Source organism: Variovorax sp. Soil_C_12, assembly GCF_057657375.1.
In genome coordinates this window covers 54642-109274 of sequence record NZ_JBDGIO010000019.1, presented here as the reverse complement: position 1 = coordinate 109274, position 54633 = coordinate 54642, and the positions used below count along the sequence as shown (strand labels likewise).

General features: G+C 68.7%; 54 protein-coding genes, 1 tRNA gene and 1 pseudogene (2 of these 56 running past the window's edge). 26 read left to right on the top strand and 30 right to left on the bottom strand.

Annotation, left to right across the window (positions count from 1 at the left end; all coding sequences use genetic code 11):
* On the bottom strand, window positions 1-353 hold the 5' portion of the coding sequence (locus AC3A6X_RS32360; RefSeq protein WP_487846023.1) for a PadR family transcriptional regulator. The gene continues 205 nt to the left of window position 1, outside the view; only the first 353 of its 558 coding nucleotides appear in the window; it begins with the start codon at window positions 351-353; its stop codon lies off the left edge, out of view.
* A gap of 71 nt (window positions 354-424) precedes the next feature.
* On the opposite strand from AC3A6X_RS32360, the gene AC3A6X_RS32355 reads away from it, so the two are divergent.
* A complete protein-coding gene (locus tag AC3A6X_RS32355; RefSeq protein WP_487846022.1) occupies window positions 425-1411 on the top strand; it encodes an AraC family transcriptional regulator in 987 nt (328 codons plus the stop codon).
* 28 nt (window positions 1412-1439) lie between these two features.
* On the opposite strand, the gene AC3A6X_RS32350 is transcribed toward AC3A6X_RS32355, so the two are convergent.
* A complete protein-coding gene (locus AC3A6X_RS32350) occupies window positions 1440-2237 on the bottom strand; it encodes an AfsR/SARP family transcriptional regulator (protein ID WP_487846021.1) in 798 nt (265 codons plus the stop codon).
* A gap of 29 nt (window positions 2238-2266) precedes the next feature.
* Here AC3A6X_RS32350 and AC3A6X_RS32345 point away from each other — a divergent pair, with 29 nt between their 5' ends.
* Complete coding sequence (locus tag AC3A6X_RS32345) at window positions 2267-2470, top strand: hypothetical protein (protein WP_487846020.1); 204 nt, start codon at window positions 2267-2269, stop codon at window positions 2468-2470.
* A gap of 20 nt (window positions 2471-2490) precedes the next feature.
* Here AC3A6X_RS32345 and AC3A6X_RS32340 read toward each other — a convergent pair whose 3' ends face one another.
* The 3 genes from AC3A6X_RS32340 to AC3A6X_RS32330 are packed head-to-tail and all read right to left on the bottom strand — an operon-like array spanning window position 2491 to window position 5780.
* A complete protein-coding gene (locus tag AC3A6X_RS32340) occupies window positions 2491-3807 on the bottom strand; it encodes a sulfatase family protein (RefSeq protein WP_487846019.1) in 1317 nt (438 codons plus the stop codon).
* Between the two features lie 9 nt (window positions 3808-3816).
* Entirely contained in the window at window positions 3817-4785 is a 969-nt protein-coding gene (locus AC3A6X_RS32335; RefSeq protein WP_487846018.1) for a Bug family tripartite tricarboxylate transporter substrate binding protein, read from the bottom strand.
* 11 nt (window positions 4786-4796) lie between these two features.
* Complete coding sequence (locus tag AC3A6X_RS32330) at window positions 4797-5780, bottom strand: Bug family tripartite tricarboxylate transporter substrate binding protein (RefSeq protein ID WP_487846017.1); 984 nt, start codon at window positions 5778-5780, stop codon at window positions 4797-4799.
* Window positions 5781-5896: 116 nt separating this feature from the next.
* Here AC3A6X_RS32330 and AC3A6X_RS32325 point away from each other — a divergent pair, with 116 nt between their 5' ends.
* Window positions 5897-6394, top strand: a complete 498-nt coding sequence (locus AC3A6X_RS32325) for a MarR family winged helix-turn-helix transcriptional regulator (RefSeq protein WP_487846016.1) — start codon at window positions 5897-5899, stop codon at window positions 6392-6394.
* Window positions 6395-6429: 35 nt separating this feature from the next.
* Here AC3A6X_RS32325 and AC3A6X_RS32320 read toward each other — a convergent pair whose 3' ends face one another.
* Window positions 6430-7425: a Bug family tripartite tricarboxylate transporter substrate binding protein gene (locus AC3A6X_RS32320; RefSeq protein WP_487846015.1), complete on the bottom strand. Its 996-nt coding sequence runs from the start codon at window positions 7423-7425 to the stop codon at window positions 6430-6432.
* Between the two features lie 173 nt (window positions 7426-7598).
* Between AC3A6X_RS32320 and pcaQ the strand changes: the two genes are divergently transcribed.
* Window positions 7599-8558: a pca operon transcription factor PcaQ gene (gene pcaQ / locus AC3A6X_RS32315; RefSeq protein ID WP_487846014.1), complete on the top strand. Its 960-nt coding sequence runs from the start codon at window positions 7599-7601 to the stop codon at window positions 8556-8558.
* Here pcaQ and AC3A6X_RS32310 read toward each other — a convergent pair.
* Genes AC3A6X_RS32310 through AC3A6X_RS32300 form a run of 3 tightly spaced genes read right to left on the bottom strand, consistent with a single transcriptional unit; the run spans window position 8541 to window position 12903 of the window.
* Window positions 8541-9647 carry a mechanosensitive ion channel family protein gene (locus tag AC3A6X_RS32310; protein WP_487846013.1) on the bottom strand — a complete coding sequence of 369 codons (1107 nt, stop codon included), beginning with the start codon at window positions 9645-9647 and terminating at the stop codon, window positions 8541-8543. The genes pcaQ and AC3A6X_RS32310 overlap by 18 nt on opposite strands.
* A complete protein-coding gene (locus AC3A6X_RS32305; RefSeq protein ID WP_487846012.1) occupies window positions 9647-11878 on the bottom strand; it encodes an FUSC family protein in 2232 nt (743 codons plus the stop codon). The genes AC3A6X_RS32310 and AC3A6X_RS32305 overlap by 1 nt, the downstream gene beginning before the upstream one ends.
* Window positions 11878-12903, bottom strand: a complete 1026-nt coding sequence (locus AC3A6X_RS32300) for an inositol monophosphatase family protein (protein WP_487846011.1) — start codon at window positions 12901-12903, stop codon at window positions 11878-11880. The genes AC3A6X_RS32305 and AC3A6X_RS32300 overlap by 1 nt, the downstream gene beginning before the upstream one ends.
* 122 nt (window positions 12904-13025) lie before the next feature.
* Between AC3A6X_RS32300 and AC3A6X_RS32295 the strand changes: the two genes are divergently transcribed.
* The gene (locus AC3A6X_RS32295; protein ID WP_487846010.1) at window positions 13026-13790 is read left to right on the top strand and encodes an RNA methyltransferase; all 765 of its coding nucleotides are present in this window, start codon (window positions 13026-13028) and stop codon (window positions 13788-13790) included.
* 36 nt (window positions 13791-13826) lie between these two features.
* A complete protein-coding gene (gene cysE / locus AC3A6X_RS32290) occupies window positions 13827-14600 on the top strand; it encodes a serine O-acetyltransferase (RefSeq protein WP_487846009.1) in 774 nt (257 codons plus the stop codon).
* 9 nt (window positions 14601-14609) lie between these two features.
* On the opposite strand, the gene mog is transcribed toward cysE, so the two are convergent.
* Both mog and yjgA read right to left on the bottom strand, forming a co-directional pair.
* The gene (mog, locus tag AC3A6X_RS32285; protein WP_487846008.1) at window positions 14610-15206 is read right to left on the bottom strand and encodes a molybdopterin adenylyltransferase; all 597 of its coding nucleotides are present in this window, start codon (window positions 15204-15206) and stop codon (window positions 14610-14612) included.
* Between the two features lie 120 nt (window positions 15207-15326).
* Window positions 15327-15983 (bottom strand): ribosome biogenesis factor YjgA, encoded by a 657-nt coding sequence (gene yjgA / locus AC3A6X_RS32280; protein WP_487846007.1) that lies wholly within the window; start codon window positions 15981-15983, stop codon window positions 15327-15329.
* A gap of 57 nt (window positions 15984-16040) precedes the next feature.
* Here yjgA and pmbA point away from each other — a divergent pair, with 57 nt between their 5' ends.
* The gene (gene pmbA / locus AC3A6X_RS32275) at window positions 16041-17411 is read left to right on the top strand and encodes a metalloprotease PmbA (protein WP_487846006.1); all 1371 of its coding nucleotides are present in this window, start codon (window positions 16041-16043) and stop codon (window positions 17409-17411) included.
* 10 nt (window positions 17412-17421) lie between these two features.
* Here pmbA and AC3A6X_RS32270 read toward each other — a convergent pair.
* The 12 genes and pseudogenes from AC3A6X_RS32270 to nirB form a co-directional block, all read right to left on the bottom strand.
* A pseudogene (locus AC3A6X_RS32270) lies at window positions 17422-17646 on the bottom strand (alpha/beta hydrolase); the annotation flags it as partial.
* A gap of 13 nt (window positions 17647-17659) precedes the next feature.
* Window positions 17660-18112, bottom strand: a complete 453-nt coding sequence (locus AC3A6X_RS32265) for an NUDIX domain-containing protein (RefSeq protein WP_487846005.1) — start codon at window positions 18110-18112, stop codon at window positions 17660-17662.
* A 2-nt stretch (window positions 18113-18114) separates the two neighbouring features.
* Complete coding sequence (locus AC3A6X_RS32260; protein ID WP_487846004.1) at window positions 18115-18564, bottom strand: GatB/YqeY domain-containing protein; 450 nt, start codon at window positions 18562-18564, stop codon at window positions 18115-18117.
* Between the two features lie 104 nt (window positions 18565-18668).
* Window positions 18669-18881 (bottom strand): 30S ribosomal protein S21, encoded by a 213-nt coding sequence (gene rpsU, locus AC3A6X_RS32255; protein WP_007833691.1) that lies wholly within the window; start codon window positions 18879-18881, stop codon window positions 18669-18671.
* Window positions 18882-18978: 97 nt separating this feature from the next.
* Complete coding sequence (locus AC3A6X_RS32250; RefSeq protein WP_487846003.1) at window positions 18979-20223, bottom strand: BaiN/RdsA family NAD(P)/FAD-dependent oxidoreductase; 1245 nt, start codon at window positions 20221-20223, stop codon at window positions 18979-18981.
* Entirely contained in the window at window positions 20223-21353 is a 1131-nt protein-coding gene (locus tag AC3A6X_RS32245; protein ID WP_309964284.1) for a sterol desaturase family protein, read from the bottom strand. Before AC3A6X_RS32245 ends, AC3A6X_RS32250 begins: the two co-directional genes overlap by 1 nt.
* A gap of 79 nt (window positions 21354-21432) precedes the next feature.
* Window positions 21433-22224 (bottom strand): uroporphyrinogen-III C-methyltransferase, encoded by a 792-nt coding sequence (gene cobA, locus AC3A6X_RS32240; protein WP_487846002.1) that lies wholly within the window; start codon window positions 22222-22224, stop codon window positions 21433-21435.
* Window positions 22221-23132 carry a DNA-binding protein YbiB gene (gene ybiB, locus AC3A6X_RS32235; protein ID WP_487846001.1) on the bottom strand — a complete coding sequence of 304 codons (912 nt, stop codon included), beginning with the start codon at window positions 23130-23132 and terminating at the stop codon, window positions 22221-22223. Before ybiB ends, cobA begins: the two co-directional genes overlap by 4 nt.
* Window positions 23133-23230: 98 nt before the next feature.
* Window positions 23231-26026 carry a nitrate reductase gene (locus tag AC3A6X_RS32230; RefSeq protein WP_487846000.1) on the bottom strand — a complete coding sequence of 932 codons (2796 nt, stop codon included), beginning with the start codon at window positions 26024-26026 and terminating at the stop codon, window positions 23231-23233.
* Window positions 26027-26156: 130 nt separating this feature from the next.
* Window positions 26157-26582, bottom strand: a complete 426-nt coding sequence (gene nirD / locus AC3A6X_RS32225; protein ID WP_487845999.1) for a nitrite reductase small subunit NirD — start codon at window positions 26580-26582, stop codon at window positions 26157-26159.
* A gap of 10 nt (window positions 26583-26592) precedes the next feature.
* The gene (locus AC3A6X_RS32220) at window positions 26593-26745 is read right to left on the bottom strand and encodes a hypothetical protein (RefSeq protein ID WP_487845998.1); all 153 of its coding nucleotides are present in this window, start codon (window positions 26743-26745) and stop codon (window positions 26593-26595) included.
* A 23-nt stretch (window positions 26746-26768) separates the two neighbouring features.
* Window positions 26769-29201 carry a nitrite reductase large subunit NirB gene (nirB, locus tag AC3A6X_RS32215; RefSeq protein ID WP_487845997.1) on the bottom strand — a complete coding sequence of 811 codons (2433 nt, stop codon included), beginning with the start codon at window positions 29199-29201 and terminating at the stop codon, window positions 26769-26771.
* A 64-nt stretch (window positions 29202-29265) separates the two neighbouring features.
* Here nirB and AC3A6X_RS32210 point away from each other — a divergent pair, with 64 nt between their 5' ends.
* Window positions 29266-30972: a bifunctional protein-serine/threonine kinase/phosphatase gene (locus tag AC3A6X_RS32210; RefSeq protein ID WP_487845996.1), complete on the top strand. Its 1707-nt coding sequence runs from the start codon at window positions 29266-29268 to the stop codon at window positions 30970-30972.
* A 32-nt stretch (window positions 30973-31004) separates the two neighbouring features.
* On the opposite strand, the gene AC3A6X_RS32205 is transcribed toward AC3A6X_RS32210, so the two are convergent.
* Entirely contained in the window at window positions 31005-32282 is a 1278-nt protein-coding gene (locus tag AC3A6X_RS32205) for an MFS transporter (protein ID WP_487845995.1), read from the bottom strand.
* Window positions 32283-32544: 262 nt separating this feature from the next.
* On the opposite strand from AC3A6X_RS32205, the gene AC3A6X_RS32200 reads away from it, so the two are divergent.
* Entirely contained in the window at window positions 32545-33822 is a 1278-nt protein-coding gene (locus AC3A6X_RS32200) for an ANTAR domain-containing response regulator (protein ID WP_487845994.1), read from the top strand.
* Window positions 33823-33843: 21 nt separating this feature from the next.
* Here AC3A6X_RS32200 and AC3A6X_RS32195 read toward each other — a convergent pair whose 3' ends face one another.
* From AC3A6X_RS32195 to AC3A6X_RS32180, 4 genes are all read right to left on the bottom strand, one after another.
* The gene (locus tag AC3A6X_RS32195) at window positions 33844-34650 is read right to left on the bottom strand and encodes an ABC transporter ATP-binding protein (RefSeq protein ID WP_487845993.1); all 807 of its coding nucleotides are present in this window, start codon (window positions 34648-34650) and stop codon (window positions 33844-33846) included.
* The gene (ntrB, locus tag AC3A6X_RS32190; RefSeq protein ID WP_487845992.1) at window positions 34647-35576 is read right to left on the bottom strand and encodes a nitrate ABC transporter permease; all 930 of its coding nucleotides are present in this window, start codon (window positions 35574-35576) and stop codon (window positions 34647-34649) included. Before ntrB ends, AC3A6X_RS32195 begins: the two co-directional genes overlap by 4 nt.
* Window positions 35577-35586: 10 nt before the next feature.
* Window positions 35587-36831 (bottom strand): CmpA/NrtA family ABC transporter substrate-binding protein, encoded by a 1245-nt coding sequence (locus AC3A6X_RS32185; RefSeq protein WP_487845991.1) that lies wholly within the window; start codon window positions 36829-36831, stop codon window positions 35587-35589.
* Between the two features lie 331 nt (window positions 36832-37162).
* Entirely contained in the window at window positions 37163-38449 is a 1287-nt protein-coding gene (locus AC3A6X_RS32180) for a nitrate- and nitrite sensing domain-containing protein (RefSeq protein ID WP_487846032.1), read from the bottom strand.
* A gap of 93 nt (window positions 38450-38542) precedes the next feature.
* On the opposite strand from AC3A6X_RS32180, the gene tsaD reads away from it, so the two are divergent.
* Window positions 38543-39595 carry a tRNA (adenosine(37)-N6)-threonylcarbamoyltransferase complex transferase subunit TsaD gene (gene tsaD / locus AC3A6X_RS32175; RefSeq protein WP_487845990.1) on the top strand — a complete coding sequence of 351 codons (1053 nt, stop codon included), beginning with the start codon at window positions 38543-38545 and terminating at the stop codon, window positions 39593-39595.
* Here the strand turns inward: tsaD and AC3A6X_RS32170 are convergent.
* Both AC3A6X_RS32170 and AC3A6X_RS32165 read right to left on the bottom strand, forming a co-directional pair.
* The gene (locus tag AC3A6X_RS32170) at window positions 39540-40286 is read right to left on the bottom strand and encodes an alpha/beta hydrolase (RefSeq protein ID WP_487845989.1); all 747 of its coding nucleotides are present in this window, start codon (window positions 40284-40286) and stop codon (window positions 39540-39542) included. The two genes, tsaD and AC3A6X_RS32170, sit on opposite strands and share 56 nt — an antisense overlap.
* Window positions 40287-40498: 212 nt before the next feature.
* Window positions 40499-40870 carry an Hsp20/alpha crystallin family protein gene (locus AC3A6X_RS32165; protein ID WP_487845988.1) on the bottom strand — a complete coding sequence of 124 codons (372 nt, stop codon included), beginning with the start codon at window positions 40868-40870 and terminating at the stop codon, window positions 40499-40501.
* 119 nt (window positions 40871-40989) lie between these two features.
* On the opposite strand from AC3A6X_RS32165, the gene AC3A6X_RS32160 reads away from it, so the two are divergent.
* The 16 genes from AC3A6X_RS32160 to nuoG all read left to right on the top strand — a co-directional run.
* The gene (locus tag AC3A6X_RS32160; protein ID WP_487845987.1) at window positions 40990-42273 is read left to right on the top strand and encodes a branched-chain amino acid ABC transporter substrate-binding protein; all 1284 of its coding nucleotides are present in this window, start codon (window positions 40990-40992) and stop codon (window positions 42271-42273) included.
* Complete coding sequence (locus AC3A6X_RS32155) at window positions 42179-43465, top strand: pyridoxal phosphate-dependent aminotransferase (protein WP_487845986.1); 1287 nt, start codon at window positions 42179-42181, stop codon at window positions 43463-43465. The genes AC3A6X_RS32160 and AC3A6X_RS32155 overlap by 95 nt, the downstream gene beginning before the upstream one ends.
* 103 nt (window positions 43466-43568) lie before the next feature.
* Window positions 43569-44045, top strand: a complete 477-nt coding sequence (gene soxR / locus AC3A6X_RS32150) for a redox-sensitive transcriptional activator SoxR (RefSeq protein ID WP_487845985.1) — start codon at window positions 43569-43571, stop codon at window positions 44043-44045.
* Window positions 44046-44135: 90 nt separating this feature from the next.
* Window positions 44136-44402 carry a 30S ribosomal protein S15 gene (rpsO, locus tag AC3A6X_RS32145; protein ID WP_007837783.1) on the top strand — a complete coding sequence of 89 codons (267 nt, stop codon included), beginning with the start codon at window positions 44136-44138 and terminating at the stop codon, window positions 44400-44402.
* Window positions 44403-44621: 219 nt separating this feature from the next.
* A complete protein-coding gene (pnp, locus tag AC3A6X_RS32140; RefSeq protein ID WP_487845984.1) occupies window positions 44622-46952 on the top strand; it encodes a polyribonucleotide nucleotidyltransferase in 2331 nt (776 codons plus the stop codon).
* A gap of 79 nt (window positions 46953-47031) precedes the next feature.
* The gene (locus AC3A6X_RS32135) at window positions 47032-48030 is read left to right on the top strand and encodes an NAD(P)H-quinone oxidoreductase (protein WP_487845983.1); all 999 of its coding nucleotides are present in this window, start codon (window positions 47032-47034) and stop codon (window positions 48028-48030) included.
* A gap of 14 nt (window positions 48031-48044) precedes the next feature.
* A complete protein-coding gene (gene tpiA, locus AC3A6X_RS32130) occupies window positions 48045-48797 on the top strand; it encodes a triose-phosphate isomerase (RefSeq protein WP_487845982.1) in 753 nt (250 codons plus the stop codon).
* Between the two features lie 40 nt (window positions 48798-48837).
* Window positions 48838-49260 (top strand): preprotein translocase subunit SecG, encoded by a 423-nt coding sequence (gene secG, locus AC3A6X_RS32125; protein WP_487845981.1) that lies wholly within the window; start codon window positions 48838-48840, stop codon window positions 49258-49260.
* A gap of 158 nt (window positions 49261-49418) precedes the next feature.
* Window positions 49419-49503: transfer RNA gene (locus tag AC3A6X_RS32120), tRNA-Leu, on the top strand.
* A 57-nt stretch (window positions 49504-49560) separates the two neighbouring features.
* Window positions 49561-49920, top strand: coding sequence for an NADH-quinone oxidoreductase subunit A (locus AC3A6X_RS32115; RefSeq protein WP_068678761.1), 360 nt, complete (start codon window positions 49561-49563; stop codon window positions 49918-49920).
* Window positions 49921-49932: 12 nt separating this feature from the next.
* Entirely contained in the window at window positions 49933-50412 is a 480-nt protein-coding gene (locus AC3A6X_RS32110) for a NuoB/complex I 20 kDa subunit family protein (RefSeq protein WP_021008163.1), read from the top strand.
* Window positions 50413-50425: 13 nt separating this feature from the next.
* Complete coding sequence (locus AC3A6X_RS32105; RefSeq protein ID WP_487845980.1) at window positions 50426-51034, top strand: NADH-quinone oxidoreductase subunit C; 609 nt, start codon at window positions 50426-50428, stop codon at window positions 51032-51034.
* 7 nt (window positions 51035-51041) lie between these two features.
* Entirely contained in the window at window positions 51042-52295 is a 1254-nt protein-coding gene (locus tag AC3A6X_RS32100; protein ID WP_487845979.1) for an NADH-quinone oxidoreductase subunit D, read from the top strand.
* A gap of 8 nt (window positions 52296-52303) precedes the next feature.
* Complete coding sequence (locus tag AC3A6X_RS32095) at window positions 52304-52834, top strand: NADH-quinone oxidoreductase subunit NuoE family protein (protein ID WP_487845978.1); 531 nt, start codon at window positions 52304-52306, stop codon at window positions 52832-52834.
* Window positions 52831-54174, top strand: a complete 1344-nt coding sequence (gene nuoF, locus AC3A6X_RS32090; RefSeq protein WP_487845977.1) for an NADH-quinone oxidoreductase subunit NuoF — start codon at window positions 52831-52833, stop codon at window positions 54172-54174. Before AC3A6X_RS32095 ends, nuoF begins: the two co-directional genes overlap by 4 nt.
* A 14-nt stretch (window positions 54175-54188) precedes the next feature.
* Window positions 54189-54633, top strand: the beginning of a protein-coding gene (gene nuoG / locus AC3A6X_RS32085) for an NADH-quinone oxidoreductase subunit NuoG (protein WP_487845976.1). It continues 1703 nt past the right edge of the window; only the first 445 of its 2148 coding nucleotides appear in the window; the start codon lies at window positions 54189-54191; the stop codon falls past the right edge of the window.

Here is a 54633-nt window from a genome sequence, read left to right as displayed (position 1 = left end):
ATCTCGCGGTTGGCGGCGAGGAACTCGCGCCCGGCCTCGGTGATGGTGTAGCGCTTGCGGCTGCCGCCCTCGGCGGTGTCGACGCTGACGTAGCCCAGTTCCTCGAGCAAGGTCAGCGTGGGGTAGACGATGCCCGGGCTCGGGCTGTAGCGGCCACCCAGGCGCTCCTCGATGAACTTGATCAGCTCGTAGCCGTGGCTGGGCTTGTTGGCGATCAGCTGCAGCAGCGCGAAGCGCAGGCCGCCGTGGCCGAAGATGCGGCCGCCACCGCCCCGGCCGCCGCGACCGCCGCTCAGGCCGTCGCCATGGTCGCCGCGGGGGTGACCGTGTAGAAAGTGTCGGAAAGCTCGCATGAGGGTCTTTGCATGTCTGTATCGGATTTAGAAAAGATATATCTAAATAGTATCTTAGTCAAGACGCACGCATGCCCCTGCGCGGGGTGGGGTGGCTGGTGAGCACCCCTCGCCACACCTATGTCGCGCGCATCAACCGCGTGATCGACCACATCGACGGTCATCTGGCGGACCCGCTGGATCTCGCCACCCTGGCCGGCGTTGCGCATTTCTCGGCCTGGCATTTCCACCGCGTGTTCCAGGCGATGACGGGCGAGACCCTGGCCGACTGCGTGCGGCGGCGGCGCCTGGAGGTGGCCGCGGCGCGTTTGCTCGGCCTGCCGCCAGAGCCGGTGCTGGCCATCGCTTTGGACGTGGGCTTCGGCTCGGCGCCGGTGTTCACGCGCGCCTTCAGCGCGCACTTTGGCGCGACGCCCACGCACTGGCGGCGCGGCGCCTACCGCGGCTGGGCCCAGCGCCATCGCGTCGAGCTCAGCAAGATTCATCAAGCCGATCGCAAGTCGCAGCAAGCCGTGATGGCGGCCTTCCGCCACGATGAGCGTTCCTGGCCCCAGGGCCATGTTCCTCAACCCGGAGACAGCGACATGAACGTGGAACTCAAGACCTTACCGGCGGTGCGCGTGGCCTACATGCGCCATGTCGGGCCTTATGGCGAATCGAACATCACGCGCCTGTGGCAGCGCTTCGCCGCCTGGTGCGGCGAACAGGGGCTGATGCAGCCGCGCCGCACGATGTACGGCGTGAGCCACGACAACCCCGACGTCACGCCACCCGCGCGCTGCCGCTACGACGCCTGCATCGAGGTCGACGAGGGCTTCCGGCCCGCGGGTGAGATCGGCGTGCAGACACTGCCTGGCGGGCGTTATGCCTGCTGCGAATTCATCGGCCCGCCGACGGAGATCCACACCGCGTGGATGCGGTTGTGCGAGTGGCTGCCGGACAGCGGCTGGCAGGCCGCCGACGGCGCGCCGCTGGAGGTCTACGGCCCCGACTTCGTGATGGACGAGAAGACGGGAGCCTTCAGCTGCATGCTGTGCATGCCGGTGCGGACGCTCTAGCGCCTGCTGCGCAGGCCCGGCGACCTTGTCATGAGGTCCCCTGCAGAAGCCGCTTGTGAACGGCCAGCGTTGCGGGACTGGGGGACGCACCGAGGTCGTCGCACAGCAGTCGGCGCAGGCGCTCGTGGATCAGCAGCGCCTCGGCGACATTGCCCCGGAGCGCAAGGATTTCCATCATGAAGCGGTAGCCCGATTCGCGGTAGGGCGCCCGCTTCATCAGCGCGCGCGCCGAACGTGCGGCCGATGCCAGCTCGCTCCCGCGCAGCGCGAGACCGGTGACGGCGACGCACTCGTGGGCCCGGAGCAGGACGTCGTCGATCTGTTCGCGGGTCGCGTCGATCCAGGCTGCGTCATAGCCCGGAAGAAAGGGCCGCATGGCGATGTGCAAGGCGACGCGGGCCGGCCCCCATGCGGCGGTCCAGTCCTGGCGCGCGACGGCGGATTCCGCCCGATGCAATCCCTCGAGAGCGGCTTCCAGGTCGATCCAGGCATCGGCAGGGAGTACCAGCCGCAGCTCTTGCTTCCCGAGCACGGCGTGCGCGCCCAGCACCCCTCGGAGCTTGGCGAGCAAGGCGCTCAGTGCCGCATCGGCGGCCGGTGGCGGATTGTTCGGCCAGAGTGCTTGAGTGAGCTGCGACCGCGTGAGGGCGTGCCTGCGTTGCGCCGCGAGGTAAGCGAAGAGAAGCCGGCCCTGGCGCCCCGGCAACAGCTCCTCGACGCGCCGCCCCTCGAGCTTGGCCACCAGTCGTCCGCAAAGCTGGATCCGCGTTTCCGCCCCGGGCGCCAATGTTTCGCCAAGGTTTTCTCCATCCTCGTCTGGCACCATCGTGACACCCCCGTTGAAAGGAGGAAGACATGGCAAAGGTGATCAACTGTGAATGCGGCGAAGCGGTCCGTGGCTCCACCGATGCGGAACTCATTGCCGCCGTACAGGCGCATGTGAACCGCGACCATCCGGAACTGATCGGGAAGCTTTCGGCCCAGGACATTCTAAGTATGGCCGAGGAGGACGACGACACCGCCCCGGGCGCGGGGCGGACGTCTTCGTCGTCGGCCTGAGGCAGGCCCCGGCCCGGCGCTCAACGCTGCGGCATGTCCTTGGCCGAGTAGCCCAGGCTCACGGTCGCATCCTCCGGGATGGCGGGCATGCTCGCGTTCCATGACTCCCAGGCCGCGCGCATCGCGGCCAGCCGCTGCGGCTCGCGGCTGGCCTGGTTCGCGCGCTCGCGCTCGTCGGCCGGGATGTTGAACAGGTACTCGTGGCCATCGACCTGCAGGTACTTCCAGTCGCCGTCGCGCAGGGCGCGCTGGCCGCGGTGGTTCATGCGCCAGTGCAGCGGGCGGCGCAAGCCCGTCGTCGCATCGCGCAGCACGGGCAGCAGCGACACGCCATCCAGCGGGTAGTCCGGGTCGGCCTGGGCACCGGCGGCTTCGAGCATCGTCGCGGACCAGTCCATCGTCATGCAATGCTGGGCGGTCTCGCTGCCGGCGCGAATGACGGCGGGCCAGTGCGCGATCCACGGCACGCGGATGCCGCCCTCGGTCAGGTCCATCTTGCCGCCCACCAGCGGCCAGTTGTCGGAGAAGCGCTCGCCGCCGTTGTCGCTGGTGAAGACGACCAGCGTGTTGTCGGCGATGCCCTGCTTCTCCAGCGCGGCCATGATCCAGCCGATGCCCTCGTCCATGTGATGGATCATGCGGCGGTAGACGTGGATGTTGCCGCCGGCCAGGTCGAAGAGGTTATTCTTCACCGCCGGCGCGCGGCCCTCGTCCTCGCGCGTTTCCCAGGGCCAGTGCGGCGCCGTGTAGTGCAGGCTCAGGAAGAAGGGTGCCTGCTGGCCCGCCATGCGCTCCACGTAGTCGACTGCGCGGCGCGAGAACAGGTCGGTGAGGTAGCCCTCTTCCTGCTTGTCTTCCTCGCCCGCCCACAGGTCGTGGCGGCCGGCCGAGTCGCAGTGCGTGAAGTAGTCGACCCCGCCCGACATCGGGCCGAAGAACTCCTCGTAGCCCGAGCGCAGCGGCCCGAAGGCGGGCGGAAAGCCCAGGTGCCACTTGCCGATCAGCGCCGTGCGGTAGCCCGCCTCGCGCAGCAGCGAGGGCAGCGTGGGGTGCGCGGGCGGCAGGCCCAGCGTCGTGCTGCCGCGGCTCTTGCTGTTGATCGGCTCCTCGGCCGCGCCGCGCAAGCGGTACTGGTAGCGCGCCGTCATCAGCGCGAAGCGCGTGGGCGAGCACACCGGCGAGTTCGCATAGCCCTGCGTGAAGCGCACGCCCTTGGCAGCGAGGCCGTCCAGCACCGGCGACACGGGGCCGAAGGCGGCATCGCGCCCGCCGTAGCAGCCGAGGTCGGCAAAGCCGAGGTCGTCGGCGACGATGAAGATGATGTTGGGGCGTTGCATGTGAGGGGGTCAGGGTTGGTAGCCGGATTTCTGGACGACCGGCGCCCATTGCGCGCGGTAGGCCTTGAGCATGGCGGCGGTCTGCTCCTGCGTGCTGACCACCGGCGTCATCAGCGAATCCTTGAAGCGGCGGACCGTGTCCGGCTCCTGCATGACCTCGCGGATGGCCTGTGCGTAGCGGGCGACCTTCTCGCGCGGCATGCTCGCCGGTGCGAAGAAGGCGTTCCAGCCCAGTGCGACGAGATCGAGCCCGGCCTCCTTGAAGGTCGGCACCTCGGGCGCGAAGGGCGAGCGCTTTGCGCCGGACATCGCGAGGATGCGCACCTTGCCGGACTGGTGCTGCGGGATGACCACGTCCAGCGTGTCGACGGCGATCGGCACCTGTCCGCCGATCAGGTCGGTCAAGAGGGGCGCCGAGCCGCGGTAGCCGACCACCTCGGTCCGCACCTTGGCCTTCTCGCCCACCATCAGGCCGAAGAAGTGCGGCAGGCTGCCGGTGGCCGGCACGCCGACATTGGCCTTGTCGGGATTGGCCCGCATCCACGCCAGCAGGTGGGACAGTTCGCGCACCGGCACGGCGGTCGAGACCGACAACGCGAACTCGTAGTCGTTGACGTGCGAGACCGGCACGAAGTCGCGCTCGGCGTCATAGCCGTTGTCCTTGAAGACCAGCGGCGCCACCACCATCACGGCGGGGTTGGCCAGCATCAGCACGTTCTGGCCGGCGGGCGTGGCCTTGACCTGCTGGGCCGCGAGGCGCCCGCCGGCGCCGGGCTTGTTGTCGACGACCACCGGCACGCCGAGCCTGGCCTGGAGCTTGTCGCCCACGATGCGCGCCACGCGGTCGGTGGCGCCGCCGGGTGCGTAGCCCACGACGATGCGCAGCGGGCCGTCCGGGGTTTGGGCGAAGGCGCCGCTCGTCGCCAGCGCGCTGAGGGTGAGGATGCCGGCGAGGCGGCGCAGAAGATGTTGGAGCATGTTGTGGATGTTCAGTCGTTGGCAGTGAAGTTCACGGCCCGCATGATGCCGCCCCAGCGCGCCGTGTCCTCGCGCATGGTCTTCAGCAGCGCCTCGGGTCCGTCGCCCGCCGGGTACATGCCGTTCTGCAGCAATTGCTGGCGCACCTCCCGCGCATTGACCGCCCGGGTGAACTCGGCGCGCAGCTTGTCGACGATGGGCTGCGGCGTGCTGCGCGGCGCGTAGTAGGCGAACCACGCCGCGGCCACCACGTCCTTGTAGCCGGCCTCGACGAAAGTGGGCAGGCTGGGCATCAGCGGCGAGCGCTTGTCGCCGCTGGTGGCCAGCACCTTCACGCGCCCGGTGGTCTGCAGCTGGAGCGCGCCGCCCACGGTGTCGAAGTAAACCGGCACGGTGCCGCCCATCAGATCCTGGCGCGCCGGCGTCGAGCCGCGGTAGGCCACGTGCACCATCTTCAGCCCGGCGGCGCGGTTGAGCATCTCGCCGAGGAAGTGCGAGGGCGTGCCGGCGCCGTAGGAGGCGAAGCTCAGCTTGTCGCCCTGGCCCTTGGCCCAGGCGATGAACTCGGGCAGCGTGTTGGCGGGCACGTCCTTGTGGACCACCAGCGCGAGCTCGAAGCGCGCCGCATTGACGATCGGCACGAAGTCCTTGACCGGGTCGTACGAGAGCTGCCGGTAGGCATTGGGGAACATGGTCATCATGCTGGCAGTGCCCAGGAGCAGCGTGCGGCCATCGGGCGGCGCGGTCTTCACCGTCTCGACCGCGATGCGGCCAGCCGCGCCGGAGCGGTTGTCGACCACCAGCGGGCCCAGCGATTCGCGCACCTCGTGCGCGATGGCGCGCGTCAGAACGTCCTGCGTGCCGCCGGCGGGCACGCCGATCAGCACCTTGATCGGCTGGCCGGGCGTGAAGGCCTGCGCGTGTGCGAGCGGGGCCAGCGTTGCGGCGGCCAGGGCGGCGAGCGCGCGGCGGCGACGAAGGGTGAAGGTGTGCATGGGGGGTGTCTCCGGTCTCTCTGTTCGTTTGGCCGCGGCCGTGCGGCGGCACCGATCGAATTTAGAGTCGGGGCATTCGATTGTTCAAATCAACCATTCCCCGGACTAACCACTAGATGAGCGACCCCGCGCGCAGATCCCTCGACGAGCTGCTGCTGTACCGGCTGTCCCGCCTGCTGTCCGTTGCGGGCAGCATGGTCATTCGCCTTTGCGAAGGGCGCTTCGGCATCACGCGGCGCGAATGGCGGCTGATCGCCACGCTGGCGAGCCGCGGCAGGCTGGGCTCCTCGCAACTGGCCGAGCATGCCCAGCTCGACCGGGCGCGCACGTCCAAGGCGGTGAGCTCCCTGGTCGAGAAAGGCCTGCTGTCGCGCACGCATCCAGCCGGCGACCGCCGGCAGGTGCTGCTGCAACTCACCGAGCGCGGGCAGACGGTGTACGACGAGCTGCACCCGCTGGTGACGCGCATCAACGCCGATCTCCTGGCGGCATTGGACGCCAACCATGCGGCGTGCCTGGACGAGGCCCTGCGCCAGCTGCAGGCGCGCGCCGAGCAGCTCGCCGGCGAGGCGGTGCTGCCGAAGGCCGACCGCGGCCGGCGCGGCACGGGCTGAGAGCCTGTGCCTGCGAGGCTGCGCGTGCATCGGCGTCAGTCCAGCTTCATGCCGGTGGCCTTGACGATCCTGCCGTAGCGCGCGCGGCTGGCGTCCAGGTGCTGCTGCGCAGCGGCGCCGGTTTCGCCCAGCGCCACCATGTCCAGCGACGCCAGGCGGGTCTTGAGCTCCGGCAAGGCCAGCGCGGACTGCAGCGCGCGGCGCAAGGTCTGCATCACCGGCTCGGGGGTCGCCGCCGGCACCATCGCGAGGTAGAGCACCTCGAACTCCAGGTCCTTGAGGCCGAGCTCGCCGACGGTGGCCACCTGCGGCAGCAGCGGCGAGCGCTGGCGGCCGGTGACGGCCAGCGCCCGCAGCTTGCCGGCCTGCAGTTGCGGCAGCAGGCCGGGCGTGGCGAGGATGCCGGCCTGAACCTCGCCCGACAGCAGCGCCGTGACGGCCGGTGCGTTGCCCTTGTAAGGCACGTGCGTGATCTTCGCGCCGGTCGCATTGGAGAAGATCTCGGCGGCGATGTGGCCCGGGCTTCCGTTGCCCGCGGAGGCGAAGGTGAGGGGTTGCGCCTTGCCCTGGTGGATGACATCGGGCAGCGTCTTCGCGTCCACCGAGGACCCGACGCCGAAGGCAAGGCCCGAGGAGCTGAAGATCATCAGCGCCTTCAGGTCCTTGGCCGCGAAGGGCATCGAGGCGTAGAGATGCGGGTTGATGGTGAAGGTTGTGTCGATCGACAGCAGCACCGCATAGCCGTCGGCCGGGCTCTTGGCCACCACGTCGGCCCCGATGTTGCCGCCGGCGCCCGGCCGGTTGTCCACCACGAAGGGCTGCTTCAGATCCTTCTGCAGGGCGTCGCCCAGCGCGCGGCCGAGGATGTCGAGCGGGCCGCCGGCCGGGAAGTTGGTGATGAACTTCACCGGCTTGGCGGGGTAGGCGGTGTCGGCATGGGCGGGCGGGCCGGCGAGCCCGAGGGCCAGCGCAGCGCAGGCGGCTGCGAGGGCGAGGCGGCGCATCGCGCCGAAGGAAGCAGGGCGGTTCATGTGTTTGTCTCCGGGTTCGGGCGCCGCATGCGGAGTGGGGCGCAACAGGTCGACTCTAGGAGCGCGCGCATCCCCGCACAACTGAAAGCTGTTCTGCCAGCTATTCCCGATGGTTATATTTCGAAGCTCAGACGACAGGGGAGCGGTGCATGTCAGCTATAAATTTTTCCCGCTTGAAGCTGCGACATCTGCAGTGCCTGGTGATGGTGGCCCAGGAGCGCAACCTGGTGCGTGCCGCCAAGGCGCTGGCGCTCACGCAGCCGGCGGTCTCCAAGACCATCGCCGAGCTCGAGGACATCGTCGGCCGCCGTCTGCTGCTGCGCAGGCGGCGCGGCGTCGAGCTGACGCCGGCGGCCGACGTGCTGGTGCGCCACGCGGTGGTGGCGCTGCGCGGGCTGCGCGAAGGCCTGGGCCTGGCGCTGGACCAGCCCGAGCTCGACCAGCTGCAGGTGGCCGTCGGCGCCTTGCCGAACATGGCGGCCCACCTGTTGCCGGCGGCCATCGCGGCGCTGCATGCGCAGGCGCCCGCGTTGCGCGTGCGCGTGGCCAGCGGCACCAACGCGCAGCTGATGACGCAGCTGCGCCAGGGCGAGATCGACCTGGTGCTGGGCCGCCTCGCACAGGCCTCGGCGATGGCCGACCTGGCCTTCGAGCAGCTCTACAGCGAGCCGCTGCTGCTGGTCGCGCGGCCCGGCCATCCGCTCGCGGCGCCGCGGCGTCCGAAGCTCGATGCCCTGGCGGACCATCCGCTCGTCGTGCCGGTCTCGGGCACGCTGATCCGCCACACGGCCGATGCCTTCCTGGTGGCGCAGGGCATGGCGCCGCCGCGCTGCCTGGTGGAGGCGACCGACACCAGCTTCGCGCTGGGACTGCTGCAGTGTTCGGATGCGGTGTGGTTTGCGCCGCAAGGGGCGGTCGACGGTTTTCTCGCGCGCGGCGAATTGAGCCGGCTGGCGATCGACACGGCGAGCACCGAGGGCCCGGTCGGGCTCACCGTGCGGCGCGGCGGCGAGGTGGGCGAGGGGGCCCGTCTCCTGATCGAAGTCATCCACGAGGTGGTGCGGCAACGCGCCGAGGCGCTGGCTGCCGCGGCCCGGCCCCGAGCGGCGCGCCGCTCAGCCCGCGCGCGCTGAGATGGCGCGCGGGGCGGAGGGGCCCACCGCGGCGTCCGTCTGCGCCTGCGGATCGGCCTCCACGCGCAGCCTGGGAAGGAACTGCGGGTACTCGCGCTGCATGAAATCGATCAGCCCCTCGCGCACCGTGCAGCGCAGGTCGAAAGCGAGCGAGGAGGAGGCGGCCGTGCACAGCACGCGGATCTGCATGGTGCGCTCGGTGGCGTCGGTCACGCGCAGGTTGAAGAAGCGGCCGTCCCACTCGGGCGCCGACTTCACGATGCGCTCGACCTCCTCGCGCAGCGGCGCCAGCGGCATGCCGTAGTCGGCGTAGATGAAGACCGAGCCCAGCAGCTGCGAACTGCTGCGCGTCCAGTTCTGGAAGGGCTTCTCGATGAAGTAGGACAGCGGCAGGATCAGGCGCCGGTCGTCCCAGATGCGCAGCACGACGAAGGTGCCGGTGATCTCCTCCACGCGGCCCCATTCGCCTTCGACCACCAGCACGTCGTCGATGCGGATCGGCTGCGCCAGCGCGATCTGCAGGCCGGCGATCAGGTTGCTGAACACCGGCTTGGCGGCCAGGCCGGCGACGATGCCGATCACGCCGGCGGATGCGAGCAGGCTGGCGCCGACCTGGCGCGCGCCGGGGAAGGTCATGAGCATCAGCGAAGCGCCGGCCACCAGCAGCACGCTGTCGGCGGTGCGCGCCAGCACGCGGGTCTGGGTGAGCACGCGGCGCGCCTGCAGGTTGTCCTCCACGTCGTGGGGATGCTTGGCCAGCACGCCGTCGGCGATGCCGTTGACGGCGCGCACGGCCAGCCAGGTCGCCGCCGCGATCAGCAGCAGGCCGTTGAGGTGGCGCACGCTGTTGACGAAGCGCAGGTCGTCCGGCGCGGCCTGCCACACCATCTGCAGCGCGACCAGCGGCAGCACGAAGCGCGCCGGGATCTGGATCTTGACCAGCATGGCGTGCAGCACGGGGGCATGGCGCGTCAGGCGCCGCAGCACCATGCCGCCGATGCGGTGGGCGAGCAGTGCGAGCGGCACCGCGATGAGCGCGGCCAGGCAGGGCCCGAACCACGGATGGGCGAGCAGAATCTCCTTGTTCATCAGGCGATCTTGGGCGTGTCGAGGATGGGGGGTTGAAGAATGCGCGCCGCGTCGTCGCGCAGCTGCGCCGAGATGCCGATCGCCATGTCGAGCCGGCGCAGCAGCCAGGGGCTGACGTCGTTGTCGAAGGGGTCGGGCAGGGGGATGGATTCGGCCACCGTGGTCGCGGCGGCGCTCTCGGGCATGACCGGGCCGCTGGTGGGCGTGCTGCCGATGTTGGCCTCGATGCGCGCGGACGCGCGCTGCAGCGGGCCCTCGATCTCGGCCGGCGTGAGCCGGTCGCGCCGCAGCACCAGCATGGATTTGACCGCGCTCAACTGGGCCAGCAGCTGGTAGCTGTGCGCCTGCAGGTGCTCCAGCGGCTCCAGCGGGGGCTGCACTGCGCGCGGCTCCGAGAGCGAGCGCTGCGTGGCCTGCACCAGCGCCGAGAGGCTGTCGTAGGCCTCGCGGCGCGCCAGGCGCCATTCGAGCTCGGGGCTGGTCTGCACCGCGCGCAGCTGGCCCAGGCCGAGGGCGAGGCGCGCATGGCGCGCCTGCGCCGTCAGGGTGCGCGCGACCAGCGAGGGGATCTGGCTGCGCTCCCACGAGGGCAGCACGTAGCAGAAGGCCCAGGCCAGGCCGGCGCCGATCAGCGTATCGGCCACCCGCTCGAAGAGTGCGAAGGTGGGGCTCATGCCGACGTTCAGCTGGTGCGCCTGCAGCAGGCCCAGCACGGTGGCGGCCACCGAGGTGATCAGGTACTTGCGCACCGCGAAGCCGTGCGCGATCGCCTGCGCCGCGGTCATCGCGAACAGCGCCCCCAGCGCGCTGGGATGGATGGACAGCAGCGCCACCGCGACCACGCAGCCCAGCAGCGTGCCGGCCACCCGACTGTTGCGCCGTTCCAGCGTCTGCGAGAGGCTGCCGCGCAGCACCACCACGATGGTCAGCAGGATCCAGTAGTCGTGCGAGCCCCAGGGCAGCATCACCGCGATCGTATAGCCGACGGCCACCGCGAGCGCGGCGCGGATCGCATGGCGCAGCGGCGGCGCGTCCCAGCGCCACAGCGTGAGGAAGGGCATCAGCGACCAGTCGGTGGGGCTCACGAACATCTGCCAGTTGGCCCGCACCACCGCGAGATCGGGCTCGATCTCGCCGCGCGCCAGGCCCACCAGGCGCAGCACCTCGTCGTTGATGTGGCCGATGCGGCTGGCCAGCCCGCGCGCGAGCACGGCGGGCGTGGGCCCGGCGGAAAAGGGCGGGTGCGCCGCGTCTTCCTCGAGATGGATGGCCGCCAGCTCCGGGCGCCGGTCGGGCACGGGGACGGGCTGGCGGCCGAGCAGCAGGGCGTCGGCCAGCGCGACGGTCTCGTCGGCCAGTTCCAGGAGGATGCGCTGCATCTCGCACAGCGCGGCGGCATGGCCGGGGTGCGCCTTCAGCGCATCGAGGTCGAGCTCGCTGGCCAGCAGCATGTCGCGCAGCTCCAGCACCGTGACCAGCATGCCGGCGAGCCGTTGGCGGCGCGGCGTGCGCGGCGATTCGAGCACGATGTCGCGCGTGGCCTGCAGCTGGTCGGCCAGCGCCGCCTGCTCGCGCAGCAGCTGGCCCAGCAGCGGGGCCGGCACCTCGCGCACGTCGCCGGAATCGTCCCTGGGCGTGAACTGGCCCGCTTCGGTGCGCATCAGCGCGGCCAGCGAGGACAGCAGATCGGCCATCGCCTGCACCCGGTAGCGGCCGTTGAGCGCGTGGTTCGCGAGCAGGGCGTAGACCACGTAGAGCCCGGCGCCCAGGCCGAAGTACAGCGTGCGCTCGACGGCCTCGTGCATGCCGGTGGGCGTCGGCGTGGCCATCGAGAAGATCATCGAGAACATGATCGCGATGGCGATCGGGATGCCGCGCTTGCCCCAGGCCATGGCCACGAAGGCCAGGAAGGTCGCGGGCACCAGCAGCAGGCCGAGGCGCAGCGGCGCCGAATGCAGCAGCTGCACGCAGAAGAAGAGCGGCAGCCCGACCAGCGGCGAGGGCACCATCTGCCAGAACTTGCCGCGGCGCGGGCCGGGCAGGTCGGGCGGCGCGGTCACGATCACGCCGACCCCGGCGGCGGCAGCAGCTGCAACGCCCAGCGCAAGGTGGACACCGCCCGAGATCAGCAGCAGCCCGAAGGCGACCGACAGCCCGTTCGCGACGTAGTGGGAGAGCGCCACGCGCAGCGCGGCGCGGCCTCGTTCGGTGGCGGCGCGCTGCGCCTGCATCACTCGGCGGCGGGGTCGCCCACGGCGGGCGTGGCGGGGCTTTCTTCGCGGCGCAGGCGGGTGAGCTTGCGCGGCGCCGGGGCGGCGGCTGCGGCTTCGGCCGCTGCTTCGGCAACGGCCGTATCGGCATGCACCGTGCTGCGCGCGTAGACGCTGCCGGCCGAAGGATCGACCGCGCGCACGCGCTCGCTGGCGGCAAACTTGTCGTCCACGCTCGCGAACTTCGAGTACTTGCCCAGCAGCGGCACCAGCTGGCCGTAGACGCGCGGCGCGCCGGCGAGGCACTCGCGCTGCTCGAGGAAGTCGGGCTCGCCCGTGAAGTTGCCGATCAGGCCACCCGCCTCGGTGACCAGCAGCGAGCCGGCCGCCACGTCCCAGATGTTGAGGCCGGTCTCGAAGAAGGCGTCGCTGAAGCCGGCGGCGACGTAGGCCAGGTCCAGCGCCGCGGCGCCGGGGCGGCGCAGGCCGGCGGCGCGCGGCATCAGGTCGGCCATGATGGCCAGGTACTGCTTGAAGTTGTCGCCGGTGCGGAAGGGAAAGCCGGTCGAGATCAGGCACTCGTTCAGCCTGATGCGCTTGCTCACGCGGATGCGGCGCTCGTTCATGAAGGCGCCGCGGCCGCGGGTGGCGGTGAACAGGTCGTTGCGGGTCGGGTCGTAGATGACGGCGTGCTCGACCTTGCCCTTGATCGCGAGCGCGATCGAGACGCAGTAGACCGGGAAGCCGTGGATGAAGTTGGTGGTGCCGTCCAGCGGATCGATGATCCAGACGAAGTCGGAATCCTTGGCGCCATGCTCGGCGCCCGATTCCTCGGCGAGGATGCCGTGTCCCGGGTAGGCGCCGAGCAGCGTCTCGATGATCGCTCGCTCGCTCGCGTGATCGACCTCGGTCACGAAGTCGTTGACCTGCTTCTGCGACACGCGCACCGCCTCGATGTCGAGCGCGGCGCGATTGATGATGGCGCCGGCGGCGCGGGCGGCCTTGACGGCCACGTTGAGCATGGGGTGCAGGTTGGGAGACGACATCGGATTGTGGGAAGAACGGCGGGCGGGGCCCTGGGGAGGCGGCCCGGCGATGCGGGCGGCGAGAATTGCGGATTTTACCGGGTCGGGCCTGGCCTTCGGCCCGCTCCCTCTTCAACCCGCCCATGCGCACCCGCTTCATCCTGATCCAGACCAGCCATGCCGGCAATGTCGGCGCCGCCGCGCGCGCCATGAAGACCATGGGCTTCGACGAGCTGGTGCTGGTGGCGCCGCGCTGGGCCAACGTGCTGCGGCGCGAGGAAACCATCCAGCGCGCCAGCGGGGCGCTGGACGTGCTGGAGCGGGCGCGCATCGTCGACACGCTGGACGAGGCGCTCCACGGCGTCACCCACCTCTGCGCCACCGCGATGGTGCCGCGCGACTTCGGCCCGCCGACGTGCACGCCGCGCGAGCACCTGGGGCCGCTGGCCGCGGGGGACGAGCAGCACGTGGCCTTCCTGTTCGGCTCGGAGCGCTTCGGCATGCGCAACGAGGACGTCTACCGCTGCCATGTGGCGCTCAGCATTCCGACCGACCCGGCCTTCGGCTCGCTGAACCTGGGCGCCGCGATCCAGGTGATTGCCTACGAATGGCGGCTGGCCCTCGGCGGCTTCGGCGTGCGCGAGGCGACCGCGCCGGTCCTGGCCGCCGACGCAAAAGCCGTGGCGGGCATGCTGGCGCACTGGGAGCGCTCGCTGGTGCAGATCGGCTTCCTGGACCCCGAGGCGCCCAAGAAGCTGATGCCGCGGCTGCAGCAGCTCTTCAACCGCGCCCAGCCGACGCCGGAGGAGATCCACATCCTGCGTGGCATCGCCAAGGCCATGGCCGATGCGGCAGGGGGCGGGACCTACAAAACCCCATCGCCGGTGCGCGATGACCCCAGCCCTTAGACTGCGCAGCCCATATCGTCATAACAAGAACATCCCATGTTCTCGCGCCTGCGCTCCGACATCCAGTGCATCCTCGACCGCGATCCGGCGGCGCGTTCGCGCTGGGAAGTGCTGACCCTCTACCCCGGCCTGCATGCCCTGGTGCTGCATCGCATGGCGCACTGGTGCTGGGGCCACGGCCTGAAGTGGGTGGGCCGCTTCGTCTCCTACGGCTCGCGCTGGCTCACCGGCATAGAGATCCATCCCGCCGCCGTGATCGGCGATCGCGTGTTCTTCGACCATGCGATGGGCGTGGTGGTCGGCGAGACGGCCGAGATCGGCGACGGCTGCACCATCTACCAGGGCGTGACGCTGGGCGGCACCTCGCTCTACAAGGGCGCGAAGCGGCATCCGACGCTGGGCAAGGATGTGGTGGTGAGCGCCGGCGCCAAGGTGTTGGGCGGCTTCGTGGTGGGCGATGGCGCCAAGATCGGCAGCAATGCGGTGGTGATCAAGCCGGTGCCACCGGGGGCGACCGCCGTCGGGATCCCGGCGCGCATCATTCCGGCCAGGACGGCAAGCGGTGGCGATTCGAGTGGCACCGGCAGGAAGTTCGAGGCCTACGGGATCACGCAGGAAGACGACCCGCTGTCGCTGGCCATGAGGAGCCTGATCGACAACGCGTCGAGCCAGGAGCATCAGATTGCGCTGCTCTGGCAGGCGATCGAGACACTGTCGGCGCAGCCGGGGAAGAAGGACTGCGTGCCGGGGGATGCGGCGACCAAGGAGTGCTTCGAGGCGCAGCGGCTGACCGAACTGGTCGGGAAGTGACGTGCTCCCTCAGGGAGCCGGAGTCCGGATCGCCGACTTGGGCCTGAATGCCTTGCACACCGCCTCGTCCGTTTCCAGATAAGGCCCGCCGATCAGGTCGATGCAGTAGGGCACTGCCGCAAAGATGCCGGGCACCGCCTGGGTGCCGTCGGGGTTCTTCAGCCCTTCCAGCGTCTCCGCGATGGACTTGGGCTGCCCCGGCAGGTTGATGATCAGGCTTTGGTCGCGGATCACCGCGACCTGCCGCGACAGGATGGCGGTGGGCACGAAGCGCAGGCTGATCTGCCGCATCTGCTCGCCGAAACCCGGCATCTCCTTGTGGGCGACGGCCAGCGTGGCCTCGGGCGTCACGTCGCGCAGGGCCGGGCCGGTGCCGCCGGTGGTCAGCACCAGCGAGCAGCCGGCGTCGACCAGTGCGATCAACGCGGCGCTGATTGCCGCCTGCTCGTCGGGGATGAGCCGAGGCTCGAAATCGATGGGATTGCGCAAGGCGCGCTGCAGCCATTCCTGCAGTGCGGGCAGGCCCTTGTCCTCATAGACCCCGCTGGAGGCGCGGTCGCTGATCGAGACGATGCCGATGCGCACCGGGTCGTGAGGGTTGCTCATTCGACAACCTCCGCGCTACGCGCTGCGGTGCTATTCGACTTGGGAGCGGCCCGGCGTCTCATTCGACAACCTCCGCGCTACGCGCTGCGGTGCTATTCGACTTGGGAGCGGCCCGGCGTCTCATGCATCTTCCTCGCGCGCCTGCGCCGCGGCTTCGGCCGCATGGTCCGCGGTGCCATGCACTTCGAGCTGCGCGCGCAGCAGCTGGAACAGCTCCCGGTAGGCCTTGCCCTGGCGCGGTGCCTCGCCGGGCGGGCCTTCCTTGAGGTCCTTGCGCGCCTGGCGCACCAGCGCGCGCAGCTGCTGCGCGTCGGTGCCGGGATGGGTTTCGATCCAGCCGCCCAGCGCGTCGTCGTCGGCGATCACCCGGTCACGCCAGCGCTCGGCGTCGTGCAGGATGGCAGCTTCCTGCGCGGGGCCGCGGTTCTGCTCGTCGAGCGCCGCGCGGATGGCATCGAGCGTGGCGGCGTCGAGGCCGCGCATCAGCTTGCCGATGAACTGCATCTGGCGGCGCTTGCCCTCGAAGTTGGTGATGCGCTTGGCTTCGTCGATGGCGTCGCGCAGCTTGTCCTCGAGCTCCAGCTTGTCGAACAGGCCGGCGCGCAGGCCCAGCAAGGCTTCGCCCAGCGTCTGCAGTTCGGCGCTCTCGCGCTTGAGGTCGGTCTTGCTCGCCGCGTCGCTGCCTTTGAGCTCGCGCTTGAGCTCGAGATCGAGTTCGCTGCCTTCGGCGACAAAGGTGCCGCGGACGAAGTAGCCTTTCTTGGGTTTGCGGGGCATAGAGGCAATCGTAAGCCGCTCCGTCGAAGACGGGGGCGCAAGTATCATAGCCGCCACATGAGCACCTCTTCCTCGCGCGCCGACTCCGGCTTCGCCTACAGCCGTCCCTTCTTCGAAAACCTGGTCGACTCGGCCCTGGCGCACGCCAGGAAGCTCGGCGCCACCGATGCCGGCGCCGAGGCGTCCGAGGGCTGCGGCCTCAGCGTCTCGGTGCGCAAGGGCGAGCTCGAGAACGTCGAGCGCAACCGCGACAAGTCGCTGGGCGTCACGGTCTACGTGGGCCACCGCCGCGGCAATGCCAGCACCTCCGACTTTTCCGAGGCGGCCATCGCCCAGACGGTCCAGGCCGCCTACGACATCGCGCGCTTCACGGCCGAGGACCCGGTCAGCGGCTTGCCCGATGAGGCCGACATCGCGACCGAGCAGCCCGACCTGGACCTGTTCCACCCCTGGGACATCACGAGCGAGCAGGCCGCCGCGCTGGCGCTCGAATGCGAGGCCGCGGCCCTGTCGACCGACAAGCGCATCACCAACAGCGAGGGCGCCGGCGTCTCGGCGCAGCACAGCCACTTCTTCAGCGCCCACACGCGCGGCTTCCGCGGCGGCTATGCCAGCTCCCGCCATTCGATCTCGGTGGCGCCCATCGCGGGCAAGGGCGACGACATGCAGCGCGACGCCTGGTACAGCTCGATGCGCTCCGCCGAGGAGCTCGCGAGCCCCAAGGCTGTCGGGCGCTATGCCGCCGAGCGGGCGCTCAGCCGGCTCAAGTCGCGCAAGATCAAGACCACCGAATGCCCGGTGCTGTTCGAGTCGCCGCTGGCCGCGGGCTTGTTGGGCGCGCTGGTGCAGGCGACCAGCGGAGGTGCGCTCTACCGCAAGAGCACTTTCCTGCTCGACTCGCTGGGCAAGCCGGTGCTGCCCTCGCACATCGACGTGCTGGAAGACCCGCACATCCCGCGCGGCAAGGGCAGCTCGGCCTTCGACGACGAAGGCGTGGCCACCCGCAAGCGCAAGGTGGTCGACGGCGGCCGGCTCGAGGGCTACTTCCTGAGCACCTATTCGGCGCGCAAGCTGGGCATGAAGACCACCGGCAATGCGGGCGGCTCGCACAATCTCACGCTGAGCTCGCGCCGCACGAAGAAGGGCGACGATCTCGAGGCCATGCTGGCCAAGCTGGGCACCGGCCTGTTCGTCATCGAACTGATGGGGCAGGGCGTCAACTACGTGACCGGCGACTATTCGCGCGGCGCCAGCGGCTTCTGGGTGGAGAACGGGAAGATCGCCTTTCCGGTGCAGGAGATCACGATCGCCGGCAACCTGAAGAGCATGCTCATGGGCATCGAGGCGGTCGGCGCCGATGCCTACAACTACGGCGCCAAGACCACCGGCTCGCTGCTGGTGAACCGGATGAAGGTCGCCGGCAGCTGATCGCTGCTCTCTAGTCGCGCCCGGCTTCGATGATCTTGCGCGCCAGCAGCGCAGGGTTGGTGAAGCACAGCTCGTGGCTGCCGGGGCACTCGACCAGCCGGAACAGGCCCAGGCGCTCCGACAGGCGCGGATGCCAGGGCAGGCTGTGCGGCAGCGCGACGTCCTGCCGGCAGTTCAGGTAGGACTTTCCCACCGGGAGTTCCGCCAGTTCTGCGTCCAAGGCTGCGGGATCGGTGAAGGGCGGCCAACTATTGCGCGAGTGCGGCGCGAACCTTGTCGATGACGCGGACGTAGGGTGCGGTGAAGCCGTCGAGCGGCGCATCGGGCGCCAGCCAGCTGAAGCGGAAGATAAGCCCGTGTTCCTCGGGGCTGCCGACGGCCGTGTGCTCGAAGTGCTCGGGCAGGGGCGCCTGCGCGCGCATCAGGAACAGGTGCCAGAGCTGGGAGGTCTTTTCCCGGTTGCCCTCGATGCCGGCTTCGCACTCGCGATCCAGCGTGCCCAGTGGCACCAGCTCGCCGTCGTAGACGATGCCCGATTCCTCCAGCAATTCGCGCCGGACCGCGTCCTCGGGCGATTCGCCGGGCTCGACGGTGCCCTTGGGCAGCTGCATGCCGGCGTCGCCGGGGTGGAGGAAGACCAGCAGCCGGTCCCGGTCGTCGACCAGGCAGGCGCAGGCCTTGAGCACCTGTTGCGCCGGCACGCTCAGCCGCCCGAAAGCGCGGCCTTGACTGCGGCGCTGACGAGGCCCATGTCGGCCTTGCCGGCCAGGCGGGTCTTGACGGCGCCCATCACCTTGCCCATGTCGCCCGGACCCTTGGCACCGAGCTCGGCGACGATGGCCTTGACCTCGGCGGCGATCTCATCGGCGCCCATGCGCTGGGGCAGGTAGACCTCCAGCACCTTGATCTCGGCAGCCTCCTTGTCGGCGAGATCCGTGCGCCCGCCCTGGGTGAAGGCGGCGACCGAGTCCTTGCGCTGCTTCACCAGCTTGTCGACGATGGCGACGACCATCGCGTCGTCCAGCTCGATGCGCTCGTCGACTTCCTTCTGCTTGAGGGCGGCCAGCAGCAGGCGGATGGTGCCCAGGCGCTCCGAGTCCTTGGCGCGCATCGCGGTCTTCATGTCTTCGGTGATCTGGTCCTTGAGGCTCATGGCTTTGCTTTCGAGAGGGGGCGGAAAAGACAAGAGCCGCGGCAGGTTGTCCCTGGCGCGGCTCAGAACGGGCGTCGGTGTGGGCCGACGCGGCGGGTGCCAGCTTAGTACAGCTTCTTGGGCAGCTGCATGCTGCGCACGCGCTTGTAGTGGCGCTTGACGGCGGCTGCCTTCTTGCGCTTGCGCTCGGCGGTGGGTTTCTCGTAGAACTCGCGGGCGCGCAGGTCGGTCAGCAGGCCGAGCTTTTCGATGGTGCGCTTGAAGCGGCGAAGCGCGACGTCGAAAGGTTCGTTTTCTTTAACGCGGATGGTGGTCATTTAAAAATCGGTTGCTTGAATTTTGCCTGGGGAAGATCGGGCCCCGGGCCGGGTTTCCTCAACACGAAAGGGGTGGGCCGTTGAGGGGTGGCCAAAGTTAGCCCGGCATTATAGCGTGACTGGCGCCCGCTTCCAGTGCCTGCGCGCAGGCGTATGCGCTGGCCCAGGCCCACTGGAAGTTGTAGCCGCCCAGCCAGCCGGTGACGTCCACCACCTCGCCGATGAAATACAGGCCGGGCTGCTTCGATTCCATGGTCTGCGAGGACAGGTCCCGGGTATCCACGCCGCCGGCCGTGACTTCCGCTTTCTTGTAGCCCTCGGTGCCGCTGGGCGTGATCTGCCAACGGGCGATGCGCTCGGCCAGCGCCGCGAGCGCCCGGTCGGCGGCCTCGTTGATCGGGCGCTGCAGCGCCGCGTCCTGCCCCACCCAGGCGTCGGCCAGCCGGGCAGGCACCAGGCCGGCCAGCTCGTTGGCGATGCGCTTGCGGGAGCGCAGCTTGGCCTGGGCCAGCGCGGCCTGCATGTTCACGCCGGGCGCGAAGTCGATGTCGAGCGGCGCGCCAGGCTGCCAGTAGCTGGAGATCTGCAGCACCGCCGGGCCGGAGAGCCCGCGATGGGTGAACAGCAGGTCTTCGAGGAAGACCGTCCGCTCCTTCTTGCCGCCGGTCGCGATCTGCACAGGCAGGGCGAGGCCGGCAAGGTCGGCGTAGGGCGCCCAGGCCTCGCCGCCGAAGGTCAGGGGCACCAGGGCAGGGCGGGGCGTGACGACGCGCAGGCCGAACTGGGTGGCCAGCCGGTAGCCGAAGTCGGTGGCGCCGATCTGCGGAATGGACAGCCCGCCGGTCGCCACCACCACCCGGGGCGCGCGCGCCTCGCCGCGGCTGGTCTGGAGCCGGTAGCCCTCGCCCGGCGTGAAGCCGATCTCGCCGACGCTGCAGGGCTGCCAGTGCGCCACGCTGCCGGCCGCGCATTCGGCCAGCAGCATGTCGATGATCTGCTGCGAGGCGCCGTCGCAGAAGAGCTGCCCCTTGTGCTTCTCGTGGTAGGCGATGCCGTGGCGCTGGACCAGGTCGATGAACTGCTGCGGCGTGTAGCGCGACAGCGCCGAGCGGCAGAAATGCGGATTGCCGCCGATGAAGTGGCGCTGCGGCGCGCGCACGTCCAAGTCGCGGTTGGTGAAGTTGGCGCGGCCGCCGCCGGAGATGCGGATCTTCTCGGCGATGCGCTCGGCATGGTCGATCAGCAGCACCTTCAGACCGCGCTGGCCGGCGAGCCCCGCGCAGAACAGGCCGGCCGCGCCGGCGCCGACGACGATGGCGTCGAACGCGCTCGCTGCCCCCATCAGCCCTTCCACAAGAACGGGAACTTCAACTGCTTGAAGAAGCCGTTGGGCACGTAGTCGCCCACGACGCCGTAGCGTTCGGGCCAGAGCCGGGTGCTCTTCACCGCGGTGCCGAAGAGATAGTCGAGGAAGGCGTAGTGCGCGGCGTAGTTCTTGTCGATCGCCTCGTCGTCCTGGCTGTGGTGCCAGTGGTGGAAGTTGGGCGTGACGATCACGTAGCGCAGCGGCCCCAGGCGCACGCTCACGTTGGCGTGGTTGAAGACGGCCTGGAAGCCCACCACCACGATGTACGCGTCGATCACTTCCTTGCTGAAGCCCAGCACGTAGATCGGCGCCAGCACCAGTGTGCGCGTGATCAAGAGCTCGAGGATGTGCTGGCGCGAGCCGGCCAGCCAGTCCATGCTCTTCACGCTGTGATGCACCGCGTGCAGGCGCCACAGCAGCGGCACCTCGTGGTAGGCGCGATGCGTCCAGTACTGCACCAGGTCGGCCACCAGGATGATCAGCAGCACCCCGGCCCAGAAGGGCAGCCCTGCGATCCAGCCGCGCACCCCGTCGTTGGCGGCCCAGCCGAAGAGCTTGTGCACCAGCAGGTTGGTGGCCAGCAGCACGAAGCCCACGATCATGTGGTTGACCACGAAGTGGTGGAAGTCGGTCTGCCACTCGGCGCGGAACACCGGCTGCTCCTTGCGGTGCGCGAACAGCTTCTCGATGAAGATGAAGATCAGCGAGGAACCCAGCAGGTCGAGGATGAACCAGTCCAGCCCGATGTAGGGTGTGTTGTCGGCGAAGTCGTTGACCGGCACCTTGTGCCCGCCCAGCAGCGCCGCGGCCGCCACCAGCAGAAAGGCGAAGGCCGAGAGCCAGCGCGAGCGGTTGAAGATGATGTTGACCAGCGCCAGCCCGCCGGCGATGACCATGGCCGTGAGCAGCACGAGGCGCATCACGTCCACGTTGTAGCTGCGGCGCAGCTCGGGCGTGCTCAGGTACTGCGGGAAGTGGAAGACCAGCACGCCCAGGAAGCACAGGACGGCCAGCGAGAACGCGATCGTCCCGGTGACCAGGCCCCGGCCACGTTGCAGCTCGCCGTGGCTCTCGACGAATTCGTTGAGTTTCTCCAGTTCCAGCATGCCCATCTCCGCCCGTTGTTCTTCAGGTCGAAGATTCTAGGTCGGTGGGCCGTCCGCTCGGGCCGGCCGAATGGCCGATTCAGGTGCCGAAGCGCGTGGCCGGGAGGCCTGCCGCCGCCAGGCCGCGCAGTACATCGCCCACCACGATCACGGCCGGGCTGCCCAGGCCGGCGGTCACCACGTCACGCGGCAGGTGCGCCAGCGTGGTCGCGACATGGCGCTGCTGCGGCAGGCTGGCGTGCTGGATCACGGCGACGGGCGTCTCGCCGGGCAGGCCGTGCAGCAGCTGTTCCTGGATGTGGGCCACGCCCGAGACGCCCATGTAGATCACCAGCGTGAGCCGCGCATCGCGCGCCGTGGCCGCCAGCTGGCGCCAGTCGGTGGGATGCTCGGCGGCCGCATGCCCGGTCTTGGCATGGCCCGTCACGAAGACGACGCCCTGCGCATGGTCGCGGTGGGTGAGCGGCACGCCCAGCGCGGTGACGGCGGCGAGGCCGGCCGTGATGCCGTTGACCACCCGCACCTCGATGCCTTCCTCGCGCAGATGCTCCACCTCCTCGCCGCCGCGGCCGAAGATGAAGGGGTCGCCGCCCTTGAGGCGCACCACCGTCTCGCCCTCGCGCACCGCGGTGATCATCAGCCGCTCGATGAAGGCTTGCGGCGTGCTCTTGCAGCCGCCGCGCTTGCCCACGTGGATGATGCGGGCCCCGGGCCGCGCGTAGGCCGCGAGGATCTCCTCGCTCACTAGGTCGTCCACCAGCAGCACGGTGGCCGCCTGGATTGCCTTGACGGCCTTGATGGTCAGCAGCTCGGGGTCGCCCGGGCCGGCGCCGACCAGCGTGCAGCTGCCGTGATGGGAAAGAAGGCTCATGCTTGCTCCATGTGGCTCAGTTGCAGGACGTGGCGGACCTGCTGCGCGATGGCGTCCGGTATCGGCGCCTGGCCGGCCAGCACGCGGCGCGTGTAGTCGGCGGTCGTGTGGACATCGATGTCGGCCGGCAGGCCCGGCACCTCGGACAGCGTGCCGGGCTGCTGCGCCTGCAGCGCGATGCGTCGCCCCTTGACGAAGCCGTCGACCTGGCCGGTGCGGCGCGGATCGGCGACGCTCTCGCCTTCCAGGCCGCGCGAGAGCAGGGCGGTCATGCCCATCAATTCGAAGGTGGCGGCCATCGATTCCGCATAGGCCGGATGCGTGTAGCTGCCGACCACCACGCAATCGCCTTCGCTGGGCTGCATCAGCTTCACCACGCTATGCCCGGGGTTGCGCAGGCCCACCACGCGGCGCACGTCGAGCAGGCGCTTCAGGCCCGGGCTGAGCAGCGCGGTCGGCGCGAACACCACCTCGCCGTCGGCGATGGGCCGGATGTGCTCCAGCGGCTGCACATCGAGCGCCGCGAGCACGTTGGACGACAGGACCCGCGTCGACTCGGTGGCCGCGCCGTGCACCAGCACGGGCAGCCCCTCGCGCGCCAGCAGCAGCGCGAGCAGCGGCGTCAGCACCGGCAGCCGGCGCGCGCCGTTGTAGCTGGGCAGCACCGCCAACGGCCGGCCGGTGGCCGGGAAGCGCGCCAGGCGCGCGTGCGTGGCATCGAGAAAGCCCGCCATTTCCTCGGGCGTCTCGCCCTTGATGCGCATGGCCAGGCAGAAGGCGCCGGTCTCGAGGTCGGTGACGGTGCCGTCGAGCACCTGGCCGAACAGGTCGCAGGCCTGCGCGCGGCCGAGCGGCTTCGCGCCGCGCGCGCCGCGGCCGATTTCCTTGATGTAGTGGCTGATTCCCATGGGTGCCCGGATTGTCCCGCAAGGCTTATGCCGCACGGCGCGGTCGCTTATGCCCCGGCGTGCAGCAGGGGCGAGGGCTGCGCCGTGCATCGCGGGCCTCATGGCGCGGTCGCCAGGGCGGGGCTCGCACGCACCATGCGCTTGAGCTCGGGCAGGCAGGAGCCGCAGTTGGTGCCGCACTTCAGCGCGCTCTGCAACGCGCCGAGCCGCTCTCCGTCGGAACCCGCCGTTTCCGCCAGCCGTTCGGCAATCGCGGTCTCGGTGACGCCGAAGCAGCTGCACACGATCTTGCCGCGCGCCGAAACGCCGGCCGGAGCGGTCGAGCCCGGCTTCAGCAGCTGGCGGCCATAGGCCTGGGCGGGCAGCCGGTCCTGCAGCAGCGCCTTGATCCAGGCCTCGGCGCGGGTGTCGCCGGCCAGCAGGAAGGCTTCGAGGTGCGCGTCCTGGCCGTCGCGCACCAGCCGCGCCGCGCGCCGCTGGCCGTGCTTCCTGTCGGCGTAGCGCAGGCTGTCGGCGCCGTGCAGCGACAGCAGCTCCTCGATGCGGGCCAGCACTTCGTCCGGAGGCGCCTCGTAGGCGGCGCCGCGGAACAGCACGCCTGTGCGTTCCGCTGCGCCACCCGCCAGGGCGCCGCCGGCGCCGAAGGGCACGCAGCTCGCGAAGACGAAGGAGGGCATCAGCGCGCGCAAGGCCTCGTGAACGCGCAGGGCGGCATCGCCAGGCAGCCAGCCCACGGCCAGCAGGGTCCAGGGCAGCTCGGCCTTGAGGATCTTGACGGCCGCGTGCTTGAGCTCGGGCTGCTTCGAATCGGGACAGTAGGCCGGCGTCGTGAGCACGTTGACGCCCGCCAGCCGCTCGCCGGTGCTGGAGCGGCCGCTCAGGTATTCGCTGCCCCAGTGCATGGCGATGAAGGCCTGGCTCAGGCCCACGTCCGTGCTGCCGGCCACCGGCAGCACGATGGAGCCGCGCCGCGACGTGACGTGCACCAGCTCGCCTTCGCTCAGCTGGCGGCGCGCCATGTCCTGCGGATGCATCTGCACCGAAGGCTCTGGCGCGTGGCCGAACAGCCGGCCCAGCGTGCCGGTGCGGCTCATGCCGTGCCATTGGTCGCGCAGGCGTCCGGTGGTGAGCGAGAAGGGATGGCGAGCATCGCGCGGCTCGGCCACCGGCTTGTAGGCCACGTCGACGAAGCGGGCGCGGCCGTCGGGCGTGGGGAAGACGCCGTCCGCGTAGAGGCGTGCGCGGCCGGTGGATTCGCCCTCGCGCAGCGGCCATTGCTGGGGCGCGGCCTCCAGCATGGCGTAGCTCATGCCGGTGATGTCGAGGTCGCGGCCGCGGGTGGATTCGCGGTGCTCGTTCCACACCGATTCGGCGTCGGGATAGGGAAAGAGCGTGCCCGTGCGCCCGAGGCGCGCTTCGAGCCGGCGTGCGAAGTCGGCGGCGATCAGCCAGTCGTCGCGCGTCGCGCCGGGGCGTGCCACCGCGTTGCGCACGCGCGAGATGCGGCGTTCGCTGTTGGTGACGGTGCCGTCCTTCTCCCCCCAGGTGGTGGCGGGCAGCAGCAGGTCGGCGTAGTCGCAGGTGGCGGTCGTCGAGAAGGCTTCCTGCACCACCACGAACTCGCAGCGCTCGAGCGCCCGGCGCACGGTGGCCTGGTCCGGCATGGACTGCGCCGGGTTGGTGCAGGCGATCCACAGCGCGCGGATCTCGCCGTCGGCCGCGGCCTGGAACATCTCGACCGCGGTCTTCCCCGGCTTCTCGGGCACCGACGGAACGCCCCACAGCGCGGCCACCTCGGCGCGGTGCGCGGGGTTGGCGAGATCGCGGTGTGCCGACAGCAAGTTGGCCAGGCCGCCCACTTCACGGCCGCCCATCGCGTTGGGCTGGCCGGTCAGCGAGAAGGGGCCGGCGCCCGGCTTGCCGATCTGCCCGGTCGCCAGGTGCAGGTTGATCAGTGCCGCGTTCTTCGCGGTGCCCGAGCTCGACTGGTTCAGACCCTGGCAATAGAGACTCAGCGTCGCGGGCGAGGTGGCGAAGAGCCGCGCGGCCTCCAGCAGGTCGTCCTTGGAGATGCCGCAGACCTGCGCCACGCGCTCGGGCGTGCAGTCGCGCACGGTGCGCTTGAGCTCGTCGAAGCCGGTGGTGTGGGCCGCGATGTAGGCGGCATCGGTCCAGCCTTCCCACAGCATCAGGTGCAGCATGCCGTGGAACAGCATCACGTCGGTGCCGGGCTGCAGCGCGAGATGCAGGTCGGCGATCTCGCAGGTGTCGGTGCGGCGCGGATCGGCCACGACGATCTTCATCGCCGGGTTGGCCGCCTTCGCATCCTCGATGCGGCGGAACAGGATGGGGTGCGCCCAGGCGGTGTTGCTGCCGGTGATGAAGAGACACTGCGCGTGCTGGAAGTCGTCGTAGCAAGCCGGTGGCGCGTCGGCGCCCAGCGTCTTCTTGTAGCCGGCCACCGCGCTGCTCATGCACAGGCGCGAGTTGGTGTCGATGTTGTTGGTGCCGATCAGGCCCTTGGCGAGCTTGTTGAAGACGTAGTAGTCCTCGGTCAGCAGCTGGCCCGAAACGTAGAAGCCGACGGCGTCGGGGCCATGCTCGCGGATGACCTGGGCGAACTTGTCGGCGGCAGTGTCCAAGGCAGCATCCCAGCCGATGGCCTGCGGTGTGGCGCCGCGCTGGGCACGGCGCATGGGCTGCAGCAGGCGCGTCTGCATCGTCACCGCGGCGCTGGCGGTGAGGTGCAGGGTCGAACCTTTGGTGCAGAGGCGGCCGAAATTGGCGGGATGGGCCGGATCGCCGCGCACGCCGGTGATCTGCGCGCCATCGGACTCGATGACTACGCCGCAGCCCACGCCACAGTAAGGGCAGGTAGAACGGGTTTCAGCCATGGCAGTCTCGATGCAGGCTGCGGCGTTCACGTTCACCGCGAAGCGGACCGCCGAAGGCGTGTCCGCAGCCCACGCCGCAGCAAGGGCAGGTGGAGCGGGTTTCGTTCATGGGTCGTGTGCCTTGCTACGCCTACATGCCGTGGGGTGCCTGCGCTTCGAAGCTCTCGTCGCCGAGCTTGCCGGCCGTCGCAGCGCCGGGGCCCGCGCGAGGCGGAGACACATCGAGCGCCAGCGTTGCCAGCTCGCGTGCGTCCAGCATGACCTGCTCGCCTTCGACCTTGCACGCGAAGCGCGGCGTGCAGCCCTCGTCGGGCGACTTCGCGCAGCCGTCGTCCAGCCCGATCGCCCAGTTGTGCAGCGGGCAGGCCACGCTGGTGCCGAACACGATGCCCTGCGACAGCGGCCCGCCCTTGTGCGGGCAGCGGTCGAGCAGGGCAAAGACCTGGTTCTCGGCGTTGCGGAACACCGCCACGTCCATGCCCGCAGGCCGGGCCACGCGTCGTGCGCCGAGCACGGGGATGTCGTCGACGCGGCAGATGGCTTTCCATTCGCTCATGGGGATCTCTCTAGGTTTTGAGGTTGGAGTACAGGCCGGCGATGCGATCCATGATCGTCAGCAGGTTCTCGCTGGTGACGAACACGTCGGACATGAGCTTGGGCGATGCGCCATCGCCCAGGCCGACCAGGGCGGTAGAGGCGATGAAGAGGCGTCTTTTCAACCCGTTTCTCCGATTCGCCGTCTTCACGCCGTCAGCGGCGTGAACTGCCGCACGTCGACCGAGGCCTGGCTCGACTCGAACCACGGATCGGGCTCGCCGTCGAGCGCGAACTGCAGGCGCTCCCACAAGGCCTTGCGGCCCTCGGCGTCCTCGAGGATCTTCTTCTTCACGTAGTCGAGGCCCACGCGGCCGATGTAGTGCACCGTGCGCTCGAGGTACCAGCCCTCCTCGCGGTAGAGCTGCAGGAAGGCGCCCGAATACTCCATCACTTCTTCGGCGGTCTTGGCCTTGAACAGGAACTGCGCCACCTCGGTCTTGATGCCGCCGTTGCCGCCCACGTAGATCTCCCAGCCCGAGTCCACTCCGATCACGCCGACGTCCTTGATGCCGGCCTCGGCGCAGTTGCGCGGGCAGCCCGAGACGGCGAGCTTGACCTTGTGCGGCGAGTACATGGCCCACAACGCGCGCTCCAGGTCCTTGCCCATCTGGGTCGAGTCCTGGGTGCCGAAGCGGCACCACTCGCTGCCCACGCAAGTCTTCACGGTGCGCAGCGACTTGGCGTAGGCAAAGCCCGATGGCATGCCGATGTCCTTCCAGACGTTGGCCAGGTCCTCCTTCTTCACGCCCAGCAGGTCGATGCGCTGTCCGCCGGTGACCTTGACGGTCGGGATCTTGTATTTGTCGGCCGCGTCGGCGATGCGCCGCAGCTCGTCCGGCGTGGTGTGGCCGCCCCACATGCGCGGGATCACCGAATAGGTGCCGTCCTTCTGGATGTTGGCGTGGCTGCGCTCGTTGATGAAGCGGCTCTGCGGATCGTCCTTGGCCTCCTTGGGCCAGGTCGAGATCAGGTAGTAGTTGATGGCCGGCCGGCAAGTGGAGCAGCCGTTGGGCGTGCGCCAGCCCATGCCGCGGTAAACCTCCGCGTGGCTGAGCCAGTGCTCCTTGCGGATCGCGTCGCGCACGTCCTGGTGGCTGGCGTCGGTGCAGCCGCAGATGGCCTTCTTCTTCGGCGTGGCCGAGTAGTCGCCGCCGGCGGTGAACATCAGGATCTGCTCCACCAGGCCGGTGCAGGAGCCGCAGGAGGCGCTGGCCTTGGTGTGCTTCTTGACCTCTTCCAGCGTGAACAGGCCCTTGTCCTTGATCGCCTTGCAGATGGTGCCCTTGTTGACGCCGTTGCAGCCGCAGACCTCGGCGTCGTCGGGCATCGAGGCGGCCTTGTTGTGGCCCTCGTGGCCCGTGTCGCCGATGTTCGACTCGCCGAACATCAGCTTGTCGCGGATGTCATGCACGCTGCGGCCGTCGCGCAGCAGCTTGAAGTACCAGCTGCCGTCCACCGTGTCGCCGTAGAGGCAGGCGCCGACCAACTTGTCGTCCTTGATCACCAGCTTCTTGTAGACGCCGCCGAAGGGATCGCTCATCACGATTTCCTCGCAGCCGTCGCCGCCCATGAAGTCGCCGGCGGAGAACAGGTCGATGCCCGTCACCTTCAGCTTGGTGGAGGTGAGCGAGCCCGAATAGCGGCCTATGCCGAAGTGCGCCAGGTGGTTGGCCGCCACCTTGGCCTGCTCGAACAGCGGCGCGACCAGGCCGTAGGCGATGCCGCGGTGCGCGGCGCATTCGCCCACCGAGTAGATGCGTGCGTCGGTCACGGTCTGCATGGTGTCGTTGACCACGATGCCGCGGTCGCAGTGCAGCCGCATCTTCTGTGCCAGGTCCACGTTGGGACGGATGCCCACGGCCATCACCACCAGGTCGGCCGCGGCTTCGGTGCCGTCCTTGAAGCGGATGGCCTTCACGCGGCCATCCTCGCTGCCCACCAGCTCCTGCGTCTGCGCGCCGATCAGGAACTTCAGGCCGCGGTCCTCCAGCGACTTTTGCAGCAGCTTGCCCGCCACGTCGTCGAGCTGGCGCTCCATCAGCCAGGGCATGACGTGCACCACCGTGACGTTCATGCCGCGCAGCATCAGGCCGTTGGCGGCTTCCAGGCCCAGCAGGCCGCCGCCGATGACGACCGCGTTCTTGTGCGTCTTCGCGGTCTCGATCATGTAGTCGGTGTCGGCGATGTCGCGGTAGGCGATCACGCCCTTCAGGTCCTTGCCGGGTACCGGCAGCATGAAGGGGTTGGAGCCGGTGCACATCAGCAGCCGGTCGTACTCGGCCTCGGTGCCGTCCTCGGCGCGCACGATGCGCTTGACGCGGTCGACCTCCACCACCTTCTTGCCGGCGTGCAGGGTGATGTTGTTCTCGGCGTACCACTCCCAGCTGTTGAGAATGATCTCGTCCACCGTCTGCTCGCCGGCCAGCACCGGCGACAGCAGGATGCGGTTGTAGTTGGGATGCGGCTCGGCGCCGAAGACGGTGACGTCGTAGAGCTCGGGCTCGATCTTGAGCAGCTCCTCGATCGTGCGCACGCCGGCCATGCCGTTGCCGACCATCACGAGTTTCATCTTCTTCATGGGGTGGACCTTTCTGGACTCAAGCAAATTGGGTTGCCATGGCTTGCGTAGACAATCGCGCGCCATGAGCTTCGAGGTTGAAATCGGCTACAGCAGCCATCGCGGGCCGCGCCCGCAGAACGAGGACTTCGCCGGCGCGGTGCATGCGCCGCGCGGGGAGGAGTCGCGCGGCCTGATCGCGGCGATCGCCGATGGCGTCTCGTCCGGCGGCCACGGGCTGGAGGCGGCGCAGACCACCGTCATCGGCCTTCTGGGCGACTACTTCGCCACGCCCGACACCTGGGAGCCGACGGTGGCCATGGACCGCCTGATCGCCGCCCAGAACGCCTGGCTGGCCGACCACAACCGGCGCCGCCGCCACGACGGCGCCATGACCACGCTCACGGCGCTGGCCCTGCACGGCCAGAGCTACACGCTGGCCCACGTGGGCGACACGCGCGCCTGGCGCGTGCGCAAGGGCGAGGGCGCGGCCACGCCGCTGACCGTCGACCACGCGCTGGACCATCCGGACCTGCGCAGCCGCCTGACGCGCGCCGTGGGGCTGGACGACCACGTGCGCGTCGACTACCTGCAGGGCGAGCTGCGCGTGGGCGACTGCTTCGTGCTCAGCACCGACGGGGTGCATGGCGTGCTCAAGCCCGCGCGCGTGGCCGAGATCGCGCTGGCCGCCAGCGCGCAGCAGGCCAGCGATGCGCTGGTCGACGCCGCGATCGCTGCCGGCACTCGCGACAACGCCACGGCCCTGGTGATTCGCGTGCTGGGACTGGATGCGCGCCAGCTGCACGACGAGCTGGGCGATGCGCGCCGGCTGGCGCCGCCCGTTGCGCTGAAGGTGGGCGATGTGCTGGACGGCTACGCGATCACCGCGCTGGTCGCCGACACCGGCGTGCACCGGCTCTACCAGGCCCGCGATGCGCAGACCCGCGCGCTGGTGGCGATCAAGACCCTGCACCCCTCGCGCGCCAGCGACCCCGAGGAGCGCGCCATGCTCGCCCACGAAGCTTGGCTGGGCCTGAGAGTGGGTGCGCGCGGCGAGCCCGGCTTCGTGCGCGTGCATGAGCGCGGCGACGACGCCAGCGCGCTCTACACCGTGTTCGACTGGCATGGCGGCCGCACCATCGAGCAGATGCTGCGCACGGGCGCCCGCCCGAGCGTGGCGCAGGTGGTCGAGGCCGCGACGCAGATCTGCAAGGCGCTCGGCCGGCTGCATCGCCACGGCGTGGTGCACCGGGACATCAAGCCCGGCAACCTGCACCTGGGCGAGGACGGGCACTGGCGCATCCTCGACCTGGGCGTGGCGCTGTCCGGCCGCGAAGGCGCGGCGCAGCGCGAGCTGCATGCGGGCACGCCCAGCTTCATGAACCCGGAACAGTGGGAGGGCGCCTTGCCCGATGCCGGCAGCGACCTGTTCGCGCTCGGCGTGGTGCTCTACCAGTGGCTTTGCGGGCGCCTGCCCTACGGCGAGATCGAGCCCTACCAGGGCGCGCGCTACCGGCGCGATCCGGCCGCCTTGTCGCGCATCCGGCCCGACGTGCCGATGTGGCTCGACCACCTGGTGCGCAAGGCGGTGGCGCGCGATCAGCGGCAGCGCTTCGAGACCGCCGAGGAGATGCTGCTCGCGCTGGAGCGCGGCGCCGCCCGCCCGGTCGGCGCGCCGGCCGCCACGCCGCTCGCGCGACGCGATCCGGCCCTGCTGTGGAAGCTCGGGCTGGCCGCGTCGCTGCTCTTCAACGCGCTGCTCGTCTACTGGCTGCTGTTCCTGCCGCGCTGAGCGCGAGAGGGGGAAGGGGCGGGGCATGGTCATTACCGTCCGGCGCTGCGGCGCATGGGGCGCACCGGCCGATCGGCCTCGTGGTTCGGGGCGTGCGGCGTGGTGCGCGCGCGGCCGCCTTTTTCTGCCCAAGTGCGGGTCCAGCGGATCTGCATGACCCGCATCACGCCCAGCATCACCAGCGCCAGCACCGCGAACAGCACGAAGCCCCAGGTGTAGCTGCCGAGGTACTGCTTCGACAGGCCCATCGCATTGGGCACCAGGCCGCCGCCCAGGGCGCCGATCTCGCCGATCATCGAGCCGGCCACCGCCGTGGTGGTGGGCCAGCGCAGCGGCACCAGCTGGAACAGCGCGCCGTTGCCCGCACCCAGCGCAGCAAAGCAGACGATCAGCAGCAGCGTGGTCAGCGCCAGCGAGCTCGAAGTGAAGCCGATCAGCGCCAGCGTGACGGCCGACACCGCCAGCACCAGCGTCAGCGTGTTGACGCCGCCCCAGCGGTCGGAGATCCAGCCGCCCATCACGCGCACCGCCGCGCCCATGAAGGCCGCCAGCATCGTCAGCTGCCCGGCCTGCACCTTGCTCACGCCGAACTGGTCGTAGTAGTAGGAGGGCAGGAAGGTGATGAGGCCGATGAAGCCGCCGAAGGTGATGCCGTAGATCAGGCTGAAGGCCCAGCCGTCCTTCTCGAACAGGCAGGCCATGTGCTCGCGCAGGCTGGCGTGGCTGTCGACGTCCGGCGGCTCCTGCGCGAAGAGCGCCATCACCGCCATCGGGACCAGGATGGCTACCGCCGCCACGCCGTAGACGGCCTGCCAGCCCAGCCACTGCGCCAGCGGCGGCGCGACCAGCACCGACAGCGCCGTGCCCACGTTGCCCGCGCCCACCAGGCCCATCGCCAGGCCCTTGTTCTGCGGCGGGAAGGAGCCCGAGCCCAGCGACAGGGCCACGCCGAAGCTGGCGCCCGCGATGCCCAGCAGCACGCCCATCGCCAGCAGGTCGTTGAAGCTGTGCACCATGAAGAAGCCGAACAGCATCGCCACTGCGATCAGGCCCATTTCCACCAGCGTGGCGTTCTTGCGGCCGATGTACTGCGACAGGATGCCGAGCGGGAAGCGCATCAGCGCGCCCGCGATGATCGGGATCGACAGCATCAGGCCCTTCTGCGCGGGGGTGAGCTGGAAGGTCTCGCTGATGAAGGGCGCCATCGCGCCGTTCAGCACCCAGATGCAGCACGAGAACATGAAGTAGAAAAAGGCCGCGAAGAGGGTGGGTGCGTGCCCGGAGCGCAGGAAGGACTTGAAGCTGGACATGGCGTTGGCGGTGGCGAGGGCGATGCGAAAAGCATCCGCACAACCGTGGCGCGGCTGCGTGGATGGGCGATGAAAAGGGGGGTGTCCCGCCGGGAAGCGGCTGGAGGGACTGGGGGTGATGGGCCCCTGCCGGGACCCGGGCCGGCGCTTGGCCGGGGACTTCACCAAAGCGGTGCTTCGTTACACCGCGACTTTCATCACGCAAGACGCGTGCCAGCCACCGGCCCGCTATGCTGCGATCGCCCCAGAAGCTGTACCTGCCATGAACCGACTCCTGCTCGTCCTGCCCGATCCCGTTGCCGATGCGCCGTCCGAAGCACTGCGCCAGATCCTGGCGGACGCGGATGCGGCCGCCATCGGATGGGCCACCTGCGACACGATGGTGCAGGAGGCTGCCCTGCTCGCGCCGCAGCAGGTGCTGGTCCACGAGCCGGCATCGATCCCCGGCCTGCAGGCTGCGCTGCAGGCCTGGGCCGGCGCGCCGCCGCTGCCGGTCGTCGTGGTCAGCGAGCCGTTGTCGCCGCAGGTGCATGAAGAACTCGTCGCGCTGGGCGTGCAGGCCTGGTCGCGCGCTGCCTCCCTGGATGCGTCCACCCTGCGCGCCGTGCTCGCGTGTGCGCAGGCGCACTGGCAGCGCGAGGCGGCGCTGCGCGACACGCTGGCCCGCTCGCTCGCGCACCTCGACGAGCGCAAGTGGGTGGACCGCGCCAAGGGGCTTCTGATGACGGCGCGCGGCATCGGCGAGGACGCCGCCTTCGGGCTCCTGCGCGGCGCGGCGATGCATGCCAACCTGCGCGTCGGCGAGCTCTCGCGCTCGGTGGTCGAGGCCGCGCAGTGGGCCGAGGCCATCAACCGCGCCGGCCAGCTGCGGATGCTTTCGCAGCGGCTGGTGCGTCTGGCGGCGCAGGCGCTCGCGGGCGTGGATGCGCGCCGCAGCCGCACGCTGCGCACCGAGTCGGTCGAACGGGTCAAGGACAACCTCGCTCATCTCGCCGGCCTCCCGCTGGATGCGACCAGCACGCAGGCGCTGGGCGCCGCGCGCTCGGCGTGGGAGGCTCTGGATGCCGCGCTGGCGGCGCGTCCCGGGCCTGCGGCGCTGAGCGACATCGATGCCAGTGCGGAGGCCTTGCTGAACGCCGCCGAGGCGCTCACGGACGTGCTGGAGTCCTCGGCCGGCCGGCGGGCGCTGCGTATCGTCAATCTCTGCGGCCGGCAGCGCATGCGGGCGCAGCGCCTGGCCAAGGATGCGCTGCTCGCCTCGATGCTGCCCGAAGGCGGGTGGAGCGCCCAACTGGCGTCGACGATGGACGCCTTCGAGGCCTCGCTGCTGGAGCTGGAACGCGCGCCGCTGAGCTCGCCCGAGATCCGCGCGGCGCTCAGCGGCGCGCGCGACGAGTGGCTGCGGCTGGTGCGCGGCGTGCGCCAGGCCGACCGGGCCGAGGGCCGCGCCGACCTGGTGCGCGCCACGGAGGTGCTCGCCGATACCTTCGACCGGCTCACCGCCTCGTACGAACACAGTCTGCAGGTCATCATGTCCTGAGCCGGTGTTCGGCGGTGCGGGTCAGGCCGCGGCCTTCTCCACGTGCGCTTGTCGCGTGTAGAGGAAGTCGATCACGGCCTTGCGCGCATGCACGTAGACCGGGTCTTCCGCCAGCTCGACGCGGTTGCGCGGGCGCGGCAGGTCGACCGCCAGCACCTCGCCGATGGTGGCGGCCGGGCCGTTGGTGAGCATGACGATGCGGTCGGACAAGAGCACCGCCTCGTCGACGTCGTGCGTGACCATCACGACCGTGCTGTGCGTCTTCTGCACGATGGCCAGCAACTCGTCCTGCAGCTTGGCGCGGGTGAGCGCGTCGAGGGCGCCGAAGGGCTCGTCCATCAGCAGCACCTTGGGTTCCATCGACAGGGCGCGGGCGATGCCCACGCGCTGCTTCATGCCGCCCGAGATCTCGCCGGGGCGCTTTTGCGCGGCGGGCGTGAGGCCGACCAGCGCCAGCGCCGCTTCGGTGCGCGCCTTGAGCTGCGCCCTGTTCTCGGTGGCCGAGAACACGCGCTCCACCGCGAGGTAGACGTTCTCGTAGCAGCTGAGCCAGGGCAGCAGCGAGTGATTCTGGAACACCACGGCCCGCTCCGGGCCCGGGCCCTTGATCTCGCGGTTGGCGCACAGCAGCGCACCTTGCGTGGGCGTGCTCAGCCCGGCGATCAGGTTCAGCAGCGTGGACTTGCCGCAGCCCGAGTGCCCGATCAGCGTGATGAACTCGCCCTTGGCGACGTGCAAGTCGATGTCGCGCAGCGCCAGGAAGCTGCCCTTGGGCGTCTTGAAGCGCTGCTCCACGCCCTCGATCTGGATGTACTTGGAATCGCTCATGCTTTCACCTCTTCGAACGTGAATGCGGTAGCGATCCGGATCAGGGCGAACTCGAGCACCAGCCCGACGATGCCGATCACGAAGATCGCGATGATGATGTTGGCGACGTTGAGGTTGTTCCACTCGTCCCAGACCCAGAAGCCGATGCCGACGCCGCCGGTCAGCATCTCGGCCGCGACGATCACCAGCCAGGCGGTGCCGACCGCCAGGCGCACGCCGGTCAGCATGTAGGGCAAGACGGCGGGGAACAGGATCTTGGTGAGAATCTTCCACTCGGAGAGATTGAGCACCCGCGCCACGTTCATGTAGTCGCTGGGCACGCGCTGCACGCCCACCGCGGTGTTGATGACCATGGGCCAGATCGAGCAGATGAAGATGGTCCAAATGGCGGCCGGGTTGGCGCCCTTGAAGACCAGCAGGCCGATCGGCAGCCAGGCCAGCGGCGAGACCGGACGCAGCAGGCTGATCAGCGGGTTGAACATGCGCGCAAGGAAGCTGAAGCGCCCGATCGCGAAGCCGGCCGGGATGCCGACCGCCGCCGCCAGCCCGAAGCCCAGCGCCACGCGCTGCAGCGAGGAGAGCACGTTCCAGCCCACGCCCTGGTCGTTGGGGCCCTTGCTGTAGAAGGGGTCGCTGAACACGATGACCGCCTGTTGCCAGACGGTGCCCGGCGACGGAAAGCCGTTGCTGCTTTTCAGCGCGACCAGCTCCCAGACCAGGATCAGGAGCGCGAAGCCCAGGATCGGGGGCAGCGCGCGCAGCCAGATCCAGCTGAAGTCGCGCGGCGTGCGCGGGGTGGGCTCGGGCGCCTGCTGCACGGGCGCTGGCACGGCCACCGGCGTGGGGGCGATGCTCTTGGAGATCGCGGGTGCGGCAATATGCCCGGCGGCGGCTTCGAGCGGCGAATGAAAGACGGCACTGACCATGGCTTGCTCCTCAGACGTGCAGCTTGAAGGAATCGGCGTACTGCTTCGGGTTCTTCCCGTCCCACACCGCGCCGTCGATCAGCTTGCTGGTGCGCATCGCGTCCTTGGGCACGGAGGTCTTGGTGGCCGCCGCGGCCTGCTTGTAGATGTCGATGCGGTTGATCTCGGTGGCGACCTTGAGGTAGTCGGGGTGCTCCTTCAGCAGGCCCCAGCGCTTGTGCTGCGTGAGGAACCACATGCCGTCTGACAGGTAGGGGAAGGTCACCGCGCCGTCGTTGTAGAACTTCATGTGGTTGGGGTCGTCCCAGTTCTTGCCGAGGCCGTTGGTGTAGCGGCCCAGGATGCGCTGGTTGATGGCGTCCACGCTGGTGTTGACGTAGCTCTTGTCGGCGATGGTCTCGGCCATCTTGTTCTTGTTCTGCAGGCCGGTGTCGATCCACTTGCCGGCTTCCAGGATCGCGGCCGTCACCGCGCGTGCGGTGTTGGGGTACTTCTTGACGAAGTCCGAGGTGGTGCCCAGCACCTTCTCCGGATGGTCCTTCCAGATGTCCTGCGTGGTCACGGCGGTGATGCCGATGCCGTCCATGATGGCGCGCTGGCCCCAGGGCTCGCCGACGCAGTAGCCGTCCATGTTGCCCACGCGCATGTTGGCCACCATCTGGGGCGGGGGCACCACGATGTTCTTCACGTCCTTGAAGGGGTCGATGCCCGCCGAGGCCAGCCAGTAGTAGAGCCACATGGCGTGGGTGCCGGTCGGGAAGGTCTGGGCGAAGGTGTATTCGCGCTTGTCGGTGGCGATCAGCTTGGCCAGCGAGGCACCGTCGACCGCACCCTTGTCGGCCAGTTTCTTCGACAGCGTGATCGCCTGGCCGTTGTTGTTGAGGGTCATCAGTACAGCCATGTCCTTCTTGGGGCCGCTGATGCCGAGGTGCACGCCGTAGACGAGGCCGTAGAGCACGTGGGCGAAGTCGAGCTCGCCGTTGACCAGCTTGTCGCGCACGCCGGCCCAGCTGGCTTCCTTGCTGGGCACGATCTTCACGCCGTACTTCTTGTCGATGCCCAGCACCGAGGCCATCACCACGCTGGCACAGTCGGTCAGCGGGATGAAGCCGATCTTGACTTCCTCCTTCTCGGGCTTGTCGGAGCCCTGGGCCCAGACGGCGGCGCGCAGGGCGGGGTCGAGCCCGACGGCGCCAACGGCAGCAGCCTGCAGGATGCGGCGGCGGCTCAGTTTCGGTTTCAGCAGATCGTTCATGGGGCGCACTCCGAAGGTGAAAGACGAGAAGGCAAAAAACAAAAAGGCGTCCACACCACGCACGGGCCGCTCGTGAACGAGCCCTTGCGGGATGGGGACGCCTTTGTCCGGTTGTGGTGGCCCGCACCCGCCGTTGGATGCCGCCTGCCTGAAGACCCTTGCGGGCCTATGCAAGCTCTTTTAAGCAAGGTGCGTGCCAGTGAGCTTGCGGCTCGGGTTGCTATCGAATCGGTAGCGCGTGAGGCCGGCCTGGAAAGGCAGGGCGGCGGGTTGGTTCCAGATCTCCGCCTGGCACCCTTGTTGTGCAGCGCACCAATTCAGACCGGCATGCTCAGCGCACGGGATCGCCAGGCAGGTACTCCGCCATCGAGAGCACCGATTCGGCCACCTCGACCAGCCGCCGGCCCTGGCTCATCGCGGTCCGGCGCAGCATCTTGTGGGCTTCCTCCTCGCTGAGCCGGCGGTGCGCCATCAGCAGGCCCTTGGCACGCTCCACCAGCTTGCGCTCGTTGAGGGCGGCGCGCACGGTCTCGAGCTCATCGCTCATCGCCTGCAGGCGGTGCGACTGTTCCTGCACCATCTCCAGCACCGAGCGTTCCAGCTGGCGACCGAGGGCGGCCGCCGACAGGGCGCGCGGCGGGCTGCCCTCTGTATCGGCCGGAGGCAGCTCATCGAAGAAGGCGGCAGCCGCCTCGCCGGGCTCGATCGCCAGCTCGGCAAACAGTGCCTCATGGGCCTGCAGCTCCGCCCGGGCGCGCGCCGTCTTCTGTTCACAGAGCAGGCGCAGGTCGGCGGCCAGGCGCTCCTCGATGGCCTGCATCGCATCGATGCGGCGGGAGCAGCAGTCGAACCAGACCTGGCTCAGCTCGGCGTCCAGGCTCCCGCCCGCCGGCGCCGCGCAGGCGATGCGCCGCAGGCGTTCCTGCTCGGCCAGCTGCGGGGCGGACTGGCTGGCGCGCCAGAGCTCCCCCAGCGCCGGGCCCGAGAAATCGGCGAAGACCTGGAAGCAGCGCTCCTGCGACTCGATCAGGTGCAGCCATTGCTGCTGGCGCGCGCTGTCATTGCGGCCGGAGGCGAAGGCCGCGGCGCCGCAGGCGCGTTCCTGGCCCGCGAACTCCTTGCCCTGCATGAAATTGAACATCGCCACCAGGAGGCGTGAAATCTCCGGGTCGGTGGCACCGTCCGCGGCCTCGAACACCACCGCCAGCAACCCCGCGACCAGCTTGACGAAGGCGGCCGTGGCGTCGGCGGCCGACAGCTCCATTGCGCCGATGCGGCGGCGCAGCTCGGGCAGCGCGTCCAGGCCCGGCAGGACCCAGGCGATGCGGCTGAAGAGGCGCGCGCCGTTGCCGATGCGCACCGCCTCGGTGTCGAGCCGGTCGAAGGTGCTGCGCACGGCTTCTTCCGCGCGCAGGCAGACGGCCATCTGCGCTTCACGCTGCGCCACGAAGCGCTGGCCGCCTGAAGCCAGCAGCACGTTCGAGAGGCCACGCTCGCGCTGCAGCGCATGGACCAGCCGACCGATGGTGCCGACAAGAGCGCTCGTGCGCGCGAGCTGATCGAGCTCGTCGATTTCGCAACGCAGCGCGGCGATCAGGAAACTCAGTCCGGACTTCATCGTGGTGTTGGGGGGTGGCGGGCCGGTGGCCCATCCTAAGGACATGCAGCAACAATCGTGCCCCGGCAGATCCCAGGCCCCTACACTCGTCGCATGTTTGTATTGGGAATCGAATCGTCCTGCGACGAGACCGGCGTGGCCCTGGTCGAGTCGGGCGCCAGCGGCCTGCCGCGCCTGGCGGCCCATGCGCTGCACAGCCAGATCGCGATGCATCAGGCCTACGGCGGCGTGGTGCCGGAGCTGGCGAGCCGCGACCACATCCGGCGCGTGCTGCCGCTGGCCCAGCAGGTGCTGTCGGAGGCCGGCCACGGGCTGGCCGACATCGACGTTGTCGCCTACACGCGCGGACCGGGGCTGGCCGGCGCGCTGCTGGTGGGCGCGGGCGTGGCCTGCGCCCTGGGGGTCGCCCTGGGCAAGCCGGTGCTGGGCGTGCATCACCTCGAGGGCCATCTGCTGTCGCCCTTCCTCAGCGCCGATCCACCGGAATTTCCTTTCGTGGCGCTGCTCGTGTCCGGCGGCCACACGCAACTGATGCGGGTGGATGGGGTGGGGCGCTACGAGCTGCTGGGCGAGACCATCGACGACGCGGCCGGCGAAGCCTTCGACAAGAGCGCCAAGCTGATGGGCCTGCCCTATCCCGGCGGCCCGTGGCTCGCGAAGCTGGCGGAGCAGGGCGATGCCGCGGCCTTCAAGCTGCCGCGGCCGCTGCTGCACAGCGGCGACCTCGACTTTTCCTTTGCGGGGCTCAAGACGGCAGTGCTGACCCAGGCCCGCAAGCTCGGCGATGCGCTGGAATCGCGCAAGGCCGACCTCGCGGCCTCGACCCAGGCTGCCATCGTCGACGTGCTGCTGAAGAAATCGATGGCGGCCCTCGATCAGAGTGGCCTGAAGCGCCTGGTGGTCGCCGGCGGCGTGGGCGCCAATCGCGAGCTGCGTCAGCAGCTGGATGCGGCCTGCGCCAGGCGCGGGGTGCGGGTGCACTACCCCGAACTGCATCTGTGCACCGACAACGGCGCGATGATCGCGATGGCCGCCGCGATGCGGCTGCAGTCCGGCCTGCAGGCCGCGACGGATCGCTACGCCTTCGACGTCAAGCCGCGATGGCCACTGGCGTCGCTGGGTGCGCCGGAGCCGCAGTTCGGGTAGGCACGCTCTTGCGGCCGCTGCGCGCGGGCAGCGGCAGCACGTCGAGCATCTTGCGCCAGAGCTGCGACCACTGCGGCCAGTCGTGGCCGCCTTCGGTGGTGAAGACGCGGCCGGCCGGCAGCGCCTCGGCCAGCAGGCGGTGGTTCGATGCGAAGCGGTCGGCCAGCCCGAAGCCCAGGTACAGCGGCGGCAGTTCCGTGGCCGGCTTGGCGGCGGCGTACTGCTGCAGCCAGGGCCAGAGCTTGCGATCGACCTCCTGGTCCGGCGGCGGGCCCTCGGGCGCCTTCCAGGCGCGCAGGCCGCCGGCCTTGTGGATCTCGGCGCCGAGCGGGCGGCGTCCCAGATAGGGCGCCAGCGCCACGATGCCGTCGACGGCACCAGGTTTGGCCAGTTCGTGAATCAGAGCCCCGAAGCCGCCGATCGAGATGCCGATCAGCCAGAGGGACTTGTAGCCCAGGGCACGCTGCGGCTGGAGGATGTCGTGGTGCAGCCGCTCGATGAAGGTCTGGTCGTAGTAGTAAGAAACGTCGGCATCGACCAGCAGGGCGTCGGCCGCCAGGTCGCGCTCCCGGACTGCGCTGATGAAACCTTCGCGTTCGAACTCTTCAGGCTTCAGGAAAGCGCCCGGCAGGAAGACGAGCAAGGTGTCCGAGCGAGATTCGTTACTGGCAGGTTTCAGGTGCGTTTTCATGGTTGCTTCATCAAGCGCGTGTGACCTCTGCTGCGTGCGCGGATCGAACGGTCCACTCGCTCAAAACGAGGAAGTAAGCATTGAAAAATCGCCACGAATGTGACGTTCTTCGAACACATTTTGTGTTCAGGAATGAAAAAGGCCGGCAACAAAAAGTTACCGGCCCGATCAGCTTCTTGCGCCTTCAGTGTTTCTGAAACATTTGTATCCGATCAGTTGATCGTGAGCTGAGACACATTGCTGACCGGAACCAGCTTGCCGAGCTTCAGGGTCAGGACGCCGTTCTCGAGCTTGGCTTCGCTGGCCGCGACGTCGATGTCCTGCGGCAGTTCGTAGGCCGCCTTGAACTTGCGCTTGGCCTCGGCCTTGCTCTCGATGCGCACGACGGCACCTTCGATGCCGATCGTGAGGTCTTCACGCGCAAAGCCGGGGACGTCGAGGGTGATGGTCCAGCTCTTCTCGTCCTGTTCGACACTGAGCGAGCGGCGTGGTGCGGAGAACGCATCGTTGACGAAGCGCTCGAAGCTGCGGTCGTAGGCGCGTGGGGCGAAGCGGGTGGCGCGGAGGGCGGGTTCGAAAAACATGGTGAGCTACTCCTGAATGAACACAATGGGGACAAGAAAGGTGTGTCCCTTACACTGCGCGGCCTTTCAACAGAGTGCCGCTTGCCGTCTCATCTAGGCGCGGCGGGAGGCCTTTCAAGATGCGTTCCTCCAGCTTTATTTGCCGCCGCCGGGCCTTGAAATTCGCGGCTGCGACGCTATGCGCGGCTGCGGTGCCCGTGGTTCACGCGCAGCCCGCGGCCCCCATCCGGCTGGCGCTGGTCGAGAGCATGAGCGGGCCCTTCGCCAACACCGGGGAAGCGGTGTTCCGCAACCTGCTGTGGGCGGTGGAGCGCGTGAACGCGCGCGGCGGCGTCAAGCTGCCCGGCGGTGCGCGCTTCCTGCAGCTGGACCGCTACGACAGCAAGGGCCAGAACGAGGAAGCCCTGTCGGCGCTGCGCGCGGCGGTCGACGACGGCGCGCGCATCATGCTCCAGGGCAACTCCTCGGCCACCGCCGCGGCGCTGGTGGACGCCATCGAGAAGAACAACGAGCGCGATGCCTCCCGGCGCGTGCTCTTCCTCAACTACTCGGCGGTGGACCCGGTGCTCACCAACGAGCGCTGCAGCTTCTGGCACTTCCGCTTCGATGCCCATGCCGACATGCGCGTCACCGCGCTCATGGACGTGATGAAGAACGACGCTGCGCTCAAGCGCGCCTACCTTATCGGCCAGGACTACAGCTTCGGCCAGTCGGTGCTGCGCGAGTCGAAGCGCCAGCTCGCGGCGCTGCGGCCCGATGTGCAGATCGTCGGCGAGGAGCTGCATCCCATGGGCCGCGTGAAGGACTTCGCTCCCTACGCGAGCAAGATCCTCGCGAGCGGGGCGCAGGCCGTGGTCACTGGCAACTGGGGCAACGACCTGACGCTCCTGGTGAAGGCGGCGCGCGAGGCGGGCTTCAACGGCAGCTTCTACACCTTCTATGGCAATGCGCTCGGTGCGCCCGCGGCCATCGGCGACGCCGGCATCGGACGCGTCGTCGCGGTGGCCGACTGGCTGCCCAATGTGCAGACGCGCGAGTCCGAGAGCTTCTACCGCGCCTTCCGTGAGCGCTTCCCCAAGCCGGCCGACGACTATGTGCACATGCGGATGCAGCTCCTGGTCGAGTCGCTGGCGCAGGCCCTCGAGCGCGCCGGCAGCACCGACACCGTGGCCGTCGCCCGTGCGCTCGAGAAGGCCGAGGTCAGCCTGGCCGGCCAGAGCGGCCGCATGCGCGCCGCCGATCACCAGTTCCAGCAGTCCCTGGTGGTAGGCGTGATGGACCGGCAGGGCAGTCCCGGCGTCAAGTTCGATGTCGAAGGATCCGGCTACGGTTTTCGCGTGGTGCGCACCATCCCTGCCGAGCGCGCCGAGATGCCCACCAGCTGCAAGATGCAGCGCCCCTGAATCGCAAAAAAGGAAACAGCTCAAGATGCGCCAAGCCATCCACAACCTCGAAGCCTCCAAGATCCGCGAGGTCGCCAATGCCGGCATGGGCCGTGCCGATGTGCTGGCCTTCTGGTTCGGCGAAGGCGACGAAGTGACGCCGGAGCCGATCCGCCAGGCCGCCATCGCGTCCCTGCAACAAGGTGAAACCTTCTATGCCCACAACCTCGGGCTGCCTGAGCTGCGCGAGGCCGTCGCGCGCTACATGAGCGGGCTGCACCCCGCCATCGACGCCGCGCGCATCGCCATCACCTCGGGCGGCGTGAGCGCCCTGATGCTGGCGGTGCAGGCGCTGGTCGACGCCGGCGACGAGGTGGTGGCAGTCACGCCGGTGTGGCCCAACCTGACGGCGCAGCCCGCGATCCTGGGTGCGCGCGTGCGCAGCGTGGCGCTGGTGCCGAAGGCGGGGCAATGGACGCTCGATCTCGATGCCCTGCGCGCGGCCGTGACGCCGGCGACGAAGCTGCTGGTGCTCAATGCACCCAACAACCCGACTGGCTGGACGCTGACGCGCGCCGAGCAGCAGGCGATCCTCGACCATTGCAGAAGCACGGGCACCTGGATCCTGGCCGACGAGGTGTACGAGCGGCTCTACTACGAGCCGACGTCCAACGGATGCGCGCCGAGCTTCCTCGACGTCGCGGTGCCGGATGATCGCCTCGTCGTGGTGCACAGCTTCTCCAAGAGCTTTCTCATGACCGGCTGGCGTCTGGGCTGGCTGGTGCTGCCGCCCGCGCTGGTGGAGGGCATGGGCAAGCTGATCGAGTTCAACACCTCCTGCACCAGCGTGTTCACCCAGCGCGCGGGCATCGCGGCGCTGGCGCACAGTGCGGAGATCACGCCGCGCGTGGTCGCCCACCTGAAGACCTGCCGCGACACCCTGGTGCCTCTGCTGGCCGAGCTCCCCGGCGTGCAGGTCGCGCCGGCGCGCGGCGGCATGTATGCCTTCTTCCGGCTCGAGGGCTTCGACGACTCGCTGGCGCTGGCCAAGCGCCTGGTGGCCGAGGCCGGGCTCGGCCTGGCGCCGGGCAACGCCTTCGCGCCGCAGGCGCAGGGCTGGCTGCGCTGGTGCTTTGCGTCTCGGGACCCGCAGCGGCTGGTGCAGGGCGTGGAGCGGCTGCGGGGATGGTTGGCGGCGCAAGCCGGGGCCTGAGCAGCTTCATGCAGGCTCGGCCAGGGGCTTTGCGTGCAGCCCTAGAATCTCAACATTGGTTGAGGTCGCAGGCCCTGGAGATCCGAAGATGCAGGAAAAGCACATGCTGGCCGGCGAGCTCGGCGTCGGCGAACTGTCCGCCCGCAGCGGCGTGGCGATCTCCGCCATCCATTTCTACGAGCGCGAGGGCCTGATCCACAGCCGGCGGACGCCCGGCAACCAGCGCCGCTATGGGCGCGACGCGCTGCGGCGCATCGCCGTCATCCGGGTCGCGCAGCGGGTGGGCATTCCGCTCGCCGATATCGGCGCGGCGCTGGCCCGGCTGCCCGAAGGCCGGACGCCGACGCGGGACGATTGGGCCCGGCTGTCCAAGGCCTGGCGCGAAGAACTCGACGGCCGGATTCGCCAGCTCGAGATGCTGCGCGACTCGCTCTCCGATTGCATCGGTTGCGGCTGCCTGTCGATCGACCGCTGCCGCCTGCGCAATCCCGCGGATCAGCTCGGCTCGCTGGGCCCGGGGGCACACCGGCTGGTCGCTGCGGGCAAGCCACGCAGGCCCGATCAGAGTGCCGATGTATAATCCCAAGGCTTTGCATGCCGCAAGGCGCACGGCGGGCGCAGTTCCAGCGCTCGCCGCAAGTCAAACATCCCGGAACAGGAAACTCATCGCATGATCGCAGCCTCCATCAAGGCCGAAGTTGTCAAGGACAACGCCCGCGCCGCCAACGACACCGGCAGCCCCGAAGTGCAAGTCGCACTGCTGACCGCCCGCATCAACGAACTCACCCCGCACTTCAAGACGCACGCCAAGGACCACCACGGTCGCCGCGGCCTGCTGCGCATGGTGAGCCGCCGCCGCAAGCTGCTCGACTATCTGAAGTCCAAGGACGCCGACCGTTACACCGCGCTGATCGCCAAGCTGGGTCTGCGCAAGTAAGCTGATTCGCATGAAGGAACGCCTGGGTTAGTCCGCTAGCTCAGGCGTTTTTTACTTCGCGAATCGAACCAGGAGTGCCGTACAGAGCGAAGCTGTGTCATTCCAATGAAGTTCTCCCTGAGCTTCCCTGGAATGGCATCGTGTTCTGAAAAGCGCTCCCCCTCCGCGGAACCTGCGACCGCCGCAGGCCGAACCGCCCACAAGAAACAGGAGCTAGACATGAGCCTCTTCAACAAAGTCACCAAGACCTTCCAGTGGGGCGACAAGACCGTCGTCCTGGAAACCGGCGAGATCGCTCGCCAGGCCAGCGGCGCCGTCGTGGTCGACATCGACGGTACCGTCGTGCTGGCCACCGTGGTCGCGTCCAAGTCCGCCAAGCCGGGCCAGGACTTCTTTCCGCTGACCGTCGACTACATCGAGAAGACCTACGCGGCCGGCAAGATCCCCGGCAGCTTCTTCAAGCGCGAAGCCAAGCCCAGCGAGCTCGAGACCCTGACCTCGCGCCTGATCGACCGCCCGATCCGCCCGCTGTTCCCCGAGGGCTTCCTGAACGAAGTGCACGTGGTGATCCACACGCTCTCGCTCAACCCCGAAGTCGATGCCGACATCGCCGCCATGATCGGCGTGAGCGCTGCGCTGTCGATTTCCGGCATTCCCTTCAACGGCCCGATCGGTGCCGCGCGCGTGGGCTATATCAACGGCCAGTACGTGCTGAATCCGGGCCAGACCGCGCGCAAGGAGTCGCAGATGGACCTGGTCGTGGCCGGCACCGAAGCGGCCGTGCTGATGGTCGAGTCCGAAGCGCAGCAACTGAGCGAGGAAATCATGCTCGGCGGCGTGGTGTTCGGCCACGAGCAGGCCGGCATCGCGATCAACGCCATCCATGAACTGGTGCGTGAAGCCGGCAAGCCCGTCTGGGACTGGCAGCCGCCGGCCGAGGACGAAGCCTTCATCGCCAAGGTCACCGGCCTGGCCGAGGAAAAGCTGCGCGCCGCCTACCAGATTCGCAGCAAGCAGGCCCGCACGCAGGCCCTGCGCGAATCCAACGCGAGCGTGATGGAGTCGCTCAAGGAAAGCGGCGAGGCTTTCGACGCGGGCAAGGTCGGCGACCTGCTGTTCGCCATCGAGTCGAAGATCGTGCGCAGCCAGATCCTGTCGGGCGAGCCGCGCATCGATGGCCGCGACACCCGCACCGTGCGCCCCATCGAGATCCGCAACGGCGTGCTGCCCCGCACCCACGGCTCGGCCCTCTTCACGCGCGGCGAGACTCAGGCGCTGGTGGTGACCACGCTGGGCACCGAGCGCGACGCGCAGCGCATCGACGCGCTGGCCGGCGAGTACGAAGACCGCTTCCTGTTCCACTACAACATGCCTCCCTTCGCGACCGGCGAAGTGGGCCGCATGGGCTCCACCAAGCGCCGTGAAGTCGGCCACGGTCGGCTGGCCAAGCGCGCCCTGGTGGCCTGCCTGCCGACCAAGGAAGAGTTCCCCTACACCATCCGCGTGGTGTCGGAGATCACCGAGTCGAACGGCTCCTCGTCGATGGCCTCGGTCTGCGGCGGCTGCCTTTCGATGATGGACGCCGGCGTGCCGATGAAGGCCCACGTGGCCGGCATCGCCATGGGCCTGATCAAGGAAGACAACCGCTTCGCCGTGCTGACCGACATCCTCGGCGACGAGGACCACCTGGGCGACATGGACTTCAAGGTGGCCGGCACGACCAACGGCATCACCGCGCTGCAGATGGACATCAAGATCCAGGGCATCACCAAGGAAATCATGCAGGTCGCCCTGGCGCAGGCCAAGGAAGCGCGCATGCACATCCTGGGCAAGATGCAGGAAGCGATGGGCGAGGCCAAGGCCGAGGTGTCCACCTTCGCACCGCGCCTGTTCACGATGAAGATCAACCCCGAGAAGATCCGCGACGTGATCGGCAAGGGCGGCTCGGTGATCCGCGCGCTGACCGAGGAGACCGGCACCCAGATCAACATCGACGAGGACGGCACCATCACCATCGCCTCGACCGATCCGGCCAAGGCCGAGGCGGCCAAGCAGCGCATCGAGCAGATCACGGCGGAAGTCGAGATCGGCAAGACCTACGAAGGCCCGGTCACCAAGATCCTGGACTTCGGCGCGCTGATCAACTTGCTGCCCGGCAAGGACGGCCTCCTGCACATCAGCCAGATCGCGCACGAGCGCGTCGAGAAGGTGACCGACTACCTGAGCGAAGGCCAGATCGTGAAGGTCAAGGTGCTCGAGACCGACGACAAGGGTCGCGTCAAGCTGTCCATGAAGGCGCTGACCGAGCGTCCGGCCGGCATGGAGTACAGCGAGCGTCCGCCGCGCGAGGAGCGTGGCGAGCGCCGTGACCGCGGTGACCGCGGTGACCGCGGTGACCGCGGCGACCGCGGCGACCGGCCGCCCCGCGGCGAGCGCGCACCGCGCGCCGAGAGCGGCGAGCCGGCGGGCGAGCCGGCGGGCGAGCAGGCCGTGGCAGTCGAGCAGGACTCCCGTCCGCAAGAGCCCAACGGCGGCGACCGCCAGGCTTGAGAGGCGAGGGCGGTGACGCCCTTGCCGTCGTTCAACCCTGCGCCCGCCCGCGAGGGCGGGTGTTTGAGCCGAGAAAAGCATGAAAGCCATTGAAATCACTTCCTTCGGCGCACCCGAGGTGCTGCGCGAGGCCGAGCGGCCGGCGCCGGTGGCCGGTGCGGGCGAGGTGCTGATCCGCGTGGCCGCCAGCGGCGTGAACCGCCCCGACGTGCTGCAGCGCACCGGCAACTACCCGGTGCCGCCGGGCGCCTCGGACCTGCCGGGCCTCGAGGTCGCCGGCGAGATCGTCTCGGGCGATGTCGCGGCCATGAAGGAGGCCGGCTTCGCGGTCGGTGATCGCATCTGCGCGCTGATCGCCGGCGGCGGCTACGCCCAGCTCTGCACGGCGCCGGTGGCCCAGTGCCTGCCGGTGCCCAAAGGCTGGAGCGATGCCGAGGCGGCGTCGCTGCCCGAGACCTTCTTCACCGTGTGGAGCAATGTGTTCGACCGTGGTCGTCTGCAGAAGGGCGAGACCCTGTTGATCCAGGGCGGCACGAGCGGCATCGGCGTGACCGCGATCCAGCTCGGCAAGGCCTTCGGGGCCACCGTGATTGCGACCGCGGGCAGCGACGAGAAGTGCGAAGCCTGCAGAAAGCTCGGCGCCGACCATGCGATCAACTACAAGACGGCCGACTTCGCCGAGGAGGCCAAGCGGCTGACCGGCGGCAAGGGTGTCGACGTCATCCTCGACATGGTGGCCGGCGCCTATGCGCCGCGCGAGATCGAATGCCTGGCCGAGGATGGCCGGCTCGTGATCATCGCGGTGCAGGGCGGCACCAAGAGCGAATTCAACGCGGGCCTGGTGCTGCGCCGGCGGTTGACGATTACCGGCTCGACGCTGCGGCCGCGGCCGGTCGCCTTCAAGGGCGCGATCGCCAAGTCCCTGCGCGAGAAGGTGTGGCCTCTGCTCGAGAGCGGCGCCGTCAAGCCCGTGATCCACAGCGTGTTCGCGGCCGGCGGCGAGCCCAGCGGCGCCGCCCAGGCGCACGCGCTGATGGAAACGAACCAGCACATCGGCAAGATCGTGCTGACCTGGTGAACGACGGAAAAGACATGACGACGAAGAAGAAACTCATCGCCGGCAACTGGAAGATGAACGGCAGCCTGGCGGCCAACGAGACGCTGGTGAAGGCGCTGCTGCAGGGTGTGGGCGCGCCGGCCTGCGAGGTCGCGGTGTGCGTGCCGGCGCCGTACCTGGCGCAGCTGCAATCGCTGGTGGCCGGATCGCCCATCGCGCTGGGTGCGCAGGACCTGTCGGCCCAGCCGCAGGGCGCGTTCACCGGCGAGCAGTCGGCCGCGATGCTGAAGGACTTCGGCGTGCGCTATGCGATCGTGGGCCATTCGGAGCGCCGCCAGTACCACGGCGAGACCGACGAACTCGTGGCGGCCAAGACCGCCGCCGCGCTTGCCAACGGCATCACGCCGATCGTGTGTGTCGGCGAGACGCTGGCCGAGCGCGAAGCGGGACACACCGAGGAAGTGGTCAAGCGCCAGCTGGCGGCCGTGATCCATGTCAACGGCCATTGCATCAGCGAGATCGTGGTCGCCTACGAGCCCGTCTGGGCCATCGGCACCGGCAAGACCGCGACGCCCGAGCAGGCGCAGTCGGTGCACGCACTGCTGCGCGCGCAGCTGCACCACGCCGCGAACGAACACGCGGCCGGCATCCGCATCCTCTACGGCGGCAGCATGAACGCGGCCAACGCGGCCGAGCTGCTGGCCCAGCCCGACATCGACGGCGGCCTGATCGGCGGCGCCTCGCTCAAGGCCCCCGACTTTCTGCAGATCATTGCTGCGGCACGCTGAATACAGCGCTGCCGCGAAACGAATTTAGGAGTTAGAACGAATGAACGTGGTCCTCAACATCCTCGTGAGCGTGCAGATGCTCACAGCGCTCGCGATGATCGGGCTGATCCTGATCCAGCACGGCAAGGGCGCCGACATGGGCGCCGCCTTCGGCAGCGGCAGCGCCGGCAGCCTGTTCGGCGCCAGCGGCAGCGCGAACTTCCTCTCGCGCACCACCGGCGTGCTGGCCGCGGTCTTCTTCGCGTGCACTCTGCTGCTGGCCTACTTCAGCCACGCGCGTCCCACCGGCGGCGGCAGCCTGATCGAGCGAGCCGTGGTTGGCACGCCCGCGCCGGCGCCCGCGCCGGCCGCATCGGGCCCGGCATCGCAGATTCCTACCGGCAATGCGCCCGCCGCGCCGGCTTCCGGTGCACCGGCGCCGGCTGCACCGGCTTCGGGCGCCGCGCAGATCCCGACCAAGTGAGCCGACGCCTTGGGGCCGCACGGGTAAGCGACTCGATATTCCTTGTCGTTTTCAGTGCGTCGCCAAAAGAAAACGGCTCCGTTTCAGGGTAAACTCTAAAGCTGTCCGGAAAGCCAAAACCTCACAGGTTCCTCATGCCATCCGGACATGCAAACACCGCCGTCGTGGTGAAATTGGTAGACACGCTATCTTGAGGGGGTAGTGGCGAAAGCTGTGCGAGTTCGAGTCTCGCCGACGGCACCAAATCTCGCCGACAGGAGGCTTCATCTTCCTGTCGGCGTTAAGCGGTAAAAGACCCCGATGAACCTCGATTCCTACCTCCCCGTCCTGTTGTTCATCCTGGTCGGAGTGGGTGTTGGCGTAGCGCCCCAGGTTCTCGGTTACATCCTCGGCCCCAATCGGCCCGACGCCCAAAAGAACTCGCCCTACGAATGCGGCTTCGAGGCCTTCGAAGACGCGCGCATGAAATTCGACGTGCGCTACTACCTCGTGGCGATTCTCTTCATTCTTTTCGACCTCGAAATCGCCTTTCTCTTCCCGTGGGCGATTGCGCTCAAGCAGATCGGACCGGTCGGCTTCTGGGCCATGATGATTTTTCTCGCCATCCTTGTCGTGGGCTTCGTCTACGAATGGAAAAAGGGTGCGCTCGATTGGGAATGACAAGGAACCACGATGGCCATTGAAGGCGTCATGAAGGAAGGCTTCGTCACCACGACCTACGATTCGGTGGTGAACTGGGCCAAGACGGGATCGCTCTGGCCGATGACCTTCGGCCTCGCCTGCTGCGCGGTGGAGATGATGCACGCGGGCGCCGCGCGCTACGACATCGACCGCTTCGGCATGCTGTTCCGCCCGAGCCCGCGCCAGTCCGATCTGATGATCGTGGCCGGCACGCTGTGCAACAAGATGGCGCCTGCCCTGCGGAAGGTCTACGACCAGATGCCCGAGCCGCGCTGGGTGCTCTCGATGGGCTCCTGCGCCAACGGCGGCGGCTACTACCACTACAGCTACTCGGTGGTGCGCGGCTGCGACCGCATCGTGCCGGTGGACGTCTACGTGCCGGGCTGCCCGCCGACGGCCGAGGCGCTCCTCTACGGAATCATCCAGTTGCAGCAGAAGATCCGCCGCACCAACACCATTGCACGTGCCTGAGAAGCGACAGACGATGACCGACTTTGCCATTGCTCCCGAGGCACTGCAGAAGCAGATCCAGGAAACGCTCGGCGCCAAGGCCAAAAGCGTGTCTGTCGCGCTCGGCGAGGTGACGGTGGTGGTTCCTGCCGCCGACTACCTCGAGGCCGCGCGCCTGCTTCGCGATGCGCCCGGTTGCAGGTTCGAGCAGCTGATCGACCTCTGCGGCATGGACTATTCCGACTATCGTGAAGGCGAGTGGGAGGGCGAGCGCTTCTGCGTGGTCTCCCACCTGCTGTCCGTGAGCCTCAACCAGCGCGTTCGCCTCAAGGTCTTCGCACTCAACGAGGGCCTGCCGGTGGTCGATTCGCTGACCGGCATCTGGAGCGCCGCGACCTGGTTCGAGCGCGAGGCCTTCGACCTCTACGGCATTGTGTTCGAGGGTCACGACGACCTGCGCCGCATCCTGACCGACTACGGCTTCATCGGCCATCCCTTCCGCAAGGACTTCCCGGTCTCCGGTCACGTCGAGATGCGTTACGACGCGGAGCAGAAGCGCGTGATCTACCAGCCGGTCTCGATCGAGCCGCGCGAGATCACCCCGCGCGTGATTCGCGAAGACAACTACGGCGGATTGCACTGAGACCGACATGGCCGACATCAAGAACTACACGCTGAACTTCGGACCCCAGCACCCTGCAGCCCACGGCGTGCTGCGCCTCGTGCTCGAGCTCGACGGCGAGGTGATCCAGCGCGCCGATCCGCACATCGGCCTCTTGCACCGCGCGACCGAGAAGCTCGCCGAGAGCCGCACCTACATCCAGTCGCTGCCCTACATGGACCGGCTGGACTACGTCTCGATGATGAGCAACGAGCACGCCTACTGCCTTGCCATCGAGCGGATGCTGGGCCTCGAGGTGCCGGTGCGCGCGCAGTACATCCGCGTGATGTTCGCCGAGATCACGCGCCTGCTGAACCATCTGCTGTGGCTGGGCGCGCACGGCCTGGACTGCGGTGCGATGAACATGCTCATCTACTGCTTCCGCGAGCGCGAGGACCTGTTCGACCTGTATGAGGCGGTGTCGGGCGCGCGCATGCACGCGGCCTACTTCCGTCCGGGCGGCGTCTACCGCGACCTGCCGGACGCGATGCCGCAGTACAAGGTCAGCAAGATCAAGAACGCCAAGGCGATCGAGAAGCTCAACGAGAACCGCCAGGGTTCGATGCTCGATTTCGTCGACGACTTCTGCAAGCGTTTCCCCAAGATGGTCGACGAGTACGAGACGCTGCTCACCGACAACCGCATCTGGAAGCAGCGCACGGTCGGCATCGGCGTGGTGACGCCCGAGCGCGCGCTCAACCTGGGCTTCACCGGCCCGATGCTGCGCGGCTCCGGCGTCGAGTGGGACCTGCGCAAGAAGCAGCCCTACGACGTCTACGACAAGATGGAATTCGACGTGCCGGTCGGCAAGACCGGCGACTGCTACGACCGCTACCTGGTGCGCGTCGAGGAGATGCGCCAGGCCAACCGGATCATCCAGCAGTGCTCGGCCTGGCTGCGCACCAACCCCGGCCCGGTGATCACCGACAACCACAAGGTGGCCGCGCCCGCGCGCGAATCGATGAAGGCGAACATGGAGGAGCTGATCCACCATTTCAAGCTCTTCACCGAAGGCTTCCACGTGCCTGAGGGCGAGGCCTATGCCGCCGTCGAGCACCCGAAGGGCGAGTTCGGCATCTATCTCGTGAGCGATGGCGCCAACAAGCCCTACCGCCTGAAGATCCGAGCACCCGGCTTCCCGCACCTGGCGGCGCTCGACGAGATGTCGCGCGGCCACATGATCGCCGACGCGGTCGCGGTGATCGGCACCATGGACATCGTCTTCGGCGAAATCGACAGGTGAGCGAACGAATGACTCCCGACACCACCCACAGCACCCAGGCGCCGCTGTCGGCCGCCACCCTGGCGCTCTTCGCGCGCGAGGTCGCCAAGTACCCGCCCGCGGGCAAGCAGTCGGCCGTGATGGCCCTGCTCACGATCGTGCAGAAGGACGAGGGCTACGTCAGCATGCAGCGCGAGCGCGAGATCGCGGCCTACCTCGGCATGGCGCCGATCGCAGTGCACGAGGTCACGACCTTCTACAACATGTACAACCAGCAGCCGGTGGGCAAGTTCAAGCTCAACGTCTGCACCAACCTGCCGTGCCAGCTGCGCGACGGCGCAGTCGCGCTGGCGCATCTCGAAAACAAGCTCGGCATCAAGATGGGCGAGACCACCGCCGACGGCATGTTCACCCTGCAGCAAAGCGAGTGCCTCGGCGCCTGCGCCGATTCGCCCGTGATGCTGGTCAACGACCGCACCATGTGCAGCTTCATGAGCAACGAAAAGCTCGATCAGCTGGTCGACGGCCTGCGCGGCGCCAAGGCGGAGGGCGCGCAATGATGACGCCCGAGCAAGTACTCTCGCAGTTCCAGGCCACCGGCGTCCAGACCTGCTTCCACGACCGCCACATCGAGCCCCAGATCTACGCCGGCCTCGACGGCACCAACTGGCGCTTGGCTGACTACGAAGCGCGTGGCGGCTACAAGGCGCTGCGCAAGATTCTCAGCGAGGGCCTGACGCCCGAGCAGGTGATCGCCGAGGTCAAGTCCTCCGGCCTGCGCGGCCGCGGCGGCGCGGGCTTCCCGACCGGCCTGAAGTGGAGCTTCATGCCGCGCCAGTTCCCCGGCCAGAAGTACCTCGTCTGCAACTCGGACGAGGGCGAGCCGGGCACCTGCAAGGACCGTGACATCCTGCAGTTCAACCCGCACATCGTGATCGAGGGCATGGCCATCGCGGCCTACGCGATGGGCATCAGCGTGGGCTACAACTACATCCACGGCGAGATCTTCCAGACCTACGAGCGCTTCGAAGAGGCGCTGGAAGAGGCGAGGGCGGCCGGCTTCCTGGGCGACAACATCCTGGGCAGCAGCTTCAGCTTCCAGCTGCATGCGTCGCATGGCTTCGGTGCCTACATCTGCGGCGAAGAGACGGCGCTGCTCGAATCGCTGGAAGGCAAGAAGGGCCAGCCGCGCTTCAAGCCGCCGTTCCCGGCCAGCTTCGGCCTCTACGGCAAGCCGACCACGATCAACAACACCGAGACCTTCGCTGCGGTGCCGTGGATCATCAACAACGGCGGCGTGGCGTATCTGGAGTGCGGCAAGCCGAACAACGGCGGCACCAAGATCTACTCGGTCAGCGGCGACGTCGAGCTGCCCGGCAACTACGAAGTGCCGATGGGCACGCCCTTCTCGAAGCTGCTCGAGCTCGCCGGCGGCGTGCGCAAGGGCCGCCAGCTCAAGGCCGTGATCCCCGGCGGCTCCTCGGCACCCGTGCTGCCGGCCGCGATCATGATGGAGTGCACGATGGACTACGACTCCATCGCCAAGGCCGGCTCGATGCTGGGCTCCGGAGCCGTGATCGTGATGGACGACAGCCGCTCGATGGTCGAGTCGCTCAAGCGCCTTTCGTACTTCTACATGCACGAGTCCTGCGGCCAGTGCACCCCCTGCCGCGAGGGCACGGGCTGGCTGTGGCGCGTGGTGGACCGCATCCACAACGGCCACGGCAAGCCCACCGACATGGACCTGCTGAACTCGGTCGCCGACAACATCCAGGGCCGCACCATCTGCGCGCTGGGCGATGCCGCCGCGATGCCGGTGCGCGCGATGATCAAGCACTTCCGCCACGAGTTCGAGGCCTTGATTCCGGGCTACGTCCCGAAGGCACCGGTCAAGGCCTGAGCGAGAAAACAAACATGGTTGAAATCGAACTCGACGGCAAGAAGGTCGACATCGTCGAAGGCAGCATGATCATGCATGCGGCCGACAAGGCGGGCACCTACATCCCGCACTTCTGCTATCACAAGAAGCTCAGCATCGCGGCCAACTGCCGCATGTGCCTGGTCGACGTCGAAAAGGCGCCCAAGCCGATGCCGGCCTGCGCCACGCCGGTGACGCAGGGCATGATCGTGCGCACCAAGAGCGACAAGGCCATCAAGGCCCAGCAGTCGGTCATGGAGTTCCTGCTGATCAACCACCCGCTGGACTGCCCCATCTGCGACCAGGGTGGCGAGTGCCAGCTGCAGGACCTGGCCGTGGGCTACGGCGGCTCCTCCTCGCGCTACGAGGAAGAGAAGCGCGTGGTCTTCCACAAGGACGTCGGCCCGCTCATCAGCATGGAAGAGATGAGCCGCTGCATCC

Bases quoted from the DNA above. Each gene is read 5' to 3' on its own strand.
- AC3A6X_RS32245 (WP_309964284.1), bottom strand. From the start codon at position 21,353: ATGCTGGAACTGGAGAAACTCAACGAATTCGTCGAGAGCCACGGCGAG.
- AC3A6X_RS32100 (WP_487845979.1), top strand. From the start codon at position 51,042: ATGGCCGACATCAAGAACTACACGCTGAACTTCGGACCCCAGCACCCT.
- soxR (WP_487845985.1), top strand. From the start codon at position 43,569: ATGCTGGCCGGCGAGCTCGGCGTCGGCGAACTGTCCGCCCGCAGCGGC.
- AC3A6X_RS32165 (WP_487845988.1), bottom strand. From the start codon at position 40,870: ATGTTTTTCGAACCCGCCCTCCGCGCCACCCGCTTCGCCCCACGCGCC.
- nirB (WP_487845997.1), bottom strand. From the start codon at position 29,201: ATGAAGAAGATGAAACTCGTGATGGTCGGCAACGGCATGGCCGGCGTG.
- secG (WP_487845981.1), top strand. From the start codon at position 48,838: ATGAACGTGGTCCTCAACATCCTCGTGAGCGTGCAGATGCTCACAGCG.
- nuoF (WP_487845977.1), top strand. From the start codon at position 52,831: ATGATGACGCCCGAGCAAGTACTCTCGCAGTTCCAGGCCACCGGCGTC.
- AC3A6X_RS32195 (WP_487845993.1), bottom strand. From the start codon at position 34,650: ATGAGCGATTCCAAGTACATCCAGATCGAGGGCGTGGAGCAGCGCTTC.
- ntrB (WP_487845992.1), bottom strand. From the start codon at position 35,576: ATGGTCAGTGCCGTCTTTCATTCGCCGCTCGAAGCCGCCGCCGGGCAT.
- AC3A6X_RS32320 (WP_487846015.1), bottom strand. From the start codon at position 7,425: ATGAACCGCCCTGCTTCCTTCGGCGCGATGCGCCGCCTCGCCCTCGCA.
- AC3A6X_RS32300 (WP_487846011.1), bottom strand. From the start codon at position 12,903: ATGTCGTCTCCCAACCTGCACCCCATGCTCAACGTGGCCGTCAAGGCC.
- AC3A6X_RS32185 (WP_487845991.1), bottom strand. From the start codon at position 36,831: ATGAACGATCTGCTGAAACCGAAACTGAGCCGCCGCCGCATCCTGCAG.
- AC3A6X_RS32350 (WP_487846021.1), bottom strand. From the start codon at position 2,237: ATGGTGCCAGACGAGGATGGAGAAAACCTTGGCGAAACATTGGCGCCC.
- AC3A6X_RS32180 (WP_487846032.1), bottom strand. From the start codon at position 38,449: ATGAAGTCCGGACTGAGTTTCCTGATCGCCGCGCTGCGTTGCGAAATC.
- AC3A6X_RS32230 (WP_487846000.1), bottom strand. From the start codon at position 26,026: ATGGCTGAAACCCGTTCTACCTGCCCTTACTGTGGCGTGGGCTGCGGC.
- AC3A6X_RS32210 (WP_487845996.1), top strand. From the start codon at position 29,266: ATGAGCTTCGAGGTTGAAATCGGCTACAGCAGCCATCGCGGGCCGCGC.
- pmbA (WP_487846006.1), top strand. From the start codon at position 16,041: ATGAGCACCTCTTCCTCGCGCGCCGACTCCGGCTTCGCCTACAGCCGT.
- AC3A6X_RS32200 (WP_487845994.1), top strand. From the start codon at position 32,545: ATGAACCGACTCCTGCTCGTCCTGCCCGATCCCGTTGCCGATGCGCCG.
- AC3A6X_RS32160 (WP_487845987.1), top strand. From the start codon at position 40,990: ATGCGTTCCTCCAGCTTTATTTGCCGCCGCCGGGCCTTGAAATTCGCG.
- yjgA (WP_487846007.1), bottom strand. From the start codon at position 15,983: ATGCCCCGCAAACCCAAGAAAGGCTACTTCGTCCGCGGCACCTTTGTC.
- AC3A6X_RS32310 (WP_487846013.1), bottom strand. From the start codon at position 9,647: ATGAACAAGGAGATTCTGCTCGCCCATCCGTGGTTCGGGCCCTGCCTG.
- AC3A6X_RS32325 (WP_487846016.1), top strand. From the start codon at position 5,897: ATGAGCGACCCCGCGCGCAGATCCCTCGACGAGCTGCTGCTGTACCGG.
- mog (WP_487846008.1), bottom strand. From the start codon at position 15,206: ATGAGCAACCCTCACGACCCGGTGCGCATCGGCATCGTCTCGATCAGC.
- rpsU (WP_007833691.1), bottom strand. From the start codon at position 18,881: ATGACCACCATCCGCGTTAAAGAAAACGAACCTTTCGACGTCGCGCTT.
- AC3A6X_RS32155 (WP_487845986.1), top strand. From the start codon at position 42,179: ATGTCGAAGGATCCGGCTACGGTTTTCGCGTGGTGCGCACCATCCCTG.
- AC3A6X_RS32345 (WP_487846020.1), top strand. From the start codon at position 2,267: ATGGCAAAGGTGATCAACTGTGAATGCGGCGAAGCGGTCCGTGGCTCC.
- AC3A6X_RS32170 (WP_487845989.1), bottom strand. From the start codon at position 40,286: ATGAAAACGCACCTGAAACCTGCCAGTAACGAATCTCGCTCGGACACC.
- AC3A6X_RS32260 (WP_487846004.1), bottom strand. From the start codon at position 18,564: ATGAGCCTCAAGGACCAGATCACCGAAGACATGAAGACCGCGATGCGC.
- AC3A6X_RS32355 (WP_487846022.1), top strand. From the start codon at position 425: ATGCCCCTGCGCGGGGTGGGGTGGCTGGTGAGCACCCCTCGCCACACC.
- AC3A6X_RS32250 (WP_487846003.1), bottom strand. From the start codon at position 20,223: ATGGGGGCAGCGAGCGCGTTCGACGCCATCGTCGTCGGCGCCGGCGCG.
- tsaD (WP_487845990.1), top strand. From the start codon at position 38,543: ATGTTTGTATTGGGAATCGAATCGTCCTGCGACGAGACCGGCGTGGCC.
- cobA (WP_487846002.1), bottom strand. From the start codon at position 22,224: ATGAGCCTTCTTTCCCATCACGGCAGCTGCACGCTGGTCGGCGCCGGC.
- tpiA (WP_487845982.1), top strand. From the start codon at position 48,045: ATGACGACGAAGAAGAAACTCATCGCCGGCAACTGGAAGATGAACGGC.
- pnp (WP_487845984.1), top strand. From the start codon at position 44,622: ATGAGCCTCTTCAACAAAGTCACCAAGACCTTCCAGTGGGGCGACAAG.
- AC3A6X_RS32105 (WP_487845980.1), top strand. From the start codon at position 50,426: ATGACCGACTTTGCCATTGCTCCCGAGGCACTGCAGAAGCAGATCCAG.
- AC3A6X_RS32205 (WP_487845995.1), bottom strand. From the start codon at position 32,282: ATGTCCAGCTTCAAGTCCTTCCTGCGCTCCGGGCACGCACCCACCCTC.
- rpsO (WP_007837783.1), top strand. From the start codon at position 44,136: ATGATCGCAGCCTCCATCAAGGCCGAAGTTGTCAAGGACAACGCCCGC.
- AC3A6X_RS32335 (WP_487846018.1), bottom strand. From the start codon at position 4,785: ATGCTCCAACATCTTCTGCGCCGCCTCGCCGGCATCCTCACCCTCAGC.
- ybiB (WP_487846001.1), bottom strand. From the start codon at position 23,132: ATGGGAATCAGCCACTACATCAAGGAAATCGGCCGCGGCGCGCGCGGC.
- AC3A6X_RS32305 (WP_487846012.1), bottom strand. From the start codon at position 11,878: ATGCAGGCGCAGCGCGCCGCCACCGAACGAGGCCGCGCCGCGCTGCGC.
- AC3A6X_RS32110 (WP_021008163.1), top strand. From the start codon at position 49,933: ATGGCCATTGAAGGCGTCATGAAGGAAGGCTTCGTCACCACGACCTAC.
- AC3A6X_RS32340 (WP_487846019.1), bottom strand. From the start codon at position 3,807: ATGCAACGCCCCAACATCATCTTCATCGTCGCCGACGACCTCGGCTTT.
- AC3A6X_RS32330 (WP_487846017.1), bottom strand. From the start codon at position 5,780: ATGCACACCTTCACCCTTCGTCGCCGCCGCGCGCTCGCCGCCCTGGCC.
- cysE (WP_487846009.1), top strand. From the start codon at position 13,827: ATGTTCTCGCGCCTGCGCTCCGACATCCAGTGCATCCTCGACCGCGAT.
- AC3A6X_RS32295 (WP_487846010.1), top strand. From the start codon at position 13,026: ATGCGCACCCGCTTCATCCTGATCCAGACCAGCCATGCCGGCAATGTC.
- nirD (WP_487845999.1), bottom strand. From the start codon at position 26,582: ATGAGCGAATGGAAAGCCATCTGCCGCGTCGACGACATCCCCGTGCTC.
- AC3A6X_RS32115 (WP_068678761.1), top strand. From the start codon at position 49,561: ATGAACCTCGATTCCTACCTCCCCGTCCTGTTGTTCATCCTGGTCGGA.
- AC3A6X_RS32135 (WP_487845983.1), top strand. From the start codon at position 47,032: ATGAAAGCCATTGAAATCACTTCCTTCGGCGCACCCGAGGTGCTGCGC.
- AC3A6X_RS32095 (WP_487845978.1), top strand. From the start codon at position 52,304: ATGACTCCCGACACCACCCACAGCACCCAGGCGCCGCTGTCGGCCGCC.